Annotated in this window: 44 protein-coding genes and 1 pseudogene (1 of these 45 only partly in view); 34 read left to right on the forward strand and 11 right to left on the reverse strand. The window is 60.0% G+C overall.

Going from position 1 to position 48,730, the window contains the following annotated elements; genetic code table 11:
- From C0V73_RS22470 to C0V73_RS22480, 3 genes are all read left to right on the forward strand, one after another.
- Positions 1-256, forward strand: the 3' end of a protein-coding gene (locus tag C0V73_RS22470) for an ROK family protein (protein WP_102022243.1). The gene continues 974 nt to the left of window position 1, outside the view; 256 of the gene's 1,230 nt are visible here — the last part of the coding sequence; its start codon lies off the left edge, out of view; it ends in the stop codon at positions 254-256.
- 18 nt (positions 257-274) lie between these two features.
- Entirely contained in the window at positions 275-2,677 is a 2,403-nt protein-coding gene (locus tag C0V73_RS22475; RefSeq protein WP_102022244.1) for a PIG-L family deacetylase, read from the forward strand.
- A 77-nt stretch (positions 2,678-2,754) separates the two neighbouring features.
- A complete protein-coding gene (locus tag C0V73_RS22480; protein ID WP_102022292.1) occupies positions 2,755-3,561 on the forward strand; it encodes a DMT family transporter in 807 nt (268 codons plus the stop codon).
- A gap of 347 nt (positions 3,562-3,908) precedes the next feature.
- On the opposite strand, the pseudogene C0V73_RS22485 reads toward C0V73_RS22480, so the two are convergent.
- From C0V73_RS22485 to C0V73_RS22500, 4 genes and pseudogenes are all read right to left on the reverse strand, one after another.
- Positions 3,909-4,136: pseudogene (locus C0V73_RS22485) on the reverse strand (transposase); the annotation flags it as partial.
- A gap of 463 nt (positions 4,137-4,599) precedes the next feature.
- Positions 4,600-5,661 carry an aldo/keto reductase gene (locus tag C0V73_RS22490; RefSeq protein WP_102022245.1) on the reverse strand — a complete coding sequence of 354 codons (1,062 nt, stop codon included), beginning with the start codon at positions 5,659-5,661 and terminating at the stop codon, positions 4,600-4,602.
- A gap of 16 nt (positions 5,662-5,677) precedes the next feature.
- Positions 5,678-6,355 carry an aspartate/glutamate racemase family protein gene (locus C0V73_RS22495; protein ID WP_102022293.1) on the reverse strand — a complete coding sequence of 226 codons (678 nt, stop codon included), beginning with the start codon at positions 6,353-6,355 and terminating at the stop codon, positions 5,678-5,680.
- Positions 6,356-6,369: 14 nt separating this feature from the next.
- Positions 6,370-7,449: a LacI family DNA-binding transcriptional regulator gene (locus C0V73_RS22500; protein WP_102022246.1), complete on the reverse strand. Its 1,080-nt coding sequence runs from the start codon at positions 7,447-7,449 to the stop codon at positions 6,370-6,372.
- Between the two features lie 185 nt (positions 7,450-7,634).
- Here C0V73_RS22500 and C0V73_RS22505 point away from each other — a divergent pair, with 185 nt between their 5' ends.
- The 7 genes from C0V73_RS22505 (at position 7,635) to C0V73_RS22535 (ending at position 15,674) form a co-directional block, all read left to right on the forward strand.
- A complete protein-coding gene (locus tag C0V73_RS22505) occupies positions 7,635-8,657 on the forward strand; it encodes an ABC transporter permease (protein ID WP_102022247.1) in 1,023 nt (340 codons plus the stop codon).
- 30 nt (positions 8,658-8,687) lie between these two features.
- Complete coding sequence (locus tag C0V73_RS22510; RefSeq protein ID WP_102022248.1) at positions 8,688-9,698, forward strand: substrate-binding domain-containing protein; 1,011 nt, start codon at positions 8,688-8,690, stop codon at positions 9,696-9,698.
- 102 nt (positions 9,699-9,800) lie between these two features.
- Positions 9,801-11,345 carry a sugar ABC transporter ATP-binding protein gene (locus tag C0V73_RS22515; protein WP_102022249.1) on the forward strand — a complete coding sequence of 515 codons (1,545 nt, stop codon included), beginning with the start codon at positions 9,801-9,803 and terminating at the stop codon, positions 11,343-11,345.
- On the forward strand, positions 11,342-12,367 hold the full coding sequence (locus C0V73_RS22520) for an ABC transporter permease (RefSeq protein WP_102022250.1): 1,026 nt from the start codon (positions 11,342-11,344) through the stop codon (positions 12,365-12,367). Before C0V73_RS22515 ends, C0V73_RS22520 begins: the two co-directional genes overlap by 4 nt.
- 14 nt (positions 12,368-12,381) lie before the next feature.
- Positions 12,382-13,383, forward strand: coding sequence for a dihydroxyacetone kinase subunit DhaK (locus C0V73_RS22525; protein ID WP_102022294.1), 1,002 nt, complete (start codon positions 12,382-12,384; stop codon positions 13,381-13,383).
- Positions 13,384-13,387: 4 nt separating this feature from the next.
- A complete protein-coding gene (locus tag C0V73_RS22530; protein ID WP_102022251.1) occupies positions 13,388-14,035 on the forward strand; it encodes a dihydroxyacetone kinase subunit L in 648 nt (215 codons plus the stop codon).
- A gap of 31 nt (positions 14,036-14,066) precedes the next feature.
- Positions 14,067-15,674, forward strand: coding sequence for an FGGY-family carbohydrate kinase (locus C0V73_RS22535; RefSeq protein ID WP_102022252.1), 1,608 nt, complete (start codon positions 14,067-14,069; stop codon positions 15,672-15,674).
- A 244-nt stretch (positions 15,675-15,918) separates the two neighbouring features.
- Here the strand turns inward: C0V73_RS22535 and C0V73_RS22540 are convergent, their stop codons facing one another.
- The 6 genes from C0V73_RS22540 to C0V73_RS22565 form a co-directional block, all read right to left on the reverse strand.
- The gene (locus C0V73_RS22540) at positions 15,919-16,797 is read right to left on the reverse strand and encodes a MurR/RpiR family transcriptional regulator (RefSeq protein ID WP_102022253.1); all 879 of its coding nucleotides are present in this window, start codon (positions 16,795-16,797) and stop codon (positions 15,919-15,921) included.
- Positions 16,798-16,878: 81 nt separating this feature from the next.
- Positions 16,879-17,742 carry an MBL fold metallo-hydrolase gene (locus tag C0V73_RS22545; protein ID WP_102022254.1) on the reverse strand — a complete coding sequence of 288 codons (864 nt, stop codon included), beginning with the start codon at positions 17,740-17,742 and terminating at the stop codon, positions 16,879-16,881.
- Positions 17,742-18,677, reverse strand: coding sequence for a phosphoglycerate dehydrogenase (locus C0V73_RS22550; protein ID WP_245408075.1), 936 nt, complete (start codon positions 18,675-18,677; stop codon positions 17,742-17,744). Before C0V73_RS22550 ends, C0V73_RS22545 begins: the two co-directional genes overlap by 1 nt.
- A 3-nt stretch (positions 18,678-18,680) precedes the next feature.
- Positions 18,681-19,634, reverse strand: coding sequence for a shikimate dehydrogenase (locus C0V73_RS22555; RefSeq protein WP_102022255.1), 954 nt, complete (start codon positions 19,632-19,634; stop codon positions 18,681-18,683).
- Positions 19,631-20,284, reverse strand: a complete 654-nt coding sequence (eda, locus tag C0V73_RS22560) for a bifunctional 4-hydroxy-2-oxoglutarate aldolase/2-dehydro-3-deoxy-phosphogluconate aldolase (protein ID WP_102022256.1) — start codon at positions 20,282-20,284, stop codon at positions 19,631-19,633. Before eda ends, C0V73_RS22555 begins: the two co-directional genes overlap by 4 nt.
- A 21-nt stretch (positions 20,285-20,305) precedes the next feature.
- Positions 20,306-20,929, reverse strand: a complete 624-nt coding sequence (locus C0V73_RS22565) for a glucose-6-phosphate isomerase (protein ID WP_172450277.1) — start codon at positions 20,927-20,929, stop codon at positions 20,306-20,308.
- Positions 20,930-21,130: 201 nt separating this feature from the next.
- Between C0V73_RS22565 and C0V73_RS22570 the strand changes: the two genes are divergently transcribed.
- The 8 genes from C0V73_RS22570 to C0V73_RS22605 all read left to right on the forward strand — a co-directional run bounded on the left by C0V73_RS22570 (position 21,131) and on the right by C0V73_RS22605 (position 29,577).
- Entirely contained in the window at positions 21,131-22,111 is a 981-nt protein-coding gene (locus C0V73_RS22570; RefSeq protein WP_102022257.1) for a substrate-binding domain-containing protein, read from the forward strand.
- Between the two features lie 122 nt (positions 22,112-22,233).
- A complete protein-coding gene (locus C0V73_RS22575; protein ID WP_102022258.1) occupies positions 22,234-23,754 on the forward strand; it encodes a sugar ABC transporter ATP-binding protein in 1,521 nt (506 codons plus the stop codon).
- 46 nt (positions 23,755-23,800) lie between these two features.
- Entirely contained in the window at positions 23,801-24,733 is a 933-nt protein-coding gene (locus C0V73_RS22580) for an ABC transporter permease (RefSeq protein ID WP_245408077.1), read from the forward strand.
- A 37-nt stretch (positions 24,734-24,770) separates the two neighbouring features.
- Positions 24,771-26,273, forward strand: a complete 1,503-nt coding sequence (locus C0V73_RS22585; protein ID WP_102022259.1) for an FGGY family carbohydrate kinase — start codon at positions 24,771-24,773, stop codon at positions 26,271-26,273.
- Positions 26,270-26,920 carry an HAD family phosphatase gene (locus C0V73_RS22590; protein WP_102022260.1) on the forward strand — a complete coding sequence of 217 codons (651 nt, stop codon included), beginning with the start codon at positions 26,270-26,272 and terminating at the stop codon, positions 26,918-26,920. The genes C0V73_RS22585 and C0V73_RS22590 overlap by 4 nt, the downstream gene beginning before the upstream one ends.
- A gap of 37 nt (positions 26,921-26,957) precedes the next feature.
- Positions 26,958-27,731, forward strand: coding sequence for an SDR family oxidoreductase (locus C0V73_RS22595; protein WP_102022261.1), 774 nt, complete (start codon positions 26,958-26,960; stop codon positions 27,729-27,731).
- Positions 27,722-28,813: a glycerol dehydrogenase gene (locus tag C0V73_RS22600; protein ID WP_102022262.1), complete on the forward strand. Its 1,092-nt coding sequence runs from the start codon at positions 27,722-27,724 to the stop codon at positions 28,811-28,813. Before C0V73_RS22595 ends, C0V73_RS22600 begins: the two co-directional genes overlap by 10 nt.
- A 17-nt stretch (positions 28,814-28,830) precedes the next feature.
- Positions 28,831-29,577: an SDR family oxidoreductase gene (locus C0V73_RS22605; RefSeq protein WP_102022263.1), complete on the forward strand. Its 747-nt coding sequence runs from the start codon at positions 28,831-28,833 to the stop codon at positions 29,575-29,577.
- Between the two features lie 234 nt (positions 29,578-29,811).
- On the opposite strand, the gene C0V73_RS22610 is transcribed toward C0V73_RS22605, so the two are convergent.
- Positions 29,812-30,705: a LysR family transcriptional regulator gene (locus tag C0V73_RS22610; protein ID WP_102022264.1), complete on the reverse strand. Its 894-nt coding sequence runs from the start codon at positions 30,703-30,705 to the stop codon at positions 29,812-29,814.
- A gap of 143 nt (positions 30,706-30,848) precedes the next feature.
- On the opposite strand from C0V73_RS22610, the gene C0V73_RS22615 reads away from it, so the two are divergent.
- The 16 genes from C0V73_RS22615 to C0V73_RS22690 form a co-directional block, all read left to right on the forward strand.
- On the forward strand, positions 30,849-32,030 hold the full coding sequence (locus C0V73_RS22615; protein ID WP_102022265.1) for an MFS transporter: 1,182 nt from the start codon (positions 30,849-30,851) through the stop codon (positions 32,028-32,030).
- 60 nt (positions 32,031-32,090) lie between these two features.
- Positions 32,091-33,131, forward strand: coding sequence for an LLM class oxidoreductase (locus tag C0V73_RS22620; RefSeq protein WP_102022266.1), 1,041 nt, complete (start codon positions 32,091-32,093; stop codon positions 33,129-33,131).
- A gap of 14 nt (positions 33,132-33,145) precedes the next feature.
- Positions 33,146-33,982 carry an aldo/keto reductase gene (locus C0V73_RS22625; protein WP_102022267.1) on the forward strand — a complete coding sequence of 279 codons (837 nt, stop codon included), beginning with the start codon at positions 33,146-33,148 and terminating at the stop codon, positions 33,980-33,982.
- Positions 33,983-34,426: 444 nt separating this feature from the next.
- Complete coding sequence (locus C0V73_RS22630; RefSeq protein WP_102022268.1) at positions 34,427-35,428, forward strand: Gfo/Idh/MocA family oxidoreductase; 1,002 nt, start codon at positions 34,427-34,429, stop codon at positions 35,426-35,428.
- A complete protein-coding gene (locus C0V73_RS22635) occupies positions 35,425-36,996 on the forward strand; it encodes a CoA-transferase (RefSeq protein WP_102022269.1) in 1,572 nt (523 codons plus the stop codon). The genes C0V73_RS22630 and C0V73_RS22635 overlap by 4 nt, the downstream gene beginning before the upstream one ends.
- Entirely contained in the window at positions 36,993-37,760 is a 768-nt protein-coding gene (locus C0V73_RS22640; RefSeq protein ID WP_102022270.1) for an enoyl-CoA hydratase/isomerase family protein, read from the forward strand. The genes C0V73_RS22635 and C0V73_RS22640 overlap by 4 nt, the downstream gene beginning before the upstream one ends.
- A 10-nt stretch (positions 37,761-37,770) precedes the next feature.
- Complete coding sequence (locus C0V73_RS22645; protein ID WP_245408078.1) at positions 37,771-39,285, forward strand: aldehyde dehydrogenase family protein; 1,515 nt, start codon at positions 37,771-37,773, stop codon at positions 39,283-39,285.
- Between the two features lie 44 nt (positions 39,286-39,329).
- Positions 39,330-40,583, forward strand: a complete 1,254-nt coding sequence (locus C0V73_RS22650) for an ABC transporter substrate-binding protein (RefSeq protein ID WP_102022272.1) — start codon at positions 39,330-39,332, stop codon at positions 40,581-40,583.
- Between the two features lie 104 nt (positions 40,584-40,687).
- Positions 40,688-41,581: a sugar ABC transporter permease gene (locus tag C0V73_RS22655; RefSeq protein WP_102022273.1), complete on the forward strand. Its 894-nt coding sequence runs from the start codon at positions 40,688-40,690 to the stop codon at positions 41,579-41,581.
- The gene (locus tag C0V73_RS22660) at positions 41,581-42,459 is read left to right on the forward strand and encodes a carbohydrate ABC transporter permease (protein WP_102022274.1); all 879 of its coding nucleotides are present in this window, start codon (positions 41,581-41,583) and stop codon (positions 42,457-42,459) included. The genes C0V73_RS22655 and C0V73_RS22660 overlap by 1 nt, the downstream gene beginning before the upstream one ends.
- 4 nt (positions 42,460-42,463) lie before the next feature.
- Positions 42,464-43,576, forward strand: a complete 1,113-nt coding sequence (ugpC, locus tag C0V73_RS22665) for a sn-glycerol-3-phosphate ABC transporter ATP-binding protein UgpC (RefSeq protein ID WP_102022275.1) — start codon at positions 42,464-42,466, stop codon at positions 43,574-43,576.
- Entirely contained in the window at positions 43,573-45,072 is a 1,500-nt protein-coding gene (locus tag C0V73_RS22670; RefSeq protein WP_102022276.1) for a GMC family oxidoreductase, read from the forward strand. The genes ugpC and C0V73_RS22670 overlap by 4 nt, the downstream gene beginning before the upstream one ends.
- Positions 45,069-45,827 (forward strand): 3-ketoacyl-ACP reductase, encoded by a 759-nt coding sequence (locus C0V73_RS22675; RefSeq protein WP_102022277.1) that lies wholly within the window; start codon positions 45,069-45,071, stop codon positions 45,825-45,827. The genes C0V73_RS22670 and C0V73_RS22675 overlap by 4 nt, the downstream gene beginning before the upstream one ends.
- A gap of 9 nt (positions 45,828-45,836) precedes the next feature.
- Positions 45,837-47,429 carry a GMC family oxidoreductase N-terminal domain-containing protein gene (locus tag C0V73_RS22680; protein ID WP_102022278.1) on the forward strand — a complete coding sequence of 531 codons (1,593 nt, stop codon included), beginning with the start codon at positions 45,837-45,839 and terminating at the stop codon, positions 47,427-47,429.
- On the forward strand, positions 47,426-47,755 hold the full coding sequence (locus tag C0V73_RS22685) for a Dabb family protein (RefSeq protein WP_102022279.1): 330 nt from the start codon (positions 47,426-47,428) through the stop codon (positions 47,753-47,755). The genes C0V73_RS22680 and C0V73_RS22685 overlap by 4 nt, the downstream gene beginning before the upstream one ends.
- On the forward strand, positions 47,752-48,730 hold a 979-nt coding region (locus C0V73_RS22690), incomplete at its 3' end, for a DUF993 family protein (protein WP_102022280.1). The genes C0V73_RS22685 and C0V73_RS22690, both read left to right, overlap by 4 nt.

Here is a 48,730-nt window from a genome sequence, read left to right on the forward strand (position 1 = left end):
AAACATCCTCGACCCGCAGACACTCATCTTCGGCGGCACGCTGCCCGATTCGATCATCGATGACGTCATCGCCCACATGGCGCCGCTGCCAGTCTCGGTCGCGAGCCGCCGCGAGCGCGATCTGGCGCGCGTGATCCGCGGCCAGACCGGCCAGTTGACGGCGGCGCTGGGTGCCGCCGCCCTTCCCTTATTCGACATGGTGACGCCGAAGCTGGAGATATCGCTCCGTGCTTCCGGCGGTTCCATCGCGCCATGACAACCTGAGGAGACCCGCATGCTGACAGCCCGCGAACGCATCGAACGGCAGATGAACAATCCGTCGCTGGTCAGGCTGCATCGCAGGCTCAGCAGGCTGACCTCGACGGTGACGATGATGAACACCGGCGCGCATCCGGATGACGAACAGAGCGGCATGCTCGCCTGGCTGCGCCTCGGGCTTGGCCTGCGTGTCGTCATCGCCTGCTCGACCCGCGGCGAAGGCGGGCAGAATGCGCTCGGGCTGGAGCGCCTGGGTGCCCTCGGGGTCATGCGGTCGCGCGAGATGGAAGAGGCAGCCCGTGTGCTGGATGCCGATATCCACTGGCTGGGCCATGGCCCGGCGGATACTGTCCATGACTTTGGTTTTTCCAAAAATGGCGACCAGACCTTTGTCCGCTGGGGAGAGGACCGCGTCGTCGAACGTCTCGTGCGCGCCTATCGCCAGGAGAGGCCTGATATCGTCATCCCGACCTTCCTCGATGTTCCAGGTCAGCACGGCCATCACCGCGCCATGACCCGGGCTGCGGAAACGGCCCTGGCGCTGGCGGCGGACGCGACTGCCTTTCCTGAGCACTTCGACGAGGGACTGCAGCCGTGGACGGTTGCCAAATACTACCTGCCGGCCTGGTCCGGCGGCGGCGATACCTATGACGACGAGGTGCCGCCACCCGAGGCGACCGTCTCCGTCACCGCCATCGGTCGCGAGGCCGCAACTGGCGCGGAGTTCGACCGCATCGGCGAGTGGTCGCGCTACTTCCACGCTTCGCAGGGCATGGGCCACTGGCCGCGCCAGGTCGATACCGTCTGGCCGCTTCATCTGAAGATTGCGGCCGGAGGATCAAAGGCGGAGCGGTCGATCCTTGAAGGCTTGCCGGCCTCTCTTGCCGCTCTGGCGGATCTCCCCGGCCTCTCGGAAGACGTGGCGGCCGCGCTGCGCACGGCACATGATGCCATTGGTGCCGCAGTCACCACCTTTCCCGATCGCGTCGCCATCACCGCAAGTCTTCTGAAAGCTGCGCGGGCGCTTGATATCGTCGCCACATCAGCGCCAGATGCTTTCACCGCCCAACACGGCCACCGTGTCGAACGCAAGCGACGCGAGCTCGATGACGCGATCGTCGAGGCCGCGGCGCTTTTCGAGCGCGCCTATGCCGACCCCGCAGCGATTGCTCCCGGTTCGGCGGCGAAACTCATCGTCGAGCTGGGTGAGGGGGCAAAGCAGACCAGGGTCAAGGTCGAGCCTGTGTTGCCGTCTGGCGTGTCGGCTGCTCTCCAGGCGGAGGGTCCGGATGTCAGCTTCGCCTTGGCGGCCGATGCGGCGACGCCATTGTCGGAACAGTTTCTGCCGGGCTGGTCTGCGCTAGGCGGCAACGGCCATGGCCATATCAGGATCTCCACCGAGATTGATGGGCGGCCAGTCTCCGCGCCGTTTGATCTGGAGGAGCCCTTTTCGGTCTCTCCCGCGCAATCGCTGACGCTTTCGCCTGATGCGTTGCTGGTGCCGCTGGACAGCTCACGCAGTGCGTGGCCGGTGCAGGTCGAGATGACCGGTCCATCGGCCCTCCTTTCGTTCGATGCTCCTGACGGTTGGACGATGACCCCGGCCGATAGTGGCTGGGTCGCTTCGCCGGCTGGCGCGTTGCGTCCGGGCCTGGTCGAGGTGGAGCCAAGGCTTGGCGGTCGTCCGGCATTCCAGATCGCGCCGATCTCCTTCCGTCATATCGGCCGCACTGCGTTCCGTCAGCCATCTCTTCTGAGGATCCTGTCGCTGGACCTGATCCTGCCGGAAGGCGCTAACGTCGGTTATGTCGGCGGCGGTGCCGACCGTGTCGGTCTTTGGCTGTCGCGCATGGGTCTCAAGGTGACGGAGCTCGATGCGGCGGCGCTGGCGGGCGATCTGTCGCGATTTACCACTATCGTCGTCGGGATTTTTGCTTTTGGCATCCGCAAGGACCTGGCAGCGGCGACCGAACGCCTGCACCGCTTCGTCGAGGAGGGGGGGCATCTGCTTACGCTCTACCATCGCCCGACCGATGGATGGCGCCCCGGTGAAACGCCGGTTCGGCGTATCGAGATTGGCAGCCCCTCGCTACGCTGGCGCGTCACCGATCCCGATGCCGAAGTGACGGTTCTCTCACCCGGCCATCCCCTGCTATCCGGCCCAAACCGGATCGGCCCGGAGGACTGGAGCGGCTGGAACAAGGAGCGCGGACTTTACTTCGCCGCGCAGTGGGACGATGCCTATGAGCCGCTGCTTTCCATGCATGATGTCGACGAGCAGCCGCTGAAGGGAGCACTGATTTCCGCAGCGATCGGCAAGGGGCGCCACACCCATACCAGCCTCGTTCTGCACCACCAGATGGATAAGCTGGTCCCTGGCGCCTTCCGGCTGATGGCCAATCTCGTGCAGCCGGCGTGACTGGCCCTGCCCAACCGGACGCTGTGCTGGCGCGGGAAAGCGATCCCCGCGCCGCCATCGGCTGGCTGCTGCTGGACATGGCGCTCGTGTCAGGCGGGATGACGGCGCTTGTCAAGGCGCAAGGGGTGACCTATCCGCCCTTCCAGCTGGTGTTCATTCGGGCGATGATCGGCCTGGTTTTCATCCTTCCCCTGATCTGGCGCCACCGCCGGGAAATGCGCAATGTTCGCCATCCCTGGCGGAACATCGTCAGGATTTCCTGCAACGCGATTGCGCTGACCAGCAATTTCCTGGCGATTACCATATTGCCACTCGCGATGGTCAATGCCGTCGGTTTTTCCAGGCCCTTGGTGACAATGGCGCTTGCCGTGGTGATGCTGGGCGAAAGGGTGAGCCGTATGCGCTGGATCGGGGCATGCCTTGCCTTTGTCGGGGTGCTGGTCGTGATCGCGCCCGGCACCGCAAGCTTCGATGCCAAGGTGCTTGTCATTCTCCTGTCCGTGGTGTTCGGGGCCCTGGCCACCGTCCAGACCCGCGCGCTGAAAGACGAGAACCTCACCGTGATGATGGTGTTCTACACCGTGGGGCTGGTGGTCATCACTGCCGTTCCCGCCATCATGACCTGGCAGCCGGTCAGGCCGATCGACTGGCTGCCGCTGCTGGGGATCGGGCTTCTTGCCCAGCTGGGGCAATATTGTTTCCTGCGGGCCTACCGTCTTGCCGATGCCAGCGTATTGGCGCCGGTCGGCTACCTGTCCATCGTGGTGGTCACCGCCGTCGGCTATTTCGTGTTCGGCGAGGTGCCCGCGCTGCATGTGGTCGCCGGTGTTGTTATCATCCTCGCCGCCTTGCAGGGGGCGGCCCTCATCGAACACAGGCGATAGGCATCAACAGGCCGTGTCGCTATCAGCGATCACCGGCCTGCTGGAAAAGGAAGACGGTCGTTGCCAGCTCCAGCGTTGGCCACAGGATCAGCAATGGATCGTCGAAAATGAACATCCGATACTAGAACAGCTTTGCGCCCCAATCGGGAAGCGAGGGGTCTGCCTCCAGACCAATGAAGGCGAGCGAGGCATATGCGATGGCCGCGGCGCCGGACTGGTTGCCGATATAGCTTCTCAGTAGCGGCAAGGTATTGGGCAGCAGGTGTCGAAACAAACATGGTCGAGGGCGATACGCCGATCGCCTCGGCGGCCAGGATAAAGGGTTGCGCCAGCACCCGCTTCGACACATCGAGCATCGCGTCGGCCAGGAGGCGCTTCAGTCTGCCATTCTCATCTTCCACAGCCTTCAGCCGATTGGCCTCAGCTATTTCCATGCCGCCATACTTCGAACGCCACTTATAGAAGGTCGCGTCGCTGACGCCGTATTTGCGGCAGAGCTCAACAGCCGAGAGCCCGGCCTGACGCTCCTTCAAAATACCGATGATCTGCTCGTCGCTGAAACGGGAACGCTTCATTCTCTGTCTCCTCCTTCGGAGAACAGACTAACCTCAAACCGAGGACATTCCAGGGGAGCAGGTCAGTCCAAAGTCCTGGTAGGAGCCGCCACCGCAAGCCTGATTGCAGGCGAACGCCTGCACACGCATGAAATGATCGGGGGAGGTCTGGTCCTCGTGCCTGGCCTGCTGGAGGTTCTACCTCGTAAGCAAGGGAACGAAGAGGGTGACGTAAGCGAGTAGCGTCACCCTGTAATTTGGTGGAGTAAGCTATCGTCTGGGCTCACATGAATGTCTGATACTTTGGCTCGTGGAGCAGGAGCTCACTGTCTGCTGTCGACCCCAAATCTTCAATTCCAAATCACCATGAGACGCGAAGCGAATTTCATTCGATTACCTTGAGCGCTATTCGGACTGTGGTCTCCGCTGCCCTCCAGGTGTCGGGTTCCATTGGCAGCTTTCCTTGTGACGTGCGTGCGGAAATTTACACCATCCCGAGATCGTCGAACGAGGCGTGCAGCGCCCGGTCCGCGGGCGACAGGCGGTCTGCTGCGAAATTGTGCTGATGCCAGTATGGGTAGATGTAGGGCGGGCGGCTCACCAGATTGAGCCGGGACAGCTCGGCTTCGGAAAGCTTGAGACTGGTGGCCGCGATATTGTCGCGGAACTGGTTTTCGTTAAGGCCGCCAACCACGAGTGTCGAAATCGCCGGCCGCGACAGCGTCCAGGCGAGGCTGACCTGGGCGACAGATACACCTCTTTCCGTCGCGATTTCCTCGAGCACGTCGACGATCGTCCACAGTCGTTCTGCATCGCGAATGGGCGGTTCGCTCCAACCTTGCGCCTGTCGCGACTGTTCCGGAGCCTTGTTGCGTCCGAAGGCGCCCGAGAGAAGACCGGCGGCGAGAGGGCTCCAGACCATCACGCCAAGCCCCTGGTCTACCGATAGCGGGATCAGCTCGTAGTCCGCCTCCCGCGCTTCGAGTGTGTAATGGATCTGCTGGGTCACAAAACGCGGCAAGCTCTTGCTCTCCGAGATCTGCAGAGCCTTCATGATATGCCAGCCGGAATAGTTCGAGCAGCCAATGTAGCGGATCTTGCCTTGTTGCTGCAGCGTAGCCAGCGCCTCCAGCGTTTCATCGAGAGGCGTCAGGCCGTCCCATTCATGCATGAAATAGATGTCGATGTGGTCACGCTTCAGTCGCTTGAGCGACCGTTCGCATTCGCGAATGACATGGTAGCGAGACGCGCCATCGTCGTTGGGCCCGTCGCCGATCTTCATGCGTGCCTTGGACGAAATCAGGACGTCATTGCGCTTGGTTCCCAGTGCTTCGCCCAGGATTTCTTCCGACCGCCCGAGGGAATACATGTTTGCCGTATCAAAGAGATTGACCCCGAGGTCGATGCAACCATCGATCAGGCGGCGCGCCTCCTCGACCCCCTGGTTGGCAACCTTGGCAAATCCACCAACACCGCCAAATGAAAACGTGCCCATGGATATTGCGGATACCTTGAGACCCGAACGGCCCAGAGTTCTGTATTCCATTTCATTCTCCTCGAAATCAGTCGCTCGACATGCGCGAAAGGCGAAGCAATCCGGCGATATGGTCCATGCCGAGCTCGGGGCTTGTCAGGTAAGGTCGATGTTGTGGGCTGGAATGAAGGGCGCGCGCCATCGATGCCTGGGCGAGGACGACGAGTTCGACGTCGCTCGACAGCGCCTCGTAGGCGTCGCGGACCAACGCGTCATGGCCTTCGCGATCGCCGTTTCTCAGGCGAGCGAATGCATCGGAACAGAGCCTCGGTACGAATTTGCACCGGCGGTTCAATCTCTCCGCCGTCTGTTGAAGCAGGCGCGTGGTTGGGTCGAGCGTTGTTGGCAATGTGGCGAGGACGCCAATTGTCGATGCTTGAGAAACTGCCTTTTCCGCCATGCCTCTATCGATCCGATAAAGTGGCGTCACGGTCTTTGCGGCCAGCGCATCGACAGCCTCACCGAGCGTCGAACAGGTGACAATAATGGCGCTGCTCCCGCCATTTTTTGCGTCATCGACATGCTTTGCGAGCCGATCGGCAACGTCTTCGCCCACGTGGCCCCTCTCAATCGTCTGCAAGAGCAGGCTCTCATCCGAGATTGAAGAGAGTTGCCAGTCTGGCAGCCGTTCTGACGCAAGCGAACTGAAGAACGATTCCAGCGCGGGCACGGTATGGATGAAAGTTAGTTTCCGTACCTGTGCCATCGGCCGGTCCGCCTTCATTCTGCGGGCTGTTGGAGCTTTTGTGCTCGGTTCTTGCTGCGCTGAACAAGCTTTTCATGGCTTCCGCGCAGCACGAGATCCGCTCCGACCTGGATCTTCACGGACGGCTGGGGCTCGGCCGAGTTGATTAGGTCATCCAGGATGGTCACGGCCAGGTAGCCGATCTTTCGTTTGGAAACCTCGATCGTCGTCAGCCCCGGATCCATCGTTGCGCTCTGGGGCAGGTTGTCGAATCCGATGATCGAGACATCATCAGGGATTTTCAGGCCGTGTTCTCGCAGTGCGCGGATGAAGCCATAGGCGATGATGTCATTGGTACAGAAATAACATTCAGCCAGATCCAGTCCGTCTGCCAGCAACTGCCGGGTATCGCTGTAAGCGCCGTCATAGGTCGATTCCACCGAGAGAACGTCGGTCTCGTCAACGGTCAGGCCCAGCCGTGCCATGTTCTTGAAAAAGGCATCGCGGCGAAGCTTGAAATTTGTCGTTTCGACGTGCGAGGCAACAAAGCCTATCCGCCGGAAGCCCTGCTGGTGAAAGCGCGACAGCACCTTGAAGACCGCATCCTCATTGTTCATGTCGACGAAATTGGCGTCGATGACATCGAAGAACGTATCGATGAATACCGTGGGATAGCCCAGTCCCTGGATCAGTCTGATGTCGGCTTCTGTCAGCTCGGTTCCGAGGGCAACAACACCCGAGATTGGTGATCCTGCAAGCGATTCTGCGACTGAACTGATCGGCTGTCCTTCGAAGCTTACCACTTCGAGCGTGTAGTTGCGCCGGGTGGCCTCGGCGGACATGCCATCAATGTAGTCCGAGATAAACACGCTGTGGTCGCGGTTTACGGTGTGGCCATGTTTGGCGATCTTCAAGAACCGGAGGGTTTCGCCCGGTTCGGCGGTCGATTTGCTTGTCCTCGGCACGTAGTTGAGGCTGGCCACCGCTTCGAGCACTTTGGCGCGCGTGACACCCGAAATGTCACCTTTCCCGTTCAGCACCAGCGATACGGTTGCAGCAGAGACACCCGCGGCCTCCGCTATGTCTCGGATCGTGAGATTCTTGCCGTTCTTCATCGCTGTCCCGAATGCTGCATCTGCGAGATAATTTACTAAACAAGGTGACTGTTAAGCGCGATGTTTACGGGAATTGCGATAGGTTCGCAACGAGAATTGCGCTCAAAATAGGGCTTGCCACAGGGTTTCCGCTTTGTTAGCGTTTAGTGAAGTCGTGAAACGTTCACTAAACATGGGAGGAGACCATGCGGGGAACCGGCGGCCAATTCGTGATGCTCGTCATCATGAACGCCCTGCTGCTTGTTGCTGGAGTGCTGATCTCCGGCGGCTCCTTTCTGTCACTGTTCAATCTGCAATCCATGGCAGGTCAGGTCCCCGAAATCGGGCTTCTGGCGATCGGCGTGATGCTGGCCATGTGTGCCGGTAATGGCGGGATCGACCTGTCGGGTATTGCGCTCGCCAATCTGTCCGGTGTTGTTTCTGCGGTCTTGATGGTCGCCTTGCTTGGCCCATCTGCCGATCCGACCAGCTTCAGCATCGGATTTATGGTTGGTTGTCTCGCTGTCGGTTTTGCTGGCGGACTTTTCAACGGCATACTGATCGCGCGCTTCAACATTACGCCGATCCTGTGCACGCTCGGCACGCAGATGGCCTTCATGGGTCTTGCCGTTGTCATCTCTCAAGGTCGCGCCGTGACCGTCGGCAGTCCTGCACTTCTGTGGAGCCTCGGCAATGACATGCTTTTCGGAGTGCCGATCAGCTTCGTCATCTTCATTGTTGTCGCAACAGCAATCGGAGCCGTGCTGAAATACACACCCTATGGTCTCTGGTTGATGCTGATGGGCACCAATCCGAAGGCTGCCACCTTTGCCGGCTTCCCCAAAAGTGCTGTCATTCTGGCAACCTATGCCCTGTCAGGGACCCTGTCTGGGCTGGCCGGCATCATCATTGCGGCCCGCAACGTCAACGTGAAATTCGACTATGGCAGCTCCTATCTTCTGATTGCGATCCTGATCGTTGTGATGGCGGGCGTTCGTCCCGAGGGTGGGTATGGCCGAGTCGTCTGCGTCGTACTGAGCGCCGTTGCGCTTCAGCTCATGTCGAGCCTTTTGAATTTTGGCGGTCTTTCCAATTTTGTCCGCGACTTTGCCTGGGGAGCCCTGCTTCTCACCTTCCTCGCGGTCGGCCGTTACGACGTGATCGGCTTCTTCGCACCGATGCGTCGCTCTGAAGATCCTTCGGCGTCGGTCCCTCAATCGCCGAAGTAACAAATCGAGGGAAAACTTGTGGAGGAAAGCATGAACTCGTTTACCAGGAAAATGATGGTCGGAACCGCAATTGCGGCGGTCGCGCTGGGAGGCTCGGTCGGTGCGCTTGTGGCTCAGGAGAAGCCCGTCATCGCAACTGTGGTCAAGATCAGCGGTATCCCGTGGTTCGACCGCATGAACACCGGTGTCGTCGCCTTCCAGGAGGCGAATGCCGACGTGGTCGCCAGCCAGAGTGGTCCCGCAACGGCCGACTCCGCCCAGCAGCTCCAGATCGTCAACGATCTCGTTGCCAAGGGTGTCAACGCCTTGGCTGTCGTGCCGATGGACCCGGCCGTGCTTGAAGGTACGCTTCAGCGTGCGATGGAACGCGGTATCGTGGTGGTCACCCATGAAGCCGACAACCAGATGAACACCAATGCCAATGTCGAAGCCTTCGACAACGCCGACTACGGCGCAGCCCTCAACGAACGTCTCGCCGAATGCATGGGCAAGGAAGGCAAGTGGACGACCTTTGTCGGTTCGCTCGGTAGCCGCACGCATATGCAGTGGGTCGGTGCCGGCGAGGAAAATGCCAAGAAATACGCTGGCATGCAGCTCGTTGATGCAAACAACGAATCCTTCGACGACGCCAATGCCACCTACGAAAAGGCCAAGGAAATCTTGCGCAAGCACCCTGACATCAAGGGTTTCCAGACCTCTGCGGGCAATGACGTGCTGGGCGTCGGTCGCGCGATCGACGAGGCTGGCCTGAGCGGCAAGATTTGCCTGGTTGGTACAGGTCTTCCCAATCCGTCTGCCGATCTTCTCGAATCCGGCGCCATTACCGCAATCGGTTTCTGGGATCCGCAGAAGGCGGGCATGGCGATGAACACCATCGCTAAGCTCCTGCTTGAAAAGAAGGAGTTGACGGACGGCATGGATCTCGGCGTGCCCGGCTATGAAAAGGTCAGTGTGAAGCAGGGCGCCGGCAAGGGTCTGCTCGTCGTCGGCAATGGCATGGTTCTCGCCGACAAGGCTACCTACAAGGATTTCCTCTTCTGATCCTCCAACTCAGCAGCCGTGACCGGGAGACAGTCTCCCGGTCACACGACCGCAGCAGAGACGAGGCTGCGGACAAAATGAGGGTCGTGCTCCGTGGTCGCAATGCAAAACAGTATCGGGCAGCCGAAAGAGTTGCTCAAACTAGAGAACATCCAGAAGTGGTTCGGAGGCGTGCATGCCTTGCGGGGCATCAACCTGACGCTTGAGCGCGGACAGGTCTATCACCTGCTCGGTGAAAACGGCTGTGGCAAGAGCACGGTCATCAAGATCATGTCCGGCGCTCATCCCCCGTCGGCGGGTGAGATCATTCTCGAGGGCAAGCCTTTCCAAGCGCTGACGCCGATCCAATCCCTCTCCGCCGGTATCGAGACGGTCTACCAGGACTTGTCTTTGCTGCCGAATATGACGGTTGCCGAAAATGTTGCGCTTACCGAGCAGCTTGTCTCGGCCGCGGGACGGCTCGCGCGCCTGTTCAGCAGGAGCAAACTCAATGAAACTGCCGCGCGAGCACTTAAAGCCGTCGGGCTGCCGTCTGACCGCGCCTTCATGCAGGAGATCGTCGAGGATCTTCCCTTGGCAGCTCGGCAGCTCGTGGCGATCGCTCGTGCCATTGCAACGCGCGCCAAGCTCGTGATCATGGATGAACCAACGACGTCGCTGACACGGCGCGAAGTCGACAATCTGATCGATGTGGTCGAGCGGCTGCGTGCCGAAGGCGTCACCGTGCTTTTCGTGACCCACAAGCTCGAAGAATGCTACCGCATCGGGGGCAACGCGATCGTCTTTCGCGACGGTCAATGTGTCGCCCAGGGCCCGATTGCTGAGTACACCAAGGACGATCTGTCCGAATTGATGACTGGACGTGCGATCACGGCCACCCGCTATCGTGAGGGACGTCCCGCAGGCGATGTCTTCTTTGACATCAAAGACCTGAGGACGGAGAATGTTGAGGGAGTGTCGCTCGCTCTCCATGCCGGCGAGATCCTCGGGATCACAGGTCTTGCCGATTCCGGCCGCAACGAGCTTGCCATGGCGCTTGCTGGTGTCATGCTGGTCACCGGCGGGACAATGACGATCGATGGCAAGACGGCCCGCCTGTCGTCACCCTCCGACGCCATTCGCTATGGGATCGGCTATGTGCCGGAAGATCGTCTGGCTGAGGGGCTGTTCCTCGACAAGTCGATCCTCGAGAACGAGATTGCCCTAGTCGTCAAGGATCTCACCAATGCGATCGGCGTAATCGACAGCGACAAGGGCAGAAAACTGGCCGATGAGCTGTCGGTACAGATGCGCCTCAACACCAAGAATATCGATCTTCCGGTCAGCTCGCTTTCAGGCGGAAACCAGCAGCGTGTCCTGATCGGACGCTGGCTTAGCATTCGTCCCAGACTGCTTATTCTTCATGGGCCGACCGTCGGAGTCGATGTGGGTTCGAAGGATACGATCTACCGGGTCATCCAGTCGCTCTCGGCATCGGGCATGGGCCTCATCGTCGTGAGTGACGACCTGCCAGAGCTTCTGCAGAACGCCGATCGGATTCTCGTGATGAACGGTGGCCGGATCGTTTCCGAGTTTGATGCGGGCGCGGCATCCGAAGACGACTTGTACCGGGCTATGCTTGGTAGTGCGAAGGTGGCAGACCAATGAATACGACTAAAGCGGATGTATCGCTGTCTTCCTCCCGTCGCGGGGGCATCGGATCCCTGATCCGGCGGCGACCTGAAACCATCACGTTTGCACTCCTGGTCACCATTTGCGTGGCCGTTTCGATCGCAAATCCCGCCTTCCTTCAGCCCTCGACGCTGATTGATATCGGCCGTTCCAGTGTGGTGATGGGGCTCTTTGCGCTCGGTGTCTTCGTCATCCTCGCGGCTGGTGGCATCGACGTTTCGTTCACCGCCATTGCCGCCTTCACCATGTATTCGGTGACCCTCTTGGTGCAGACCTATCTGCCAGGGACGCCGATGATCCTGATCATCTTGATGTCGATGCTGGGCGGTGTGGCGCTTGGCGTGGTCAACGGCCTCCTCGTTCACCACCTTCGGGTGCCGTCCTTGATTGTGACGATCGGCACCCAGTATCTGTTCCGCGGATTTCTCCTGTCTTTCATCGGCACCGTCTGGATCATGTCGTTGCCGCCGCAGATGGGTGCATTCGGCCGCATGCCGCTTTTGCAGTTCGAAACGGCAAATGGTGCGACAGTCACCTTGCCCTTCTACTTCCTCGTTCTGCCGGCAGCAGCGATCCTCACCTGGTGGATCCTCAACCGAACACTGATGGGCCGTGCAATCTTCGCCGTCGGCGGCAATGCGAGTATCGCCGAGCGGCTGGGCTATAGCCTGCGTACCGTGCACCTCTTCCTGTTCGGTTATGCCGGAGCCTTGGCCGGCCTCGCTGGCATCATCCATGTCTGCGCCAACCGACAGGCCAATCCCTTCGATCTCGTGGGAACCGAAATCAATGTGATTGCCGCCGTTGTTCTGGGGGGCGCCCGCATTACCGGCGGGACCGGAACGGTTCTTGGCACCATCCTCGGCGTTCTCCTGATCGTCGTCATCAACAGCGTGCTTGTCCTCGTCGGGATTCCCAGCACCTGGCAGCGGCTTGTGGTTGGCAGTTTCATCCTGCTTGCAGCTGCCTTCTTCGTCACGCGCCAGCGCAAAAAGTAACAGTGGAGGATACAGTGAAGAAGTTTCTCAACGACCCGGTCGACTTCGTCGACGAGATGCTGGAAGGCATTTACGCCGCCCATCCGATGGTAACCTATGCAAATGACGACCTGCGTTGCCTCGTGACTGCCAAACCGAAGGCCGGCAAAGTCGGACTGACCACTGGCGGTGGGTCCGGTCATCTTCCGACGTTCCTCGGTTTCGTCGGTGACGGTATGCTGGATGGCGCGGCGGTGGGGGGTGTCTTCCAGTCTCCAAGCGCCGAGCAGATGTATCAGGTGACCAAAGCCGTCGATCAGGGGGCAGGGGTCCTCTACATCTACGGCAACTATTCTGGCGACATCATCAATTTCGATATGGCAGCGGAGCTTGCGGACCTCGATGGGATTGCCGTCAAGCAAGTCGTCGGTAACGACGACGTCGCCTCCTCTATCGTCGGAGAAGAACACAAGCGCCGTGGTGTTGCAGGCATCTTCTTTATCTACAAGGCGGCAGGTGCTGCTGCCGCAGAGGGGCTTTCGCTGGATGACGTGGCGCGTGTCGCCGACAAGGCCCGTTCAAGGACCCGGACCATGGGGGTCGCGCTATCGAGCTGCGTGGTGCCGGAGATCGGCCATACCACCTTCTCGATCGGCGAGGACGAGATGGAAATCGGCATGGGCATCCATGGCGAACCTGGCATCAGCCGTAAGAAACTGGCCGCTGCCGACGCGGTCGTCGACGAGATGATGGAACGCATCTTCAAGGAGACGAGCTACGCGGCAGGGGAAGAGGTGGCCGTTTTGATCAACGGTCTGGGCGGTACGCCGCTTGAGGAGCTGTACATTCTCTTCCGTCGTGTCAAACAGCTCCTTGATGCCCGAAGCGTCAAGGCAAAGCATGTTTGGATCGGTGAATTCGCAACCTCGATGGAAATGGCGGGTGCCTCCATCTCGATCTTGCATCTGGATGCCGAACTCGACCGCATGATGGCCGCTCCAGCCAACACACCCTTCTTCAAGCATGTCACGGGGTAACGCCATGAGCCTTGCAAAACTGGACGCGGGCCACCTGATCGCGCTGTTTCAAAGCTGGCAGCAACTCTTTGCCGAGCAGCGCGAATTTCTGATCGCCCTCGACGGCAAGGTCGGCGACAGCGATCTCGGGATCACGATGGCCAAGTCATTTGCCGCAGCCGCCCAAGCGGTGGCCGCTGATGGCCCGGATGCAGGACTGTCTAAACTTCTGCGCACCGCTGGTGCCACGATGGCGCGGACTGCGCCCTCGACCATGGGAACGCTCACGGCGACGGGCTTTCTGAGAGCGAGCAAGGCTGTGGAGGGACGGGATGCCCTGGACACGGCTGCTCTTGCTCAGTTCTGGCGGGCCTATACCGATGGTATTGCGGAGCGAGGCAAGGCCAAGGTCGGCGACAAGACCCTGCTTGATGTGCTTGATCCGCTCACCAGGGCCCTTGAGGCAGCGGCTGAAAAGGGTGACAGTGTTCCAGTTGCACTGGCTTCGGCTGCCAAGGCTGCAGAAGACGCGCTGGAGGCGACGAAGTCGATGGTGGCACAGCACGGAAAGGCTGCGGCTTTTCAGGAAAAGACCGTGGGCTTGCAGGATGCTGGCGCCACAGTCGGGTTCTTCCTGATCAGGCGCATGGCAGAATTTGCCTCCAGCCACTGACATGGCGCTACCATCAGCAGGATTGTCCATCATGACCAAGGGCTACGTCATCGGCGTCGATGTCGGAACGGGCAGCGCGCGTGCTGGCCTCTTCGACCTTGAGGGACGCATGCTGTCTGTCGTGAAACGCGATATCACGCTTTACCGCGAGGCAGGCTCGATCGTCGAGCAGTCGAGCACCGAGATCTGGAATGCCGTCTGTGCGATCATTCGCGAGGCGGTGCAGGCAGCCGGCGTGTCGCCGGATCAGGTCATCGGGCTCGGCTTTGATGCGACCTGCTCGCTTGTAGTCCTGGGCGAGGGCGGCAAACCGCTCGCTGTAGGCCCCTCGGAAGAGGCAAAGCGTGACATCATCGTCTGGATGGACCACCGCGCCGTGGCCCAGGCCGAGCGTATCAATGCCATGGGGCATGATGTGTTGCGCTATGTTGGTGGCCGCATCTCGCCCGAGATGGAGACGCCGAAGATCCTGTGGTTGAAGGAAAACCGCCCGGCGACCTTCGCGGGCGCCTGGCAGTTTTTCGATCTCGCCGACTTTCTGACCTGGAAATCGACCGGCGATCTGTCACGCTCGACCTGCACGGTGACCTGCAAATGGACCTATCTCGCCCATGAGGCACGGTGGGATCAGAGCTATTTCGAGCAGATCGGCCTCTCGGAACTGGCGCAAGAAGGCTTTGCCCGCATCGGCACCGACATTGTCGAGCCCGGTAGCCGATTGGGGCAAGGGCTGACCGCAGAGGCGGCCGAAGCCATGGGGCTCAAACCCGGCACGGCGGTCGCCGCGGGCATGATCGATGCCCATGCGGGTGGCATCGGGACGGTCGGCATCGGCGGCAAGCCGGCCGAGAACCTGGCTTACGTCTTCGGGACCTCCTCCTGCACCATGACGTCGACGGCCGAGCCAGTTTTCGTGCCAGGCGTCTGGGGGCCATATTATTCGGCCATGGTACCTGGCATGTGGTTGAACGAGGGTGGCCAGAGTGCCGCTGGCGCGGCGATAGATCAGCTTCTCTCCTTCCATCCCGCTGCCGCCGAGGCGACCGCCCGGGCACTGGCCGAGGGGAAGTCTTTGCCCGCTTTCATGGCCGAACAGGCAGCATTGAAGGTCTCCAATTCTTCCGAGGCCGTCGAGCTTGCAGAAGAGCTGCATGTCGTACCGGAATTCCTCGGCAATCGAGCGCCCTTTGCCGACCCGCATGCGCGAGCGGTGATCGCCGGCCTCGGCATGGAGCGTGATTTCGACAACCTGATCGCGCTCTACGTTGCCGGCCTGTGTGGCATCGGTTACGGCTTGCGGCAGATCATTGAGACACAGGCAAAGGCGGGTGCTTCCGTCGAACGGGTGGTGATCAGCGGTGGTGCGGGTGCAAGCGCTCTGGTGCGCCAGATCCTCGCCGATGCCTGCGGCAAGCCGGTTGTGGCACCGGCTGCCGAAGAGCCAATCCTGCTCGGTTCGGCGATCCTTGGTAGCGTCGCTGCCGGCGCCTTCCCGGATGTTCGAGATGCCATGGGAGCCATCTCTAAGACTGCCGCGGTCTACCCGCCGGTTGGCCAGGACATGAAAGCACTCCACGAACGTCGTTACCGAGTTTTTCTCAACCTTCAGGATGTTTCGAGAGCGATGCGGAACTTTTGATCCTTCATACCTTAATGTCGAGCAGATTCTGACGTTTTGCTCGAAAGGAGCACATCGCCTTTATACAGTTGGGATGTATCGTTTTGGCGGCTACAGCTCTACGCACAGGTTGCTGGTTCGAATCCGTTCAAGGCGAGAATGTCCCAGCATCCGCAGCGGCGAATCAGCTCAATTCCCTAACTTGGTTCTGTTAGCTAAACGAATTATCGGTCGTTGTTGGTACGAGCACGATGCAGTGGACCGCTTAAAGCGGCTGCATGCGGCGCATGTCACTCAGCTGCCGTTTCATCTGGTGGATGCGGGCCTGGTCGTTGGCCGGGCGGCGCATTGCAACGCTGGTGGAGAGAATATCGATGACCACAAGCGCTGCGATGCGCGAGATCGTTGGCGTGTACATGTTTGTGTTCTCCAGCGTCTCGACTATCAATGTCACATCACAGTAGCTGACAAGCGGCGAGTCGGAACCGGTGAGACCTATCACGACAGCGTCGTTTTCACGGGCGATCCGGGCAATTTCTATGATGGATCGAGTCGTTCCTGTATTGGAGATCACGAAAGCCACATCGCCCGGCTTCATCATGGATGCCACCATCAGCTGCTGGTGGCTGTCGAGTTCTGCGACACAGGGTACCCCGAACAGGGGAAACTTCTGCTGTGCATCGCGGGCAACAATCCCGGAAGCGCCGAACCCAAAAAAGACGATAGACCGCGCTTCAGCGAGAACATCGATCGCTTTCCGCAGCGCCGCCTTATCGAGGCGCGAACGCGCCCAGTCGAGGCTTGTCATCGTATAGTCAAAGATCTTCTCCGCCACGATCTCGGGTTCGTCGGTATCAAGCAAGACGGAGTGAGTGGCTGGCGTGCCGAAGGCGAGGCTTTGCGCAAGCCGGATCTTAAAGTCCTGGAAGCCGCTGCAGCCGATCGCGGTTGCAAAGCGCAGCACCGTAGGCTGGCTGACCTCCGCCAGTGCCGCCGTCTCGCCGACGGTCGCGTTCATGATTCTGCGGGGGTCGTCGAGGACTACGTCCGCCACCTTACGGTCTGACTTGCGCAGTTCGGGCCGCATCGTACGGATGATCTCGATGATATTGCCGCCCGAATTTCCGCGGAGATCCGTATCCATGTCCTTGCCTTCCTGCCCGCGTCTCACATCGCATCGCGGCATGCGATCAGCTCGATCTACTCTCTATAGCAAGCGGCTTCTTCACGGAAGCGCCGCGCAATAGGCTACGCCTGTCGAGGCCCTGATGAGGTGAATTTCACTGCAAGACGCAGCTTTGGCGTCTATGGTCTGCGGGTCCTCCGTGTTGAAATCAAAGAGCCCGTAATGGTGCGCTACCATGCTTCGAGCACCAATCTGCCGGGCGAGCGTCACCGCTTCCTCTAACGAGAAATTGCCAGGCACTCCGTTTTCGGAGAGTTCCGGTTGGCGGCCATTGACTGGCAGCATTGCAATGTCGGGGGAAAATGATGCTGCTTCTGCGATGAGGCCGGGAAAGGGAACACAGTCACCCGAATGCCAGATCGCAGTGTTACCCGCATACAGAACATAGCCCAAATATAGGTGATTCCCATGTAGATCGGTATCGAGTGTCTCATGGGCCGCACGCGTCGGATTGATTTTAACTCCCGACACGACTTCGATGCTTTCGCCAGCATTAATCCCGATAATGTCGTTCGTCGACCGCCCGGAGCGGTCTGCCGCTTGTGTAACCACGGCCCGCGGGACCACGAGTTTAGACTGTGGATTGGACGCAAGAAGTGGCTTTAGCGTGCCCGGATCCATGTGATCCGTGTGTGCATGTGTGCATAGAACGGCGTCTACTGCCCGGATACTTTCGGGTGCGACCGGCGCAGGCATCATCCGCAGATGCGGCCTTGCCGTGCCTCGATATTTTTCGGCGAGACTGTCGGAGAGATAGGGGTCGATGACAACCCGCCGGCCAGCGAGGTCAATGACAAAGCCGGCTTGGCCCAGCCAGTAGATCGCTAGGTCCGTCGTCGGCGGATCACTGAGTACCTCTGAGAGAGCTCGATTAAGAGGATGCGTCGCAAGCGGGCCGGCCATCAATGCACCGGCTTTAGCGCTGATAGGAGATTAAGGGCAGCAATTCGCGTGGCGCGGTCTACGCTTTCGGCGGTGAAGCCGCCGATATGGCTTGTTGCAATGACCCGCGGATGGGCAGCCAGAGCAAGTGATGTCGGCGGCTCCTGGTCGAATACGTCGGTCGCATAGGCTGTTACGTGCCCAACATCCAGAGCTTCGATCAACGCGTCCTCGTCCAACAGGCGGGCGCGGGCGGTGTTAATCAGGATTTGGCCTGGCCGCGCCTCATTGATCCGCGCGCGGTCGATCAGGATCGATCCGTCGCGCGGCAAGGGGCAGTGCAAAGTGACAATGTCGCAGACGCGGACAATTTCGTCGATTTCGGCGTACCGAAATGCGTTCGACGGCAGATCAAGGTTAGGACGTGCCGGATCGAAGGCTATCACATCGGCGCCGAGAGCAATCACTATTCGCGCCACCTCACGACCGATCGCGCCGCAACCGATAACGCCGACCTTGCGTCCCCGAATCTCGGCTCCACGCAGTCGGGGCCAGCCGCCGGTCTTGATCCCGGCGTCGACGCGAGGGATCGACCTGAGCGCGCTGAACATGAGCCCGATTGTCAGTTCTGCGACGCCAAGAGCATTGGCCCCCTCCGCAATACGTATTTCGACTCCACGCTGTCGCAGCATATCGACAGGAAGATTGTCTACGCCGACCCCATTACGGCTAATGACCTTCAATTGGCCTGCTGCTTCAACAATGCGCGGCGTGATAGGTTCTACGCCGGCAAGCCAACCGACGCAGTCCGGTACCAGACGCAACAATTCGTCCTCCGTTGGCATCGCGCCTGCGGAGGAATAGACGATATCAAAACCTTCCTGCCGCAGCCGCTCCACTTCGGGATGCGGCTCGGCGGTCAGGGAGCGGGGGGTGACGAGGATACGTTGAATCATGGTCTATCTCCCGGCCGCTTCCATCGCGATTTCGGAGATCCTATCGAAAAGGGGGCCAGAAGCAGGTATCGCAATGTCGAACACCTCGGCGATCACCTGTGTCCAGCCGTGCAGGAAATAGGTCCAGCCGTCCTCGACCTGCAGAGCCATCGCATCCTTCTGGCGTCGCGCCTGATCCAAATATACGAGGTCGCCGCGGTAGTTGAGGTCCCAGACCACTGAGTTCCGGGGGAACCGCGCATCATCCGAAAGCGGTGAACCGGGTGCATCTTTCCCAAGCCCGGTGGCGTTGATGACGAGCGAGCCCGGCTTCAGAGTTTTCAGAACCGCATCATTGTCCTGCGGAGTGGGGGCGAGGACGTATTCCACGGGAACGTTGCTTTCCACTTGCTGATGGATGCGACGGATCTCGTCCAGGCGATGCTGGCTGCGGTTCGACACGACAATCCGGCCGGGCACATCCCCTCCACGGCTGACACGCATCAGATGCCAGGTGATGGCGATCGTGGAGCCGCCTGCGCCCATGGAAAATAGATCTGCGCCCGATGCGGAGAAGTGGCCGGGGCTTAGAAACCCATCTATGGCAAGGCCCGAGGAAATGGGATCCTTGGCGTGGCAAACAAGCTTGCCGTTTCGTTTGGAGATGCAACTCGTCTCGTCCATCAGCGCCGCATGCGGATCGACAAAGTCGAAAAGATCATGGCACGCATGGAAGAGGTCGATCTTATGGGTGGTCACGAGAGCGCCCATGGAGAGCGGATCATCACGGATGAACTCGACAGCCTCGCGATAGGCTTCGCGATCGTCGTGTAGCTTGAAGTCGATACCCTGGATCTGCGCATCCTTCAGGCCCAAGAATTCTGCCCAGGCAGGAAACACCTTCATGATTGAGCTTTTGCCCGTCGTAACTCCGATAAAATAGAGGGTCGGGCGAGTGGCTGCTTGATATCGGCTCACGTGCGGGCCTCCAGAGACTGGCGGGCTGCCTTAACGGCGGCAGCAGCATTGCGAGTAATCTCGTCGAAGCGGCCCTCGCGGATGTCCTCAGTCTTGGCGATCCAGGTGCCTCCAACAGCAATGACCGCCTTCAGGGCAAGCCATTCGCCGATGGTGGCTTCAGTGACACCCCCGGTTGGAACGAAACGGACACCAAGATGAGCAAACGGCGCGGAAATGCCGGCAAGTGCTTTGGGTCCACCGGCAATCCCTGCCGGGAAGAATTTGGCAAGACGCACACCGCGGGCTGCGGCGAGCGTCAAATCACTGGGAGTCATGACCCCTGGACAAAACGGAATGCCTGCGGTCCGGGCGGCCTCCACAATTTCCGGGTCGTAACCCGGCGCGAGACCGAAACGGGCACCCGAGGCAATGGCGCGATCAAGATTATCGAGATCCAGGATAGTACCCGCGCCGATGCAGAGTTCAGGGCGCGTGTCACGGATTGTTGCAAGCACATCAGCGGCGGCTGGAGTGCGGAACGTGATCTCGGCAACTGGAAGTCCGCCCTCCAGGAGCGCATCGGCAAGCGGCACGGCATCCTCGGCGCGCTCTATCGCGATGACCGGCACGACGCCGAGGTCGGCAATGATTTCGATAGGATTCGTCACTGGCTTATCCTCTGTTTCCGTTCACGCTGTTTTGCGCATGATCATGTCGACGGTGGCGGCCGTGCGCGCCCTGTAAGCCGGGTTCTCGACCAGCTCCCATCCGCCGCCAGCACCTGCCATCACCCGGTGCCTCATGCCGTTGGAATTCTCGATGATGCCGTAGTCCTGGCCGCTGTCGGCGGGATAAGCGAAGACCATGACAAGGTCTTCGTCACCGATGTTGATCGACCGATGGATCCAATACGGGGGGACATAGCAGATAGTCTGCGGCCCGATCTCGACGATGCGAGTCTCACCTTCTGGAGATTCCAGTTGCATCAGGCCACGCCCATGTTGGCCGTAGTAGATTTCCGGCCGGTCTGCGCGGGCATGAATATGGCCGCGGGTGAGGAAGAATTCAGAGCCCACGCGACCCGGGTTCATACGGGTCACGCCATAGATCAGATCGCCGGGTTCAGAGCCGGGCCGGAACTCTTCAACGTCATAGACGACAGTGTCACCGGAGCTTTCCAAAAGGGCAGCATGTGCGGCGTGATCGGCGTAAAGCCCGCTTAAGTCACTGAGGCGCTTCTCGTAACGGCCTGTGTTTCCGCTCATTCCGCCAGCCTTGGGATCGACTATGTTCGATACCGGTTCTCTCAGCATGCCTGCTTCCTCCGTTTGGTAGTAAAAGTACATAAATCGGACAAAGGATGTTCGCAAGAGAAAAAAGCAAGTCTCCTATGGCGAAAATTCTGCAAAAACGCCCAAAAAATATATTGACGGAAAAAATTTGCGTAATTACGCTACATTCAAGCCAGACAGACAGTGGCTTGCGTTGAAGCGCTCTCGTGGAGGAGAAAACACATGAACAGCCTGAAAAAGACCGCCTTTAAGCTCGCCCTTGGCGCAGCCGTTTCGCTAACCGCCGTGTCAGCAGCCAATGCCGCCGATTGCAAAATCGGCATTTCCATGAAAACGCTTGATGCGCCCTACTTTGCTGCCCAGGAAGTGTCTGCAAAGAAGCGTGCCGAGGAGCTTGGCTGCGAGGTTATCTCTGTCGATGCGCAGAACGATCTCAACAAGCAGGTGGCCGACGTGGAGGATATGGTGGCCCAGGGCATCGGCGCACTCATTATCAATCCACGTGACAGCAAAGGTCTGGTCCCGGCGGTCAATGCGGCTTCCGCCGCAGGCGTCAAGGTCTTCGTAATTGACTCGACGCTCGACCCTCAGGCCAATTTTGTGACCCTCGTGCAGTCATCCAATTCTCAGAATGGTCTCCTGGTCGGTCAGTGGCTTGCTGACCAAACCAAAGGCAAGGATCTCAAGATTGCGCTCCTTTCGGGCGACAAGGGCAATGAAGTGGGTCAAGAGCGCCGTCTGGGTGTTCTCGCGGGTCTCCTCGAAGGCCAACTTCGAAACGAAGGCCGTGCACGCTTTGAAGTGGTCGGCCAAGGCTGGGGCGGCTGGGGCAACGAAGGCGGCCTGACTGCAATGGAAGACCTCCTGACGGCCAACCCCGATATCAACGTCGTCCTTGGCGAAAATGATTCCATGGTGCTCGGCGCTCAAAGGGCGATGGAGCAGGCCAACCGCACAGACGATGTTATCTTCCTGGCTGCCGCAGATGGCCAGAAAGAAGCACTGGAGCAGATCCAGGCGGGCAAGTACGGCGCCACCGGCCTGAATGACCCGGCGCTTGTTGCCTCAACGGCGGTCGACCTTGCCAAGAAGGCGCTTGATGGCGAGCTGGAGGGTGACATCTCCAAAATCACCTACACGACACCGGTCGCAATCACCAAGGATAACGTCGATCAGTACTACAATAAGGACGCGGTATTCTAAGACACGTTCCTCCCGGTCCGGTCGGCGCAGATGCGTCGGCCGGGCCCCTGAAGACCTTTATGTCCGGCATTCTTGCATCCGATCGATGCGCCGGTCACGGCAGGGACATGATCGGAAGAGCCATGGAATATCATGTACAATTGAGCGGCATCCACAAGTCCTTCGGTGGCGTGCATGCGCTCCAGGGGGTGGAGTTCGCTTTGATGCCGGGCGAAGTGCATGCCCTTCTCGGTGAGAATGGTGCCGGCAAGTCAACGCTGATGCGCGTCCTGGGCGGTGAGTACGTGCCTGATGCTGGGATCGTGAAAGTTGGCGGCGCGCAGCAGCAGTTCCGCAGCCCCATCGATGCGATCGATAAAGGCATCGCAATTATCCATCAGGAGATGGCACTGGCGACGGATCTGACCGTGGCGGAAAACATTTTTCTCGCAGAGCTACCGACAGCTATCTCATGGCGGGATCTCCGCCGTCGCGCGAAAGATCTCATCACGAGCCTGGGCTTTGATATTTCACCATCCGCCATTGTCGGCGATCTCTCCGTCGCGCACCAGCAGGTGGTCGAGATTGCCAAGGCGCTCTCACGCAACGCAAGCGTCATGGTCTTCGACGAACCAACGGCGGTTTTGTCGGTTCGCGATGCGGAAAGACTTCTCGATATCATCCGAACTCTGCGTGGTCGCGGTGTCGGGATCATCTACATCTCTCATCGGCTGGACGAGGTGTTTCGGATCGCGGATCGCATCACCGTTATGAAGGACGGTGCTACGGTCGCGAGCGTTCAGCGAAGCGAAGTCGAGATCGATGATGTCATACGCATGATGGTCGGGCGTCCCCTGAAGGCGCTGTTCGGTGAGGATGTGGACCGCCAGCCTGGATCGGAAATTCTTCGGGTCGAAAATCTCTCCGATGGTAGACGGATAAGGGGTGTTTCGCTTGATGTGCGTGCCGGCGAGATCGTTGGCCTCGGCGGACTTGTCGGGGCAGGTCGTACGGAGTTGGTGCGAATGATCTTTGGCGCTGAAAAAGCGCATTCTGGCGCCATAATCATTAAGGGCAAGAAGCGGAAGATCAACACGCCGCGTGACGCGGTCAAGGCAGGGATTGGCCTCGTCCCGGAAAGCCGCAAAGAACAAGGGCTGATTCTCGACTTTCCGATCCGGGTCAACGCCACCATGTCCAAGCTCCGTCCTCTGGTGAACTCCTTCGGGTTTATGCGCCGGCGAAAGGAGCAGGAAACGGTCAAGGCGCTGGCGTCCCGGTTACGCATAAAGGCTGGAAGCCTGGATGATCCGGCTAGCAGTCTCTCCGGCGGCAATCAGCAGAAGGTCGTGCTGGCGAAATGGTTTCATGCCGACGGTGATCTGATGATCTTCGACGAGCCAACGCGTGGTGTCGATGTTGGCGCAAAGACGGAGATCTATTCCCTCATCAAGTCCCTCGCCGCTGAGGGCCGAGCAGTCCTCGTCATATCATCAGAACACCTCGAACTGTTTGGGCTCTGCGACCGCATCCTGGTGATGCGCGAGGGCGAAGTGACGGGGTCGCTTTGGCCTGCCGACTATACCGAAGAAAAACTGCTGAAGCTCGCAATGGTTCAGGCCGATCCCCTGACAGAAGCCGCAGCCACAAACCGAGTGGGTTAAAGAAGTGACAGACCTAACCGAAACCGCCCGATCCCGTTCGCTTGACATCAGCAGCCTGCTTCACCGGTATGGCACGGTCGCGATCCTGATTGCCCTGCTCATCGTCGCAACGTCGATGTCCAACGTGTTTCTGACCGAGCGCAACATCATCAACGTGCTGCGCCAGAGCGCCGGCACGAGCTTGATGGCAGTTGGCATGCTCTTTGTCATCCTGACGCGAGGTATCGATCTCTCGGTCGGCTCGATCGCGGCACTCGGAAGCGTGCTCTCAGCGATTTTGATTGAGCAGTATGGAACTGGGCTCTCCGTCGCGGGTGCCCTGCTTGCGGGTGCCACCTGCGGACTGATCTCAGGTCTTCTTATTGCCTTGCTGAAGCTGCCGCCTTTCGTCACAACGCTTGCCATGATGACGGTTGCCCGCGGCCTGTCGCTGATCGTCTCGACCGGAAAACCGATCCAGATGGGCGATGCAGGTGCGCTGGTGACCGCTTTTGGTTCTGGCTCCATTGCTGGCATACCATTTCCAGTCGTTTTGATGGCCATCGTCTTCTTGATCGCAGGCGTCGTGCTCAACTACACCCGCTTTGGCAGGCTCGTGAAAGCCATCGGCTCAAATGTCGAGGCCGTTCGCCTATCGGGCATTCCCGTGGCGTTCTATACGACTGCGGTCTATGTGATTTCTGGCGTCCTGGCCGCCGCGGCCGGCATTGTTTCCAGCAGCCGGACGGGTATAGGCTCGGCAAACATCGGAGTTGGCGCCGAGCTGGACGCCATCGCCGCCGTGGTAATCGGTGGCGCGAGCCTGATGGGTGGCCGTGGAGGGGCCTTCAACACCTTCATCGGCGTCATTGTGCTCGGCATCATCGCAAACATGATGAACCTCGCCCGTGTCCCCGGCTACCACCAGCAAGTCTTCATGGGTTGCATCATCGTCGGCGCGATGCTTCTGCAATACGCCTCGAACTGGTTCCGCAAGTAACCTTGATCGCGGCAAATTGCCAAGGACGCGTTAGCACATGAATGATGACCTCTTCCTTGCTGTCGACGTTGGCACCGGCAGCGTTCGTGCGGCCCTTATCGATACGGTTGGACGAATTCTCGCCGTCGTCGCCCGGGAGCATGAGCAAATCGTGCCGCGTTTCGGGTGGTCCGACCAGCGTCCCGAGGATTGGTGGACAGGTGTTGCTGCGGCTATAAGACAGGTGCTGCAGGACGTGGACGGTGCGGCACACCGTGTCAGTGCCGTCGCCGCCTGCGGGCAGATGCATGGAACGGTGCTGGTCGATGACAAAGGGCGGCTGGTCCGCGAAACAGCACCACTCTGGAATGACAAGCGCACGGTCGAGTATGTACTGCGATTTGAGCGCGCACATCCACCATCTAGTTATCTTGCGGACTGCGCCAATCCTGCCGCACCCGCTTGGCCGGGGTTCAAGCTGCAATGGCTACGCGACAACGATCGCGAGGCTTGGGATCGTACCGCGGCCGTTATCATGCCCAAGGATTACATTAACCTGAAGCTGACCGGCGAAATCGCTATGGACCGGACCGATGGCGGTGCGAGCTTCCTCATGGATCCGGAAAGTGGCGAATGGTCGAGACGCATGGCGGATCTCCTGGGCCTCGACAGAACAAAGCTAGCGCCGCTGAGAAACCCGACTGAAATACTGGGTCGAGTGACCGATGAGGCGGCTCGTGAGACAGGCCTTGCCGCCGGCACGCCGGTTCTGGTGGGAGGTGCGGATTACCCAGTGGCTTTGCTAGGCTCTGGTGTCTGCCAACCCGGCGTCGGCTCGGAGGTCATGGGCACGTCCGCCATCATCACGGCCATCGCCGAAAAACCCCTCCTTGATCCTTCTGTCTGCAACGTCGGCACGGTCGAGGGCAACTGGGGCGCCTTCATGCTTCTCGAATCCGGTGGCGACGCGATGCGCTGGGCAAGGCGGGTCTTCCACGAAAAGAAGGCAAGCTACGAGGAGATTGTTGCCACCGCTGGCAAAGCGCCTGCCGGATCGGACCGTATGTTCTTCATGCCTTATCTCACTGGCGAAAGGCTCGGCGAACACCGCAACGCGCGTGCTCAGTATTTTGGCATTGGTGCTCAACATGGGCTGGCACATATGCATCGTGCAGTTCTTGAGGGTGTGGCTTTTGCCACCAAGCGACACATCAACATCCTAGATGCCATTTCGGGAGAGCCGCTGAAGCGGATCGTTGCCTCCGGCGGCGGCGCAAAAACGGAGCTTTGGATGAAGATCAAGGCAAGTGTCTACGATCTTCCAATCCTTGTTCCCCGTGAGCCAGAATGCGGCTTGATCGGCTGTGCGATAATGGCGGCTGCCGCGATCGGACATCATTCCAGCGTGGGCAAGGCTGCGGAAGCCTATGTCCGCTATGACAGGGAGGTGCTTCCCGTCCCGGAATGGGTTGAAATCTACCGGCCCATGCAGGCGTTTTTCGAGAAGCTCTATCAGCACAGCCAGTCGCTGTATGATGACCTCGACCGGTTGCCGCAATGATCATCCGTGCAGTTCTCTTTGACATGGATGGCACGCTGATTGACAGCGAGGGCATGCATTATGACGCGACTGAAGCGGTACTGCTTGCTGCAGGCGTTACGGCACCACCAGGTCTTTCGGTCCAGATGACCGGCATGTCCGGTTTCGATTGCCATGCTCTCCTGGTCCGCCAGACGGGTCTCGCCCTGACCTATGAGAGTTACGTGGCTGCCAAATATGGAGCATTTCTGAAGACGGCACAGGGGCTCGCCTTGAGGCGTGGCGCAGGTGACGTGCTCTGTTGGCTTGAGAGGCAGGGGCTTCCCTTCGCTGTGGTGTCCAATTCAGACCGCATGTTGATGGATGCGAGCCTAAACGCCGTCGGTCTGACGAAGCCGGGCCTGATCACGGTCTCGCGCAACGATGTGCGCGAGGGGAAGCCTGCGCCGGAGTCTTATCTCAGGGCAGCCTACCTTATGGGGGCCGCTCCTGATGAGTGCCTGGTCGTCGAGGATAGCTATCTGGGGGCTTTGGCAGGCGTGGCCGCTGGCATGCGGGTTATGGGTTGGCCGGAACCCCACCGACAGGACATCAGATTTCCGGAGGGTGTCGCGCTTTGCGACCCAGATGATCTCGTGTCCACGCTGCAGACGCTGATCATATCCTAACTTCAATAGGTTTCTCTCGTCCCGAGGAGGATGGCACATGTATCTCGAAAAGTTCAAACTTGATGGCAAGATCGCCGTGGTCACCGGAGCGGCGCGAGGCATTGGCCTTGCCGTAGTTGAAGCGTTGGCGGAGGCCGGTGCGACGGTCGTGCTGACCGACATGAACCCCGAGCTGTTGAATGCGGCCGTCGATGGCTTGAAGGCCAAAGGTTATCCAGTCGAAGGCGAATTGCTAGACGTGACCGACGTAAAGGGCGTTGATGCAGTCCGCGATCGGGTCTTGTCTCGCCATGACCGCGTCGACATTCTTGTCAATAACGCCGGGATTGCCATCAGCAACCACCCCGCTGAGGATATGGCGGATGACGTATGGAACAAGGTGATAGACGTCAACCTGAACGGCGTCTTCTGGTGCTGCCGCGCCTTCGGCAAGTCCATGCTCGAACAGGGCGGGGGATCCATCGTCAATGTGGGCTCCATGTCAGGCTTCGTTGTCAATCGACCGCAGGAGCAGGCGAACTACAACGCCTCCAAAGCGGCCGTGCACCATCTGACGCGCTCGCTGGCAGCGGAATGGGGGGCGCGAGGCGTGCGCGTCAACTCCGTCGCACCGACCTACATCGACACTGAAATGAACAAGTACGTCTACGATGACCCTGAAATGTACCGGCACTGGGTGGGCGGCACCCCGATGAACCGGTTGGGTCGCACGGATGAGGTGGCATCTGTAATACTGTTCCTTGCAAGCGAGGCTTCGAGCCTCATGACCGGCTCCATCGTGCTCGCTGATGGGGGCTATGTATGCTGGTGAATTCCCAATCCCCCGGACTGTTGAGGGGCGCTCGTTTTCCAGGTCGGTACGTGCAGGGGCCCGGTGCGATCTCGCGGCTTGGCGAGGAAGCTAAGTCTCTTGGCGACAGGGCGGTGGTCCTGCTCGATCGTGGCATCCACAATCTTCTTCTGGCCGATGTGGAGGCAGCCCTTCAAGGGCATGTAACAGCGGAGATCTGGCAACACGGAGGCGAATGCTCAGAAAGAGAAATCGCCCTGCTGGTCGAAAGGGCCAAGGGGGTCGGTGCCGAACTTTTAATTGGAGCCGGTGGCGGCAAAGCCCTGGATACGGCAAAGGCAGCGGCGCGTGATCTGTCGTTGCCGGTCATAATCGTGCCGACGATTGCCGCCTCCGATGCGCCCTGCAGCGCACTCGCCGTTATCTACAATGATGATGGCTCGGTTGCTTATGACGCGTTCCTACCGAGCAATCCGGATCTGGTGCTTGTCGATACCGCTCTAATCGCCAAGGCGCCGGCCCGCTTTCTGGCTGCAGGCATTGGTGATGCGCTCGCCACATGGTACGAAGCCGAGAGTTGTCGCCAAAGCGGGGCCGTCAACTGCATGCGTATGCCGGGCCTTAGTGTGGCCTTTGAGATCGCGCGCTATTGTCGCGATACAATCTTTGAGTACGGTGCGGCGGCGCTCGCTGAATGCGATGCGGATGCGGCGGGGCCGGCCTTGGAGCGGGTAGTCGAGGCCAACATCTTGCTTTCTGGAATCGGTTTCGAGTCCGGTGGCGTGGCTGCAGCACATGCCATTCATCATGGCCTTTGCGAGCTCGAGGACGTTCATCATAACCTGCATGGCGAGAAGGTGGCAATCGGTGTGCTTGCGGGTCTCAAGCTGTATGGGAAAAGTGAAGAGTTCGAGCGCGTGCGAGAGTTCTGCCGATCGGTACGCCTTCCGACGCGGCTAGCTGATATCGGTATTTCGGAAGTGACCGAAGAAAAACTTTCGACAGTCGCCATGCGCGCGTGCCGACCTGGCGAAATCATCCACAACGAACCGATGGTGGTGAGTGAAGACATGGTCATCACTGCTCTCAAAACCTTGATCTAAGCGGGAGGATTCGACTGATGTCCGATAGCAATGCTTTTGCGCCTGGCTACATGATGAACAAGAAGGTCGTTGTCTCTGGCGGGACGAGTGGCATTGGCCTCGCCATTGCTCGGGGTTTTGCAGAGGCGGGCGCAGAAGTCACAGCGACCGGAAGCTCCACCGCCCGCCTGTCCGCCGCAGAACAAGAAGCTTCGGCCAAGCTGCGGTTCCAGAAGCTCGATGTCCGCGACGGAGAGGCAGTTCAAGACTTCTTTGCGAGCCTTAGCAGCCTGCATGTACTCGTTAACTGTCAGGGCGTGGCAAGGCCAGACGAGGAATGGGAGGAAGACACTTTCCTCGATGTTATGGATATCAACCTCAACAGTGTGATGCGTCTCTCCCGGGAGGCGTTTCCTCTCCTTAGAGCGGAGGGCGGCACCATCATCAACGTTGCATCCATGCTAAGCTACCTCGCGGACGAGTCGGTCCCCTCGTATACGGCTAGCAAAACGGGCATCGTCGGGCTCACCCGCGCACTGGCGCACAAGTATGGACGGGCCGGGGTGCGGGTCAATGCTGTCGCACCGGGCTATCACCGGACCGATATGACTAAGGCGCTCTGGTCGGTTCCTGACAGTGAGAAAAGGGTTGCAGGACGTTCCGCCTTAAAGCGTTGGGGAGAGGCACAAGATCTGGTGGGGCCGGCGCTGTTCCTCGCGTCGCCTGCCGCTGCTTTCGTTACCGGCATAACATTGCCGGTCGATGGCGGCTACCACACTGGTTGATCCGGACACTACGGCTCCCAAAGTACACCATTGACAAGGTAACGGCGCTTTGCGCTAGGCTCTATCATTCCATAATGGGACAGGCATTTTTTGTGTGTTGAAGGCGACAGATGACGCAAAAAACGCGGTGCTGAATGATTTTGTTCGGTTCCGCTGGGTGATAGCTTCTTGCGGGGATTAGGGTAGTTCCGCCAGCAGTCGAGACGTCCTGACGTTCGAGCACGTGAACGTAGCTCAGACATGCTCCACCAGAAAATCCAAGAACGCTCGAACGCGGGCTGCCAGGTGATCATGACCTGCAAATACTGCATGGATCTGTTCAGTGTCATCAGGATTGTATTCTTCCAGTACCGGGATCAGCGTGCCCGCCTGAATGTCCGGCTCCACATGAAACCTGCCGATCCGAGCGAGGCCTAAACCTGAAAGGCACAGGCTTCGTATCGCCCAGCCGCTGTTGACCGCAGCGTCTCCACTCACGGGCAGACGATAGATGTCGCTAGAGCGGGAATCTCGAAACGGCCACTCGTTTAGACTCCGCCGAAAATTGAATGTGAGACAATTATGGTCCACTAGCTCGGCGGGTGTCTGAGGAACCCCATGGATCCCCAAATACGCTGGCGAGGCGACGATTACGCGGCGGCTTTCAAGCAGTTTTCTTGCTCTCAGTGAAGAGTCGTCAAGCAGGCCTGAGCGTATGGCCACATCCGTACGTTCTTCAATCAAGGCAATGACACCATCAGTCAGTGAAACATCAAGTTGAACCTCTGGATATCGCTCCAGGAATCGAGGCACCAACGGCAATAGGTACCTTTCGCCGAAGCCAAGGGATGAGTTCACCCGCAAGAGGCCGCGAGGGAGAACTTTGCCTCCTGATGTTACAATCGTCTCCAGCTCGAGAATATCGTCAAGAATACGTCTCGCTTTTTCAAGATAGAGCTCGCCCTCCGAAGTTAGGGCCATAGCCCGTGTCGATCTGACAATCAGCCTAGTACCAAGCCGATGCTCCAGGCGGCTGATTACCTTACTTACCGCAGAGGGCGACAGCCCAAGCCGCCTGCCGGCAGCCGAAAAATTGCCGGTCTCTGTTGCTGTCACAAAGACTTCGATCTCCCCTACGCGATTATCCATGATCCATCCTGTGAAACCAATTCATCAAAGCTTATCCATTTATGATGGTTATCGTTCAAGCCCTCTTCAATCATACTCCGTGTCGGTAAACCCCTAGGACTCTTGTCCATAGATAACTGCATCTCACGATCTGAGAGGATCCCATGCCATTAGCAATTTTTGCACTGACTATCGCTGCATATGCGATAGGAACAACAGAGTTCGTGATTGTCGGGCTTCTGCCCACGGTTGCTACCGATCTCAACATTACCCTGCCACTCGCCGGTCTTATCGTGAGCGTTTATGCGCTTGGCGTTACATTTGGCGCGCCAATCTTGACCGCACTGACAGGCAAGATAGAGCGTAAGCCTCTTCTGCTTGGCCTAATGGTGCTGTTCATCCTCGGAAACACCATCGCTGCCCTTTCGCCAGGCTACGAGATACTTCTCATTGCACGCGTGATAGCCGCGTTCGCTCATGGGGTGTTCTTCAGCGTTGGCGCGACGATCGCTGCTGACCTTGTGCCTGAGAACCGCCGTGCCTCTGCCATTGCCATGATGTTTATGGGACTCACCGTGGCGATCGTCACAGGTGTTCCGATCGGCACCTACATCGGTCAGATTTTCGGCTGGCGTGCGACCTTCTGGGTCGTGGCTGCGCTCGGCGTCATTGCCCTTCTTGCTATTGCGCTTCTTCTGCCCAACACTCTCAAGAAGGCGCCGCCAGCGAGCATCCTCGACCAGGTCCGGGTGCTTGGGTCCGGCCGTCTACTGCTTGTCTTTGCTATGACGGCACTTGGCTACGGTGGTACTTTCGTTGCCTTTACGTTCCTTGCGCCAATCCTTCAGGACGTCACGGGGTTCTCTGAGTCCAGCGTCAGCCTAATCCTTGTGCTTTACGGTATTGCGATTGCCGCCGGTAACATCGGCGGTGGCAAGATCGCCAACCATAATCCTGTTAGGGGGTTGATTGGACTCTTTCTGGCACAGGCCGTTGTACTGTTGGTGTTTTCGTTCACCGCCGTCTCTCCGGTTCTCACTCTTGTCACGTTGGCGGCGCTAGGCTTCCTCTCCTTCGCTAACGTGCCTGGCTTGCAGCTTTATGTCGTGCAATTGGCCAAGGAACATCGCCCCGGAGCGGTGGACGTGGCCTCCGCACTTAACATTGCTGCATTCAATCTCGGCATTGCTATCGGTGCTTGGCTTGGTGGTCTCGTTGTCGACTCGCCGCTGGGTCTTGTTTCTACACCGTGGGTCGGCGCAATCCTGGTCGCTTTCGCCCTGCTGCTGACCATCTGGAGCGCTGCGCTTGACCGTCGTGCGGCTCCATCGCTCAAGGCCGCCTGATGAAGACAGGCCCGGTGCCGAATGCACCGGGCCTGATCGACCTTAAATTGGAGCATTCTCATGTCCTTGGCATTAAGTTCTTCGATGTCCCCACAAAAGCCGGACGCCCTCGATCTCATCCGCAAGCCCCATGGTGGCCTCACCCTCGGTATAGAGCTGCCCCTTGACAATGATTGGGCACCTGCGCGTGAATTGGAGCGTGTGAGACAAGGCCGCCCCTTTGGTGTCCCTGATCTCACCCATCATCCCGATCTTGTCCGACAGGTTGATCGCTCAGGCTTTTCCGCCGTCTGGATGCGTGATGTACCTGTTTTTGACCCCAATGGTTTCGGCGATGCCGGTTCCGTCTACGATCCCTTCGTCAATCTGGGCTTCTTGGCTGGGATCACTCAAAACGTGGCGCTTGGTACCGCAGCGATTGTCTTGCCCTTGCGTCATCCTATGATGGTCGCGAAGGCGGTCGCCTCCGTTGACCAGCTATCTGGCGGGCGTCTCATTCTCGGTGTGGCCTCCGGTGACCGTCCGGTAGAATACCCCCTGCTCGGACTAGACTTCGAACAGCGTGGGGACGCGTTTCGCAATGCTGTCAGCTATCTGCGCGACGCCTGGAAAACTGGAGGGCTTCCCATCGGCGTCGGACGCATCGAGCCAAGCCTCGACTTGCTTCCTAAACCTTTGCAAGCTGCCATACCCATGGTCATTGCTGGTCGGGGCCGCCAGTCGCCGGATTGGATCTCAGCCAACATGCAAGGGCGTTTTGTTTATCCAAACGGCCTTGAGCGACTGAATGCCCAGGCTCGGGATTGGACTGCCGCTCGGATGTCTCTTGGTCTTGATCGTGGTGCCTTTATCAGCGCTTTCCACCTCGAACTATCCGACAATCCGGATGAAGAGCTTGCGCCGCGCCGTTTCGGCGCTCGCGTGGGCCGCAATGCATTTATTGATCACCTGCATGCGCTAGAGAACGCGGGCGTTGACCACTTGGCGCTTCTTCTTCGTCCTTCAACTCGACCCTTGGCCGAAGTGATCGATGAGCTAGCAAGTGATGTGCTTCCCGCACTTCGTGCACATTCACCCGCTGCAAAGACCGCAGCAGAATAACATAGGACAAACTAATGCACACTGTAACTGCGAACGGGTCCATCATTCCGGCGCTCGGGTTCGGCACCTTCCGCATGTCTGGCGCCGACGTGCTGCGGATCGTTCCGCATGCCCTGAAACTCGGCTTTCGCCATGTCGATACCGCTCAGATCTACGGCAATGAGGCTGAAGTCGGTGATGCGATTGCGGCTTCCGGCGTGCCCCGCAGCGATATCTTTCTGACTACCAAGGTATGGGTGGAAAACTACGCGCATGAGGCGTTCTTGACCTCGGTTGAACAGAGCCTCAGGAAGCTGAAGACTGATTATGTCGATTTGTTGCTACTGCACTGGCCGAGCGACATTGTCTCACTCGCCGAGCAGGTTGAAGCGCTGAACGAAGTCAAGGATGCTGGTAAGGTTCGCCATATCGGCGTCTCCAATTTCAACACGACGCTGATGACTGAGGCGGTCAGCCTTTCCAACGCGCCGCTCGTCACCAACCAGATCGAATATCATCCCTATCTCGATCAGACTGTGGTGATAGAGACTGCCATGAGCGCCGGCATGTCCGTGACCGGCTACTATGGTATGGCCGATGGCAAAGTTTTCACCGATCCGATCTTGCAGGACATCGCCGCAAGCCATCGCAAGTCAGTGGCGCAGGTGGTACTTCGCTGGCTAGTGCAACAGCAGGGGATTGTCGCTCTGTCAAAGACAATCGCGGAGGCGCGTGTCGCCGAGAACATCGCAATCTTTGACTTTGCACTTTCAGCCGATGAAATGGCCACTATCCATGGTCTCTCAAATCCCAACGGCCGTATTGTTTCACCGCATGGACTCGCACCTGTCTGGGACAATGCGACACGGTGAATTCAAAAGAAAGAGTGGCGTATGCTCCTCTTTCATTAGCTAGCTACATTCATGCTGCAAAGGGATTCCTAGTTCGGGCTGCCGCGGCTACTGTGCTGGATCGTCGGTCCATACTGGGCAACGAACTTTAAATAAGGCGCCGAGGGAGTGAAGTGTGGCGCACAGTCTGTTCCCACCTTCAGAAAGGGTCGCGCGTCGCTGAGGGTCATGCAGGCAAAGATTGTAGTCCTGGTGTCAGACCCAGTTCCATACCAAGTTTTGCGGCAAAGTTGCACGGTGCACGATACCCGTTAAGGTAACCCCTACCTGAATCCTTATCCATGAAACAGCCGCGATACGTCCGCTTTTGTCGGGAGACAAAATCTAGTTGACAGAAAAATTGGATCGTTCCATAACAATTGGAACGATCTAAATCTTAGTCGTATTATCTGAAGGAGATGGAAAATGCGGTGGGCCCTGATCGGAGCCAGCACGATTGCGCGTCAGTATATGGTCGGCGCGATCCGCGCCCAGCAAGGCGAGATTGTCAACGTCTTGAGCGGATCGGGTGAGCGTGCCCGGGCGTTTGCAGTCGAGCACCATATCCCGCGATCAGGCACTGACCTGGACGAGCTTCTGGCCGACCCCACAATCGACGCTGTGTACATCTCGACCACCAATGAAAAGCATCTGCCGCAGGCGCTCGCCGCCATAAAGGCCGGGAAGCATGTGCTCTGCGAGAAGCCTCTGGCGCTTAACCTTGAGGATGCGGCTGCGATGGTCCGCGCCGCCGAAGAAGCCGGGCTCGTCTTCGCCACCAATCACCATCTGCGTTGCTCCGGCAGTCACCGTGCCGTGCGCGCACTCATCGCCTCTGGTCGCATCGGTCGCGTACTTTCCTTACGTCTCCACCACGCTGTGTTTCTGCCGCCGCATCTTCAGGGATGGCGGATCAATGCGCCGGATGCGGGTGGTGGGGTCATTCCCGACATCACCGTCCACGACGCCGATGTCGCGCGTTTCCTTCTCGGTGAAGATCCGGTTTCGGTTGTGGCGCAGATGAAAAGTTCTGGGCTGGGCAAGGGCGTCGAGGATTCCGCCATGTCCGTCTGGGCCATGCCCTCGGGCGCGATGGTGATGAGCCATGAGAGCTTCACCCATCCCTTTGCCGGCTCTGGTCTTGAGGTCCACGGTACGGACGGATCGATCTTCGCCCGGGATGTCATGACGCAGAACCCGATCGGTTCGATTGAGCTGGTCACCGCTTCCGGACGCGAGGTGATCGGCTTTGACCACCATGATCTTTACGCAGAGGGCGTTCGGCGTTTCCAGGCCGCCGTGGCCGGTGATGGTGAGCCGGCAGCAACCGGTTTCGATGGCGTCAAGTCGCTCGCAGTGGCGCTTGCCGTGCGTGATGCTGCCGCGCGCGGGGTTCGGGTCGACGTGAATTACGGAGGTGTCCGTTGAGCAAGCTTGTTGCCGCCGCAGAGGCCGTCTCGCGCATCCCCGATGGCGCCGTCGTCACGGTATCATCGTCATCAGCGCTCGGTTGCCCGGATTTCGTCCTGGCCGCCCTCGGTTGCCGCTTCGAAACGGAAGGCCATCCACGCAATCTCACCATGCTGCATCCGATTGCCGCCGGCGACATGTACGGCGTCAAGGGCATCGACCATATCGCGAAGGACGGCCTGATCCGCCGTGTGCTTGCCGGCTCCTATCCGTCTGGTCCGTCGAGCTTGCCGATGCCCGAGATCTGGAAGATGGTCGTCGAAGACAGGGTCGAGGCCTACAATGTGCCTTCCGGCATCATGTTCGACATGCACCGTGAAGCGGCTGCCCGGCGTCCCGGCGTGCTGACCCGCATCGGCCTCGAAACCTTCGTCGATCCGGTCCGCGAAGGCTGTGCGATGAATGACAGCGCATCATGCCATCCCATCGTCAGTCGCGTCGATTTCGCCGGCGAAACCTGGCTGCACTTTCCGAACATCTATCCGGATGTCTGCATTCTAAGAGCCACAACAGCCGACGAGCGCGGCAATCTCACCTATGAGCACGAGGGCGCCTATCTCGGCGGGCTCGAACAGGCGATCGCGACGCGCAACAATGGCGGCCTCGTCATTGCCCAGGTGAGCCGCATGACGGCGGCCGGAAGCCTTCGTCCGCATGACGTGCGCGTGCCCGGTCATCTCGTCGACCTCGTGGTCCTTGATCCCGAGCAGAAACAGACCTGCGAGACACCCTATGATCCGGCGATCTCCGGCCAGATCATGCGGCCCTGGTCGAGCTTCAAGCTGGCCGAACATGGCGTTGAGAAGGTGATCGCCAGACGGGCGGCTCTTGAACTGAAAGCCGGCATGACGGCCAATCTCGGCTTCGGCATCAGCGCGCAGGTGCCGCGTATCCTGCTGGAGGAGGGGCATCCCGAGGCAGTCACCTGGGCGATCGAACAGGGCGCCGTTGGTGGCATGCCGCTCACCGATTTCGCCTTCGGCTGTGCCTCGAATGCCGACGCCTTCGTGCCGTCACCGCAGCAGTTCATTTATTTCCAGGGCGGTGGCTTCGACGTCTCCTTCCTCTCCTTCCTGGAGGTGGACGTCGAGGGCAATGTCAATGTCTCGAAGCTCGGCAAGAAACCCTATCTGACAGCAGGCTGCGGCGGCTTTGTCGATATCACCGCCCATGCCAGGAAGATCGTTTTCTCCGGATGGTTCGAGGCCGGTGCGGCAGTCGAACTGACCGAAGGCGGCATCCATGTCCGCAGTCCCGGCAAGTTCACCAAGATGGTCGACAAGGTCGAGCATGTGACGTTCTCCGGCAGAAGAGCCCGCGAGCAGGGGCAGGACGTGCTCTACATTACCGAGCGCTGCGTGATGCGCCTAACAGAGAGCGGCCTCGTGGCCACCGAAATCATGCCAGGCATCGAACCTGAACGGGACATAGTCGCTGCCTCGCAAGGGCGGGTGAAGATAGCGTCGGATGCCAAGGTCATCTCGACATCGCTGCTATCAAAGGATCCGATGGGGTGGGCGCCATGAGTGCCGTTCAGCTCCATATCGCCGATGGCATTGCCGAGATCCGGCTGGACAACCCGGCGAAACTCAATGCCTTCACGGTCGAGATGCTGGAGCAACTCTCCGGTCATCTCGACCGGCTGGAGCGGATGAATGATGTTCGCTGCGTGATCGTCACGGCGGAAGGCGAGCGCGCCTTTTGTGCCGGGGCCGATATCAATGCCTGGGGTGATCTAACGCCTGCCCAATTTGGTCGCCACTGGGTGCGCGATGGGCACCGGATCTTTGATCGGCTGGCGCGGCTGTCGAAACCCGTGATTGCGGCCATGGCAGGCCATGCCTTTGGTGGCGGTCTGGAATTGGCTGCCGCCTGCGATGTCAGGGTCATGGCACCATCCGCCACGATCGCGCTTCCGGAAGCCCATGTTGGCGTCGTGCCCGGCTGGTCGGGCACGCAGCGCCTGGCGCGGCTGCTGCCGGAGCCGATCCTGAAGGAGATGGCCGTGTTCGGACGGCGGATCTCCGCCGAGCGCGCCCATGCTTCTGGCTTCGTGGCAGAGATCTCGGCCACCCCGGTCGAGACGGCCAGAAGCCTGGCTCAGTCGGTTCTTGGCCTGTCGCCGCGCGCCGTCGAAGTGGCGAAATTCATGATCCATGCGGGGCGGGGCGAGGATCGCGATGCCATGATCGAAGCGTTGGGCAGCGCCGCAATTGCCGCCAGTGCCGATCGCGACGAAGGTGTCGCCGCCTTCAGGGCGAAACGCAAACCCGCATTTTCGGGAGAATGACATGAACGATATGACCATGACCTCAGCCGTCGCCCATCCGCTGCCAAAGGCGCCTTTCGCAGGGCGGCACTTGATCGACGGCATCTGGCAGGACAATGCCGGTGGCGCGACCTTCGACAGGGTGTCGCCCTCCCATGGCATCGTCGTCAGCCGTTCCGCACGCGGTGGCGCGGCGGAGACGGAAGCTGCGATTGCCGCCGCCCGACGGGCCTTCGACCTGGGCACATGGAGCCGTGCGACCGGCAAGGACCGCTCGATGTTCCTGCTCAAAGTCGCCGATCTCATCGAGGCCAATGTCGAGCGCATGGCGCTTCTCGAAACGCTGGAAAGCGGCAAGCCGATTTCCCAGGCCCGGGGTGAAGTTTCCGGCGCCGCCGACCTCTGGCGCTATGCGGCAGCGCTTGCTCGCACGCTGCATGGCGACAGCCACAATTCGCTTGGCGAGGACATGCTGGCCGTGGTGTTGAAGCAGCCGATCGGCGTCGTCTCCATCATCACGCCCTGGAATTTCCCCTTCTGGATTCTCAGTCAGAAGCTGCCTTTTGCGCTTGCGGCTGGCTGCACCTGCGTGATCAAGCCCTCGGAAATGACGCCGTCGACCACAGTGATGCTCGGCGAACTGCTGATCGAGGCGGGGTTGCCCGCCGGTGTGGTTAACATCGTCCTCGGTTTCGGCCAGCCGGTTGGCACGCTGATGGCGGAACATCCCCATGTCGATATGGTGAGCTTCACCGGTTCTACCGCCGTCGGCAAGGCGATCAGTGCGGCAGCGTCCAAGACGCTGAAGAAGGTCGCGCTCGAACTGGGTGGCAAGAACCCGCAGGTCGTCTTCCCGGACGCCGATCTGGACGCAGCCGCCGATGCGATCACCTTCGGCGTCTATTTCAATGCCGGCGAATGCTGCAATTCCGGCAGCCGCATCATCGTGCATGAGGACATCGCGGAAGCCCTGGTCGAAAAGGTCGTGACGCTCTCCCGCAAGGTCGCCTTCGGCGATCCGCTCAATCCCGACACCCAGGTCGGCGCGATCATTTCTGAGGCTCATCAGCAGAAGATCGCCGCTTATGTTCGTGATGCGGTGGCGTCGGGCGCGAAGCTTGCCCTCGGCGGCGAAGCGGTCCGCCATCCGGGCCTGCCCGGTGATTTCTTCGCGCCGACGGTCGTGACGAATGTCCGCCCTGATATGCCGATTGCCCGGGAGGAGGTCTTTGGCCCGGTGCTTGCTGTCCTCACCTTCAAGACGCTGGAAGAGGCCATCTCCCTCGTCAATGACGCGTCCTACGGTCTGTCCGCGGGCGTCTGGAGCGAGAATGTGCACACTTGCCTCGCCTTCGCGCGCCGCGCTGAAGCTGGCACCGTCTGGACCAACACCTGGATGGATGGCTTCCCGGAAGTCGCCTTTGGCGGCTTCAAGCAGAGCGGCCAGGGCCGCGAGAATGGCCGCTACGGCCTCGATGAATTCCTGGAGATCAAATCCGTCGTGATGCGCATCGGCAAGACCAGGCCGAACTGGGTACGCGACTGACTTCCGGAACGATTGAAAGCAACGCATCAAACAGGAGGAATAACATGCGTAGCCTTTTCAAGACCATGCTGATTACCGGTACCATGCTGGCGGGCACCGCCGGCATCTCTCATGCCACCGACGTCGAGGTGCTCCACTGGTGGACCTCGGGCGGTGAAGCCGCAGCGCTCAACGTTCTGAAGGAGGATCTGAACGCCAAGGGCATCGGCTGGGTCGATATGCCGGTCGCCGGTGGCGGCGGGGAGGCCGCCATGACCGCACTGCGCGCCCGCGTCACCGCAGGCGACCCGCCGACGGCCGTCCAGATGCTCGGCTTCGATATTCTCGACTGGGCGGAGCAGGGCGCGCTTGGCAATCTCGACGAAGTTGCTGCTGCCGAAGGCTGGGACAAGGTCGTGCCGGAAGCGCTGCAGAAGTTTTCGAAGTATGACGGTCGCTGGATAGCAGCGCCCGTCAACGTCCACTCGACCAACTGGGTCTGGATCAACAAGGCAGCCCTTGATGCAGCCGGCGGCAAGGCACCCGAGAGCTGGGACGAGCTCGTCGCCGTTCTCGACAAGATGAAGGCAAACGGCATCACGCCGCTCGCCCATGGTGGTCAGCCCTGGCAGGACGCGACCGTCTTCGATGGCGTCGTTCTATCCAAGGGGAACGACTTCTATAAGAAGGCCTTCATCGATCTCGACGAAGCCACACTCACTGGCCCCGATATGGCCGATGCCTTCGATCGCCTGATCAAGCTGCGCAGCTATGCCGACGACAACTTCTCCGGTCGCGACTGGAACCTGGCCTCGGCCATGGTCATCGAAGGCAAGGCCGGCATGCAGATGATGGGTGACTGGGCCAAGGGCGAATTCCTGAAGGCCGGCAAGAAGCCGGGCGAAGACTTCGTCTGCATCCGCTTCCCCGGAACGCAGGGGTCCGTGACGTTCAACTCGGACCAGTTCGCGATGTTCAACGTTTCGGGCGATGACAAGGTCAAGGCGCAGATGGCCATGGCCTCTGCCATCGAAAGCCCGAAATTCCAGTCGGCCTTCAACGTCGTCAAGGGATCGGTTCCGGCCCGCACCGACGTGCCGGACACGGACTTCGACGATTGCGGCAAGAAGGGCATGAAGGACCTCGCAGAGGCAAGTTCTGCCGGTTCGCTGTTCGGCTCCATGGCCCATGGCCATGCAGCACCTGCTGCCGTGAAGAACGCCGTCTATGACGTCGTGACCAAGGCCTTCAATGGTGGCTTCAAGGATGGTGCAGAGGCCGCCAAGGCGCTCGGCGAAGCGGTCGCCGCCGCAAAGTAACCTCCCCGTCGCGAGTGGCCTCCTCGTCGCTCGCGACCCCTCCGACGCCGTCTGCCAGGTGAAAGGCGGCGTCGGTCTATCCAGACCGTACCAGGAGAAACCTCATGACAAGCTCGACCCGGGCTGACTTGCGCACGCGCATACAGGATTGGCTGCCGAAGGTGGTGTTGGCACCCTCCTTTGCTGTCACTCTCCTGTTTGTCTACGGCTTCATCCTGTTCACCGTGTTCCTATCGTTTACCGGCTCCAAGATGTTGCCGGTCTACAATTTCGTCGGCTTCACCAATTACAGCCGGCTCTGGGCGCAGGAAAACTGGCATATCGCGATCAGCAATATCGCGATCTTTGCCAGCCTCTACATCGTCATCTGCACCGCACTCGGCCTGATGCTCGCGATCTTCCTTGATCAGAAGATAAGGGGCGAGGGGCTGCTGCGTCCCATCTATCTCTATCCGATGGCGCTGTCTTTCATCGTCACGGGCACGGCCTGGAAGTGGTTCCTCGATCCGGGCATCGGTCTGGAGCGCATCATGCGGCTTTGGGGATGGGAGAGCTTCTCCTTCACCTGGATCAAGGACAATGACATGGCTGTTTACACCATCGTCATTGCGGCGGTCTGGCAGACCAGCGGCTTTGTCATGGCGATGTTTTTGGCGGGCTTGCGCGGGATCGACAACGAGATCCTGAAGGCCGCCCAGATCGACGGCGCCTCGAGCTTCCAGCTTTATCGCCGGATCGTCATCCCGATGCTGCGGCCGGCCTTCCTCTCGGCCTTCGTCATCCTCAGTCACCTCGCGATCAAGTCCTATGACCTTGTCATCGCGCTGACGGGCGGTGGTCCAGGGCGTGCTACCGAGATGCCGGCGACCTTCATGTATTCCTACACCTTCACCCGCAACCAGATGGGCGTCGGTTCCGCCTCGGCGGTAATCATGCTGATGACCATCGCGGCCATCATGGTTCCCTATCTCTATGCCGAACTGAAGGAGAAGAACTGATGTCTGCCGTCAGTCAGGACACCGCCGTCAGGACCGGTCGCGTCACCCGCGCCTTCATCTATCTGGTGCTTCTCCTCTTCGCGCTCTTCTATTTGCTGCCGCTCTATGTGATGGGTATCAACTCGCTGAAGCCGCTGCCGGAAATCACCGGCGGCAACATGATGGCGCTGCCGCAAACCTGGACGCTGGACGCCTGGCGCTCCGCCTGGTCGACTGCCCAGATTGGCGTGTCGCCGACCGGTCTGAAACCTTATTTCCTGAATTCCATCCTGATGGTCGTGCCCGCCGTCGCCATCTCGACGATCCTCGGCGCGCTGAACGGTTACGTGCTGACGAAATGGCGTTTCCGCGGCGACACCATCGTCTTCGGTCTGATGCTGTTTTCCTGCTTCATCCCGTTCCAGATCGTGCTGATCCCCATGGCACTGGTGCTTGGCAAACTCGGGCTCGCCGGTTCGGTTCCGGGGCTGGTGCTGGTCCATGTGGTCTACGGTATCGGCTTTACCACGCTCTACTACCGCAACTACTACGCCACCTTCCCGACCGAACTGGTCAAGGCGGCACAGATCGACGGCGCCGGTTTCTTCCGCATCTTCTGGCGCATCCTGCTGCCGGTCTCCGGCCCGATCACCGTCGTCTCCGTCATCTGGCAGTTCACCAATATCTGGAATGACTTCCTGTTCGGTGTCTCCTTCGGCGGCACGAGCCAGCCGATGACGGCGGCGCTCAACAACCTCGTTCAGTCCTCCACGGGGGTGAAGGAATACAATGTCCACTTTGCGGGCGCGATCATCGCCGCCCTTCCCACCCTTCTCGTTTACGTCGTCGCCGGGCGCTATTTCGTGCGCGGACTGATGGCCGGTTCAGTCAAAGGATAAGATAATGGGCTTTCTCGACATCCGGAACGTCACCAAGTCCTACGGGCAGTTGGAAGTTCTGCACCGTGTCGACATCTCGGTGGAGGAGGGCGAATTCCTGGTTCTCGTCGGCCCCTCCGGCTGCGGCAAGTCGACCCTGCTCGGCATGATCGCCGGCCTGGAGGGCATCTCCTCCGGCGAGATCGCAATCAAGGATCGTGTCATCAACGGGGTCCATCCGTCGAAGCGCAACATTGCCATGGTCTTCCAGTCCTACGCGCTCTACCCGAACATGACCGTCGGCCAGAACATCACTTTCGGCCTCGAGATGCACGGCGTGCCGAAGCCGGAGCGTGACAAGGCATTGCTCGACGTCGCCAAGCTGCTGCAGATCGATCATCTCACCGACCGCAAGCCGGGCCAGCTGTCCGGTGGCCAGCGCCAGCGTGTCGCCATGGGCCGTGCCCTGGTGCGCGATCCCGACGTCTTCCTCTTCGATGAGCCGTTGTCGAACCTCGACGCCAAGCTCCGCGTCGACATGCGCACCGAGATCAAGAAGCTGCATGCCAAGCTCAAGCGCACCATCGTCTACGTCACCCACGACCAGATCGAGGCGATGACGCTATCCACCCGGATCGCCGTCATGAACAAGGGTTACATCCAGCAGCTCGGCACACCTAAGGAGATCTATGACACCCCGGCCAATGTCTTCGTCGCCACCTTCATGGGAAGCCCGGCGATGAATGTCGTGCCGGCGCGTGTCGTCCTTCGTGATGGTATGCCGCATGCCGAAGTCGTGCTTGGGGATGGGTCCAAGAGCCTGCTCGCCTTTAGCCAGCCGAGCCTTGCCGGCTGGGACGGACGGGAGATCCTGCTCGGGATCCGCCCGGAGGCGATCACAGACCCTGATGGCGCAGACCGCAAATCGCAGAACATCGTCGGCCTGAAAAACCGGGTGATCGTCACCGAGCCCGCAGGCTCCGACACATTCGTCACTATGAGCCTTGGGGGCAAGGACGTGATCGCGCGTATGCGGGCCGACGTCGATATATCAGGCGGTGACGACTTCGAATTCGCGGTCAACATGGAAAAGGCCGTGGCCTTCGACCCCAAGACGGAAGAACGCATCCGGCCATGAGCGACGCAGACGTCATCATCATCGGTTCGGGCATGGGGGGCGCAACGCTCGCGGCTCGTCTTGCGCCAACAGGTCGACGCATCCTGATCGTCGAGAAGGGCGAAAGGCTCAAGCCTTCCTCTGCCGATCGGGACGCGGATGCCATTTTCGGCAAGGCGCATTTCAGGCCGAAGGAAGAATGGCTGGACGGCGACGGCCGGCCATTCAACCCCGGCAACTACTACAATGTCGGCGGCAATTCGAAATTCTACGGCGCTGTGCTGCTGCGCTATCGCCGCGAGGATTTTTCGCCCCTGCACCACATGGGCGGAACGACGCCCGGCTGGCCGATCGGTTACGACAGTCTGGAGCCCTGGTATCAGCAGGCTGAACACCTGTTCGAAGTCCGGGGAACACTGGGCGAGGACCCGACCGAGCCAGTGCATTCCGGAACCTATGATCAAAAGCCCGTGCCGGACGAGCCCGCGATCGCCGATTTGCGCCGTCGCCTGAAATCTGTCGGGCTTCACCCGGCCTCCCTGCCGCTCGGTGTCGACATCGACACATGGCTCGCCCATGGGAAAACGACCTGGGACGCCTTCCCGGATACCTGCGGCGGCAAAAAGGATGCGGAGACGGTGAGCCTCGCCGTAGCGCTTCGTCATCCCAATGTGTCGCTGGTGACAGGATGCGAAGTGACGCGCCTTCTGGCAGGCGAGGGCGGAAAGGTCACCGGTGTCGAGGTGCTGAACCAAGGTAAGACAAAGATACTGAGCGCACCCCTCGTGGTTCTCGCCGCCGGTGCCGTCCGAAGCGCTGCCATCCTGCTGTCCTCGGCAGATGAGCGGCATCCGCAGGGTGTGGCAAACCGCTCCGACCAGGTCGGCCGCAACTTCATGAACCACAATTGTTCGGCGGTGCTGGCGCTCCACCCCTTCCGGCGCAATCCGTCGGTCTACCAGAAGACCCTGCTGATCAACGACTTCTACCTGACGGGCGGGCCGAGTGGTGAGCCGCTCGGCAATATCCAGCTGCTCGGCAAGATCACCGGCCCGATCCTCGCTGCAAGCTCGCCGCTGCCACGACCGCTCGCCCATTGGATCGCCGATCGCTCGGTTGATCTCTATGCGATGTCCGAGGATCTGCCCAATCCGGAAAGCCGCGTGACCGTCAGGAACGGCCGGATCATGCTCGACTGGAAGCGGTCGAACTGGGAGGCACATCTCGCCCTCGTCGACAGGCTGAAAACGCTGCTGCGAAAAGCTGGCTACCCGGTCGTGCTCTCGCGCCCCTTCGACCGTCGCACGCCCTCGCATCAGTGTGGCACGGCGCGCATGGGGTCCGATCCGGCAAAGAGCGTGGTCGACAGTTTCGGGCGCAGCCACGATCATCGCAATCTCTTCATCGTCGACGCGTCGATCCTGCCAACCTCGGCCGCGGTCAACCCGGCCCTGACGATCGCAGCGCTCGCCCTGCGGTCGGGCCAGCACATCATCGAAACGGAGTTCAAGCAGTGAGCAAGCTCGCACTGATTACGGGAGGCCAACAGGGCATCGGCCTCGGCATCGCCCGCGAACTGGTCGGCGCCGGCTATAAGCTCGCGCTGGCGTCGAGGTCCGAGGAAGATGCTCCACAGGTAGAGGCGGCGCTCGTCGAACTGGGCGATGCCGCCATCTATGTTCGCCACGACCTGCAGGATATCGACAACGTCGCCTCGGTTCTTGACCAAGTCGAAGCCCGTCTCGGTCCCGTCACCACCTTTGTCTCCAATGCCGGCGTTCCCGCCAAGGTGCGCGGCGACATGCTCGCTTTGACGCCCGACAGCTTCGATTTCGTTCTGGGTGTCAATCTGCGCGGTGCCTTCTTCCTCGCTCAGGAGGTCGCCCGGCGTATGCTGGCAACCCCGTCGGACACTTACCGCTCGATCGTTTTCGTGACCTCTGTCAGTGCCAGCATGGCCTCGATCGAGCGGGCGGAATACTGCATCTCCAAGGCCGGTGCCGGCATGATGGCGGAGCTCTTTGCGCTGCGCCTAGCGCCGCATGGCATTGGCGTTTTCGAGCTGAGACCCGGCATCATCGAGACCGAAATGACGGCGGGCGTGAAGGACAAATACACCGCGCGGATCGAAGGTGGGCTTGTTCCGGCGCAGCGCTGGGGCCAGCCGGTCGATATCGGCAGCGTGGTCGTGCCGCTTGCGGAAGGGCGTTTTGCCTTCGCCAATGGGGCAGTCATTCCGGTCGATGGCGGCCTGTCGCTCGCGCGGCTCTAGGAGATTTTCATGCGGCAAGCTTTTGATTTCATCATCGTCGGTGGCGGTTCGGCGGGCTCGGTGCTTGCGGCCCGGCTGTCGGAAAATCCGGATTTCAACGTGCTCCTGCTCGAAGCGGGTGGCCGCGACTGGCATCCCTTCTACCATCTGCCGGCAGGCTTCGCGAAGATGACCAAGGGCATCGGCAGCTGGGGTTGGAGCACCGTGCCTCAGCGGCACATGAACAACATGGTGATCCGCTACACCCAGGCGAAGGTCATCGGCGGCGGTTCCAGCATCAACGCGCAGATCTACACGCGTGGCAATGCGCTCGACTATGACGACTGGCGCCAGATGGGCTGTGAAGGCTGGTCCTACGAGGATGTCCTTCCTTACTTCCGCAAGGCCGAGGACAATGACAGCTTCGACAACCGCTATCACGGCAAGGGCGGTCCGCTCGGCGTCAGCAAGCCATCAGCACCCCTGCCGATCTGCGAGGCCTATTTCAAGGCGGCAGCCGAACTCGGCATTCCCTTCAACGGCGACATGACCGGCGAGACGCAGGATGGCGTCGGATACTACCAGCTGACCCAGCGCAATGTCCGCCGCTCCTCGGCGTCGATCGCCTATCTCAACCCCGCGCGCAGGCGCCCCAACCTCACCATCCGCACGGATGCGCAGGTGCTGAGGCTCGTGGTCGAGAACGGGCGCTCTGTTGGCGTCGAGCTCGCCGGTGAAGGCGTGATCAGGGCCGAACGCGAGGTGCTGCTCTCATCGGGTGCGATCGGCAGCCCGCGCCTCCTGATGCTGTCGGGCATCGGTCCTGCCGACCATCTCGCCTCTGTCGGTGTGCCCGTTGTTTTCGACCAGCCCCGCGTCGGCTCCAACCTGCAGGACCACCTCGATCTCTTCGTCATCGCTGAATGCACCGGGCCGCATACCTATGACCGCTTCGCCAAGCCGCATCTCTCGGTGCTGGCCGGCTTGCAATATCTTCTGACGAAGAGCGGCCCTGTCGCCTCAAGCCTCTTCGAGACCGGCGGCTTCTGGTACGCCGATCCGGAGGCTCGCTCTCCCGACATCCAGTTCCATCTCGGCCTCGGCTCCGGCATCGAGGCCGGTGTAGCCGCCATGCCGAACGGCGGCGTGACGCTGAATTCCGCCTATCTCAGACCCCGCTCGCGGGGCACCGTCCGGCTCGGCTCGGCTGATCCGCTCGCGGCCCCCTTGATCGATCCTAACTACTGGGAAGATCCCTACGATCGCGAAATGTCGATCCGGGGTCTGAAGACCGCAAGAGACATCATGCGTCAGGATGCCCTTAAGCCCTACGTCCTGGCCGAGCGCCTTCCTGGGCCGGACGTGCAGACGGACCAGGACTATTTCGACTATGCCTGCCGCCATTCGAAAACTGACCACCATCCCGCCGGCACCTGCCGTATGGGCTCGGACCCTGAGGCCGTCGTCGATCCACGTCTGCGCTTCAACGGTATTGAAGGCCTGCGCGTCATCGACGCCTCGATCATGCCGACCGTGGTCTCGTCCAACACCAATGCGCCGACGATCATGATTGCCGAAAAGGCAGCCGACATGATCAAGGCCGATTACGGAGCCACGTCATGATCCGCCACATCGTGCTCATCCGTTTCCAGCCGACGGTTTCGCCCGCCGTTATCGACGACCTCTTCGCCGAACTGCATCAGATCGAAGGCAAGGTGCCGGGCCTCAAGTCGATCACCTCTGGCCGCAGCGAAAGCCCGGAGCGCATCGAACGCGGCTATCTGCACGGCTTCGTCGCCGATTTCGCCGACTGGGAAGCCCTGGAAACCTATCAGATCCACCCGGATCACAAGCGCTTCGGCGCCCGTCTGGTTGCCCATGCCCAGGGTGGTCTCGACGGCATCCTCGTCTTCGACCTCCCCGTCCAAACTCAGGGATCTCCTACATGATTGCCTTGCCCACCGCCGATGGCCGTATCGAAGACTATCGCCTGACAGGAACGCCGCTGACACCGCGCGCTCCGACCCGTCCGCTGACCCGCACCGCCTTTGCCGCCGCCCATGTCGTCTCCGATCCGCTGCGCGAACGCAATCCCTGGGACACGCGGCCTGCGGTCGATTGGGATGGCACGCTTGCCTTCCGCACTTCGCTCTGGGATCAGGGCCTTGGTCTCGCCGAAGCCATGGACACGGCCCAGCGCGGCATGGGGGTCGACTGGCCGACGGCGCTTGAACTCATCCAACGGACTATGGTGGCCGCCAAGGCGCATCCGATGAAGCCGCGCGTCGCCTGCGGTGCTGGCACCGACCATGTGGCGCTCGCAGACCTCACCACCGCAGACAAGATCGCAGCCGCCTATCAGACGCAGGCGGAAGCGATCGAGTCCGCCGGCGGGCAGTTGATCCTGATGGCCTCTCGCGCCTTCCCCGCGATAGGAGCGGGGCCCGATGTCTACCGCTCCGTCTATCGCAAGCTGATCGATGGCGCGCGCGAGCCTGTCATCCTGCACTGGCTGGGAGACATGTTCGATCCGGCGCTGAAGGGTTACTGGGGCAGCGAGGATGTCGCTGAAGCCAGCGACTTCGTGCTCGACCTGATCGGTGAAAACCCGGGCAAGGTCGACGGCATCAAGATCTCGCTGCTCGACCAGGCGCATGAAGAGGCGTTTCGCGCCCGCCTGCCGGAGGGTGTTCGTCTCTACACGGGCGACGACTTCAACTATGCCGACCTGATCGCCGGCGATGGGAAACACTATTCCCATGCGCTGCTCGGCATCTTCGCCGCCATCGCACCGGCGGCCTCGCAGGCGCTCGACGCTCTGGCGGCAGGGGACCTCGACACCTATCACCGACTGCTGAAACCGACGGTACCGCTCAGCCGCGAAATCTTCCGCGCCCCAACAAGGTTCTACAAGGCAGGCATCG

The organism is Rhizobium sp. TH135 (assembly GCF_002855515.1).
In the GTDB taxonomy this organism is placed as follows: domain Bacteria; phylum Pseudomonadota; class Alphaproteobacteria; order Rhizobiales; family Rhizobiaceae; genus Allorhizobium.

Bases quoted from the DNA above. Each gene is read 5' to 3' on its own strand.
- C0V73_RS22475 (WP_102022244.1), top strand. From the start codon at position 275: ATGCTGACAGCCCGCGAACGCATCGAACGGCAGATGAACAATCCGTCG.
- C0V73_RS22480 (WP_102022292.1), top strand. From the start codon at position 2,755: ATGGCGCTCGTGTCAGGCGGGATGACGGCGCTTGTCAAGGCGCAAGGG.
- C0V73_RS22490 (WP_102022245.1), bottom strand. From the start codon at position 5,661: ATGGAATACAGAACTCTGGGCCGTTCGGGTCTCAAGGTATCCGCAATA.
- C0V73_RS22495 (WP_102022293.1), bottom strand. From the start codon at position 6,355: ATGGCACAGGTACGGAAACTAACTTTCATCCATACCGTGCCCGCGCTG.
- C0V73_RS22500 (WP_102022246.1), bottom strand. From the start codon at position 7,449: ATGAAGAACGGCAAGAATCTCACGATCCGAGACATAGCGGAGGCCGCG.
- C0V73_RS22505 (WP_102022247.1), top strand. From the start codon at position 7,635: ATGCGGGGAACCGGCGGCCAATTCGTGATGCTCGTCATCATGAACGCC.
- C0V73_RS22510 (WP_102022248.1), top strand. From the start codon at position 8,688: ATGAACTCGTTTACCAGGAAAATGATGGTCGGAACCGCAATTGCGGCG.
- C0V73_RS22515 (WP_102022249.1), top strand. From the start codon at position 9,801: ATGCAAAACAGTATCGGGCAGCCGAAAGAGTTGCTCAAACTAGAGAAC.
- C0V73_RS22520 (WP_102022250.1), top strand. From the start codon at position 11,342: ATGAATACGACTAAAGCGGATGTATCGCTGTCTTCCTCCCGTCGCGGG.
- C0V73_RS22530 (WP_102022251.1), top strand. From the start codon at position 13,388: ATGAGCCTTGCAAAACTGGACGCGGGCCACCTGATCGCGCTGTTTCAA.
- C0V73_RS22535 (WP_102022252.1), top strand. From the start codon at position 14,067: ATGACCAAGGGCTACGTCATCGGCGTCGATGTCGGAACGGGCAGCGCG.
- C0V73_RS22540 (WP_102022253.1), bottom strand. From the start codon at position 16,797: ATGGATACGGATCTCCGCGGAAATTCGGGCGGCAATATCATCGAGATC.
- C0V73_RS22545 (WP_102022254.1), bottom strand. From the start codon at position 17,742: ATGGCCGGCCCGCTTGCGACGCATCCTCTTAATCGAGCTCTCTCAGAG.
- C0V73_RS22550 (WP_245408075.1), bottom strand. From the start codon at position 18,677: ATGATTCAACGTATCCTCGTCACCCCCCGCTCCCTGACCGCCGAGCCG.
- C0V73_RS22565 (WP_172450277.1), bottom strand. From the start codon at position 20,929: ATGCTGAGAGAACCGGTATCGAACATAGTCGATCCCAAGGCTGGCGGA.
- C0V73_RS22570 (WP_102022257.1), top strand. From the start codon at position 21,131: ATGAACAGCCTGAAAAAGACCGCCTTTAAGCTCGCCCTTGGCGCAGCC.
- C0V73_RS22575 (WP_102022258.1), top strand. From the start codon at position 22,234: ATGGAATATCATGTACAATTGAGCGGCATCCACAAGTCCTTCGGTGGC.
- C0V73_RS22585 (WP_102022259.1), top strand. From the start codon at position 24,771: ATGAATGATGACCTCTTCCTTGCTGTCGACGTTGGCACCGGCAGCGTT.
- C0V73_RS22590 (WP_102022260.1), top strand. From the start codon at position 26,270: ATGATCATCCGTGCAGTTCTCTTTGACATGGATGGCACGCTGATTGAC.
- C0V73_RS22595 (WP_102022261.1), top strand. From the start codon at position 26,958: ATGTATCTCGAAAAGTTCAAACTTGATGGCAAGATCGCCGTGGTCACC.
- C0V73_RS22600 (WP_102022262.1), top strand. From the start codon at position 27,722: ATGCTGGTGAATTCCCAATCCCCCGGACTGTTGAGGGGCGCTCGTTTT.
- C0V73_RS22605 (WP_102022263.1), top strand. From the start codon at position 28,831: ATGTCCGATAGCAATGCTTTTGCGCCTGGCTACATGATGAACAAGAAG.
- C0V73_RS22610 (WP_102022264.1), bottom strand. From the start codon at position 30,705: ATGGATAATCGCGTAGGGGAGATCGAAGTCTTTGTGACAGCAACAGAG.
- C0V73_RS22615 (WP_102022265.1), top strand. From the start codon at position 30,849: ATGCCATTAGCAATTTTTGCACTGACTATCGCTGCATATGCGATAGGA.
- C0V73_RS22620 (WP_102022266.1), top strand. From the start codon at position 32,091: ATGTCCTTGGCATTAAGTTCTTCGATGTCCCCACAAAAGCCGGACGCC.
- C0V73_RS22625 (WP_102022267.1), top strand. From the start codon at position 33,146: ATGCACACTGTAACTGCGAACGGGTCCATCATTCCGGCGCTCGGGTTC.
- C0V73_RS22630 (WP_102022268.1), top strand. From the start codon at position 34,427: ATGCGGTGGGCCCTGATCGGAGCCAGCACGATTGCGCGTCAGTATATG.
- C0V73_RS22640 (WP_102022270.1), top strand. From the start codon at position 36,993: ATGAGTGCCGTTCAGCTCCATATCGCCGATGGCATTGCCGAGATCCGG.
- C0V73_RS22645 (WP_245408078.1), top strand. From the start codon at position 37,771: ATGACCATGACCTCAGCCGTCGCCCATCCGCTGCCAAAGGCGCCTTTC.
- C0V73_RS22650 (WP_102022272.1), top strand. From the start codon at position 39,330: ATGCGTAGCCTTTTCAAGACCATGCTGATTACCGGTACCATGCTGGCG.
- C0V73_RS22655 (WP_102022273.1), top strand. From the start codon at position 40,688: ATGACAAGCTCGACCCGGGCTGACTTGCGCACGCGCATACAGGATTGG.
- C0V73_RS22660 (WP_102022274.1), top strand. From the start codon at position 41,581: ATGTCTGCCGTCAGTCAGGACACCGCCGTCAGGACCGGTCGCGTCACC.
- ugpC (WP_102022275.1), top strand. From the start codon at position 42,464: ATGGGCTTTCTCGACATCCGGAACGTCACCAAGTCCTACGGGCAGTTG.
- C0V73_RS22670 (WP_102022276.1), top strand. From the start codon at position 43,573: ATGAGCGACGCAGACGTCATCATCATCGGTTCGGGCATGGGGGGCGCA.
- C0V73_RS22680 (WP_102022278.1), top strand. From the start codon at position 45,837: ATGCGGCAAGCTTTTGATTTCATCATCGTCGGTGGCGGTTCGGCGGGC.
- C0V73_RS22685 (WP_102022279.1), top strand. From the start codon at position 47,426: ATGATCCGCCACATCGTGCTCATCCGTTTCCAGCCGACGGTTTCGCCC.